The organism is Rodentibacter sp., assembly GCF_057314195.1.
This window is the reverse complement of the sequence record NZ_DBHLAM010000035.1, coordinates 656-49,362: the sequence shown is the minus strand read 5'-3', so window position 1 is coordinate 49,362 and position 48,707 is coordinate 656. Positions and strand designations below refer to the sequence as shown.

At 44.3% G+C, this 48,707-nt stretch carries 41 protein-coding genes; 19 read left to right on the top strand and 22 right to left on the bottom strand.

Annotated features, from left to right (window positions below):
* Positions 1–746, top strand: a 746-nt coding sequence (gene mglC / locus ACO59Y_RS05455) for a galactose/methyl galactoside ABC transporter permease MglC (protein WP_486131344.1), incomplete at its 5' end; no start/stop codon positions are given.
* Positions 747–1,087: 341 nt separating this feature from the next.
* Here mglC and ACO59Y_RS05450 read toward each other — a convergent pair.
* A complete protein-coding gene (locus ACO59Y_RS05450) occupies positions 1,088–3,358 on the bottom strand; it encodes an NADP-dependent malic enzyme (protein ID WP_486131342.1) in 2,271 nt (756 codons plus the stop codon).
* 185 nt (positions 3,359–3,543) lie between these two features.
* Here ACO59Y_RS05450 and ACO59Y_RS05445 point away from each other — a divergent pair, with 185 nt between their 5' ends.
* On the top strand, positions 3,544–4,170 hold the full coding sequence (locus tag ACO59Y_RS05445) for a DUF1919 domain-containing protein (RefSeq protein WP_486131340.1): 627 nt from the start codon (positions 3,544–3,546) through the stop codon (positions 4,168–4,170).
* Complete coding sequence (locus tag ACO59Y_RS05440) at positions 4,160–4,516, top strand: hypothetical protein (protein WP_486131338.1); 357 nt, start codon at positions 4,160–4,162, stop codon at positions 4,514–4,516. Before ACO59Y_RS05445 ends, ACO59Y_RS05440 begins: the two co-directional genes overlap by 11 nt.
* Positions 4,517–4,579: 63 nt before the next feature.
* Here ACO59Y_RS05440 and gshAB read toward each other — a convergent pair whose 3' ends face one another.
* The 6 genes from gshAB to ACO59Y_RS05410 all read right to left on the bottom strand — a co-directional run bounded on the left by gshAB (position 4,580) and on the right by ACO59Y_RS05410 (position 12,568).
* Positions 4,580–6,862 carry a bifunctional glutamate--cysteine ligase GshA/glutathione synthetase GshB gene (gene gshAB, locus ACO59Y_RS05435; protein ID WP_486131336.1) on the bottom strand — a complete coding sequence of 761 codons (2,283 nt, stop codon included), beginning with the start codon at positions 6,860–6,862 and terminating at the stop codon, positions 4,580–4,582.
* 92 nt (positions 6,863–6,954) lie between these two features.
* Positions 6,955–8,781, bottom strand: coding sequence for an excinuclease ABC subunit UvrC (gene uvrC, locus ACO59Y_RS05430; RefSeq protein ID WP_486131334.1), 1,827 nt, complete (start codon positions 8,779–8,781; stop codon positions 6,955–6,957).
* Between the two features lie 100 nt (positions 8,782–8,881).
* Positions 8,882–9,685, bottom strand: a complete 804-nt coding sequence (locus ACO59Y_RS05425) for a glycosyltransferase family 2 protein (RefSeq protein WP_486131332.1) — start codon at positions 9,683–9,685, stop codon at positions 8,882–8,884.
* A 28-nt stretch (positions 9,686–9,713) separates the two neighbouring features.
* Complete coding sequence (locus ACO59Y_RS05420) at positions 9,714–10,595, bottom strand: glycosyltransferase family 2 protein (RefSeq protein ID WP_486131330.1); 882 nt, start codon at positions 10,593–10,595, stop codon at positions 9,714–9,716.
* Entirely contained in the window at positions 10,588–11,796 is a 1,209-nt protein-coding gene (locus tag ACO59Y_RS05415) for a hypothetical protein (protein WP_486131329.1), read from the bottom strand. Before ACO59Y_RS05415 ends, ACO59Y_RS05420 begins: the two co-directional genes overlap by 8 nt.
* 1 nt (position 11,797) lies before the next feature.
* Entirely contained in the window at positions 11,798–12,568 is a 771-nt protein-coding gene (locus ACO59Y_RS05410; RefSeq protein ID WP_486131327.1) for a glycosyltransferase family 25 protein, read from the bottom strand.
* 577 nt (positions 12,569–13,145) lie between these two features.
* Between ACO59Y_RS05410 and ACO59Y_RS05405 the strand changes: the two genes are divergently transcribed.
* Genes ACO59Y_RS05405 through ACO59Y_RS05395 form a run of 3 tightly spaced genes read left to right on the top strand, consistent with a single transcriptional unit; the run spans position 13,146 to position 16,365 of the window.
* Positions 13,146–14,669, top strand: a complete 1,524-nt coding sequence (locus ACO59Y_RS05405) for an MATE family efflux transporter (protein WP_486131325.1) — start codon at positions 13,146–13,148, stop codon at positions 14,667–14,669.
* Positions 14,666–15,643 carry a polysaccharide pyruvyl transferase family protein gene (locus ACO59Y_RS05400; protein WP_486131323.1) on the top strand — a complete coding sequence of 326 codons (978 nt, stop codon included), beginning with the start codon at positions 14,666–14,668 and terminating at the stop codon, positions 15,641–15,643. The genes ACO59Y_RS05405 and ACO59Y_RS05400 overlap by 4 nt, the downstream gene beginning before the upstream one ends.
* A complete protein-coding gene (locus ACO59Y_RS05395; RefSeq protein ID WP_486131321.1) occupies positions 15,622–16,365 on the top strand; it encodes a YdcF family protein in 744 nt (247 codons plus the stop codon). The genes ACO59Y_RS05400 and ACO59Y_RS05395 overlap by 22 nt, the downstream gene beginning before the upstream one ends.
* Before the next feature lie 35 nt (positions 16,366–16,400).
* On the opposite strand, the gene hycI is transcribed toward ACO59Y_RS05395, so the two are convergent.
* From hycI to ACO59Y_RS05340, 11 genes are all read right to left on the bottom strand, one after another.
* A complete protein-coding gene (gene hycI, locus ACO59Y_RS05390) occupies positions 16,401–16,859 on the bottom strand; it encodes a hydrogenase maturation peptidase HycI (RefSeq protein WP_373604318.1) in 459 nt (152 codons plus the stop codon).
* Positions 16,852–17,259 carry a formate hydrogenlyase maturation HycH family protein gene (locus tag ACO59Y_RS05385; RefSeq protein ID WP_486131319.1) on the bottom strand — a complete coding sequence of 136 codons (408 nt, stop codon included), beginning with the start codon at positions 17,257–17,259 and terminating at the stop codon, positions 16,852–16,854. Before ACO59Y_RS05385 ends, hycI begins: the two co-directional genes overlap by 8 nt.
* A 201-nt stretch (positions 17,260–17,460) precedes the next feature.
* On the bottom strand, positions 17,461–18,237 hold the full coding sequence (locus tag ACO59Y_RS05380) for an NADH-quinone oxidoreductase subunit B family protein (protein ID WP_486131317.1): 777 nt from the start codon (positions 18,235–18,237) through the stop codon (positions 17,461–17,463).
* A complete protein-coding gene (locus ACO59Y_RS05375; protein ID WP_486131315.1) occupies positions 18,234–18,881 on the bottom strand; it encodes a formate hydrogenlyase complex iron-sulfur subunit in 648 nt (215 codons plus the stop codon). Before ACO59Y_RS05375 ends, ACO59Y_RS05380 begins: the two co-directional genes overlap by 4 nt.
* 12 nt (positions 18,882–18,893) lie before the next feature.
* The gene (locus ACO59Y_RS05370) at positions 18,894–20,552 is read right to left on the bottom strand and encodes a hydrogenase large subunit (RefSeq protein ID WP_486131313.1); all 1,659 of its coding nucleotides are present in this window, start codon (positions 20,550–20,552) and stop codon (positions 18,894–18,896) included.
* Between the two features lie 19 nt (positions 20,553–20,571).
* Complete coding sequence (locus tag ACO59Y_RS05365) at positions 20,572–22,110, bottom strand: hydrogenase 4 subunit F (protein WP_486131311.1); 1,539 nt, start codon at positions 22,108–22,110, stop codon at positions 20,572–20,574.
* Positions 22,111–22,114: 4 nt separating this feature from the next.
* A complete protein-coding gene (hyfE, locus tag ACO59Y_RS05360) occupies positions 22,115–22,753 on the bottom strand; it encodes a hydrogenase 4 membrane subunit (RefSeq protein WP_486131309.1) in 639 nt (212 codons plus the stop codon).
* A 10-nt stretch (positions 22,754–22,763) separates the two neighbouring features.
* Positions 22,764–24,209: a hydrogenase 4 subunit D gene (locus tag ACO59Y_RS05355; RefSeq protein WP_486131307.1), complete on the bottom strand. Its 1,446-nt coding sequence runs from the start codon at positions 24,207–24,209 to the stop codon at positions 22,764–22,766.
* A 12-nt stretch (positions 24,210–24,221) separates the two neighbouring features.
* Complete coding sequence (locus ACO59Y_RS05350) at positions 24,222–25,184, bottom strand: respiratory chain complex I subunit 1 family protein (RefSeq protein ID WP_486131305.1); 963 nt, start codon at positions 25,182–25,184, stop codon at positions 24,222–24,224.
* Positions 25,185–25,194: 10 nt separating this feature from the next.
* Positions 25,195–27,216, bottom strand: a complete 2,022-nt coding sequence (hyfB, locus tag ACO59Y_RS05345; protein ID WP_486131303.1) for a hydrogenase 4 subunit B — start codon at positions 27,214–27,216, stop codon at positions 25,195–25,197.
* A 33-nt stretch (positions 27,217–27,249) separates the two neighbouring features.
* Entirely contained in the window at positions 27,250–27,849 is a 600-nt protein-coding gene (locus ACO59Y_RS05340) for a 4Fe-4S dicluster domain-containing protein (protein WP_486131301.1), read from the bottom strand.
* Between the two features lie 274 nt (positions 27,850–28,123).
* On the opposite strand from ACO59Y_RS05340, the gene ACO59Y_RS05335 reads away from it, so the two are divergent.
* From ACO59Y_RS05335 to ACO59Y_RS05325, 3 genes are all read left to right on the top strand, one after another.
* Entirely contained in the window at positions 28,124–28,867 is a 744-nt protein-coding gene (locus tag ACO59Y_RS05335; protein ID WP_486131299.1) for an SIMPL domain-containing protein, read from the top strand.
* Positions 28,868–29,002: 135 nt separating this feature from the next.
* Positions 29,003–31,285: a carbamoyltransferase HypF gene (gene hypF / locus ACO59Y_RS05330; RefSeq protein WP_486131297.1), complete on the top strand. Its 2,283-nt coding sequence runs from the start codon at positions 29,003–29,005 to the stop codon at positions 31,283–31,285.
* A 183-nt stretch (positions 31,286–31,468) separates the two neighbouring features.
* The gene (locus ACO59Y_RS05325; protein WP_373604119.1) at positions 31,469–32,131 is read left to right on the top strand and encodes an NAD(P)H-dependent oxidoreductase; all 663 of its coding nucleotides are present in this window, start codon (positions 31,469–31,471) and stop codon (positions 32,129–32,131) included.
* A 181-nt stretch (positions 32,132–32,312) separates the two neighbouring features.
* Here ACO59Y_RS05325 and hldE read toward each other — a convergent pair whose 3' ends face one another.
* Positions 32,313–33,749 (bottom strand): bifunctional D-glycero-beta-D-manno-heptose-7-phosphate kinase/D-glycero-beta-D-manno-heptose 1-phosphate adenylyltransferase HldE, encoded by a 1,437-nt coding sequence (hldE, locus tag ACO59Y_RS05320; protein ID WP_486131295.1) that lies wholly within the window; start codon positions 33,747–33,749, stop codon positions 32,313–32,315.
* 95 nt (positions 33,750–33,844) lie between these two features.
* On the opposite strand from hldE, the gene ACO59Y_RS05315 reads away from it, so the two are divergent.
* From ACO59Y_RS05315 to gltS, 5 genes are all read left to right on the top strand, one after another.
* Complete coding sequence (locus tag ACO59Y_RS05315) at positions 33,845–34,780, top strand: Kdo(2)-lipid IV(A) acyltransferase (protein ID WP_486131346.1); 936 nt, start codon at positions 33,845–33,847, stop codon at positions 34,778–34,780.
* Between the two features lie 94 nt (positions 34,781–34,874).
* Positions 34,875–36,773, top strand: coding sequence for a DNA topoisomerase IV subunit B (gene parE, locus ACO59Y_RS05310; RefSeq protein WP_486131293.1), 1,899 nt, complete (start codon positions 34,875–34,877; stop codon positions 36,771–36,773).
* A 1-nt stretch (position 36,774) separates the two neighbouring features.
* Positions 36,775–37,980 carry a copper-containing nitrite reductase gene (gene nirK / locus ACO59Y_RS05305; RefSeq protein ID WP_486131292.1) on the top strand — a complete coding sequence of 402 codons (1,206 nt, stop codon included), beginning with the start codon at positions 36,775–36,777 and terminating at the stop codon, positions 37,978–37,980.
* Between the two features lie 209 nt (positions 37,981–38,189).
* Positions 38,190–40,445 (top strand): DNA topoisomerase IV subunit A, encoded by a 2,256-nt coding sequence (gene parC, locus ACO59Y_RS05300; protein WP_486131290.1) that lies wholly within the window; start codon positions 38,190–38,192, stop codon positions 40,443–40,445.
* 32 nt (positions 40,446–40,477) lie between these two features.
* Positions 40,478–41,692, top strand: a complete 1,215-nt coding sequence (gene gltS, locus ACO59Y_RS05295; protein WP_486131288.1) for a sodium/glutamate symporter — start codon at positions 40,478–40,480, stop codon at positions 41,690–41,692.
* A gap of 68 nt (positions 41,693–41,760) precedes the next feature.
* Here the strand turns inward: gltS and ACO59Y_RS05290 are convergent, their stop codons facing one another.
* From ACO59Y_RS05290 to rsmI, 3 genes are all read right to left on the bottom strand, one after another.
* A complete protein-coding gene (locus ACO59Y_RS05290; RefSeq protein WP_486131286.1) occupies positions 41,761–42,030 on the bottom strand; it encodes a hypothetical protein in 270 nt (89 codons plus the stop codon).
* Positions 42,031–42,167: 137 nt separating this feature from the next.
* Positions 42,168–43,616 carry a metalloprotease TldD gene (tldD, locus tag ACO59Y_RS05285; RefSeq protein ID WP_486131284.1) on the bottom strand — a complete coding sequence of 483 codons (1,449 nt, stop codon included), beginning with the start codon at positions 43,614–43,616 and terminating at the stop codon, positions 42,168–42,170.
* A 167-nt stretch (positions 43,617–43,783) separates the two neighbouring features.
* Entirely contained in the window at positions 43,784–44,632 is an 849-nt protein-coding gene (rsmI, locus tag ACO59Y_RS05280; protein ID WP_486131282.1) for a 16S rRNA (cytidine(1402)-2'-O)-methyltransferase, read from the bottom strand.
* Positions 44,633–44,704: 72 nt separating this feature from the next.
* On the opposite strand from rsmI, the gene ACO59Y_RS05275 reads away from it, so the two are divergent.
* The 5 genes from ACO59Y_RS05275 to ACO59Y_RS05255 all read left to right on the top strand — a co-directional run.
* On the top strand, positions 44,705–46,429 hold the full coding sequence (locus ACO59Y_RS05275; RefSeq protein WP_486131280.1) for a penicillin-binding protein activator: 1,725 nt from the start codon (positions 44,705–44,707) through the stop codon (positions 46,427–46,429).
* 1 nt (position 46,430) lies between these two features.
* A complete protein-coding gene (locus tag ACO59Y_RS05270) occupies positions 46,431–46,790 on the top strand; it encodes a YraN family protein (protein ID WP_486131278.1) in 360 nt (119 codons plus the stop codon).
* A gap of 18 nt (positions 46,791–46,808) precedes the next feature.
* Entirely contained in the window at positions 46,809–47,393 is a 585-nt protein-coding gene (locus ACO59Y_RS05265; protein WP_373604108.1) for a D-sedoheptulose-7-phosphate isomerase, read from the top strand.
* Positions 47,394–47,473: 80 nt separating this feature from the next.
* The gene (gene dolP, locus ACO59Y_RS05260) at positions 47,474–48,055 is read left to right on the top strand and encodes a division/outer membrane stress-associated lipid-binding lipoprotein (RefSeq protein ID WP_373604107.1); all 582 of its coding nucleotides are present in this window, start codon (positions 47,474–47,476) and stop codon (positions 48,053–48,055) included.
* A gap of 265 nt (positions 48,056–48,320) precedes the next feature.
* On the top strand, positions 48,321–48,707 hold a 387-nt coding region (locus ACO59Y_RS05255; protein WP_486131275.1), incomplete at its 3' end, for an ATP cone domain-containing protein.

The window sequence follows — 48,707 nt, the reverse complement described above, 5'->3', positions numbered from 1 at the left end:
CCATGGAAAACATGAACCGTGTTTTCCCTGACCTCGGTGAAATTCCAATTCCGGTGGTTATCCTTGCCGTTTGTGCTGTCGGTGCCGTTATTGGCTTAATCAATGGTTTGGTGATCGCTTACTTAAACGTGACGCCGTTTATCGCCACCATGGGTACCATGATTATCGTTTATGGTTTCAACTCCCTTTATTACGATGCCGTAGGCGGCTCCCCGATTGCCGGTTTCAGCGAAAACTTTTCCACCTTTGCGCAAGGCTTTATTCGCTTGGGTTCATTTAAGCTCTCCTACATCACCATTTATGCGGCCATTTGTGCTTTCGGTGTGTGGGTGATGTGGAACAAAACGCGCTTTGGTAAAAATATTTTTGCTATCGGTGGTAACCCAGAAGCAGCTAAAGTATCCGGTGTCAACGTAGCACGCAACCTTGTTGCGATCTACATCATTGCCGGGATGTTCTATGCGTTCGGTGGTATGTTAGAAGCCGGCCGTATCGGTTCTGCCACCAATAACCTCGGTTTCATGTATGAATTGGATGCTATCGCAGCTTGCGTGGTAGGCGGTGTGTCTTTCGCCGGTGGTGTGGGGACGGTTATCGGTGTGATTACCGGGGTGATTATTTTCACTGTAATTAACTATGGTTTGACTTACATCGGAGTCAACCCTTATTGGCAATACATTATTAAAGGTAGCATTATTATCCTCGCCGTTGCCATTGACTCCTTGAAATACGCGAAGAAAAAATAAATAAACCTTTACACGCCCCCTTAGTTTTAAGGGGGATTTTTTAGCAAAAAATTCTTCACTAAAAATAGCACCGCATTGAATCCGGCTCAATGCGGTGCTATTTTCACACTTCTCAAAACTTCCCAAACTCCCTCTGCAAATGCCTGACTATCAATGCCTATTAGTGAAAATGGATTTATCAAAAAAAGGCAATAAAGAATTATGCAAGTTACTATAACGAAGAACGAATCCAATTAAGATTAAAAAGGACTGAGCCGATACAAATCGAACACAGTCCTTTAAATAACCATCTAACTTTTGGGCGCAGATCAACTGCTCGCTCTTTTTACATTTTAAAAGATCTAGTCTTGTTGCGCTTTAACCGCTGCATACGCAATCATATTAATAATACGACGAACAGAAGCGCTTGGATTTAAAATATGTGCGGATTTGTTCACGCCCATAAGAATCGGCCCGATAGTAATTGCCGTTGTAGTACCGCGGAGTAAGCTATAACTAATACGAGCCGCACTTAAATTCGGAAACACTAGCAAGTTGGCAGAGCCTTTGAGCGGGCTGTCCGGCATAATTTCACGACGATGCGCTTCATTCATAGCCAAATCACCACGCATTTCACCGTCAATCATCAATTGAGGATTGCGTGACTTAACCAAGTCTAAAACTTCACGCATTTTAGGCGCGCCAAGTTCATTCGATGAGCCATAGTTAGAATGGGAAAGCAACGCCACTGCGGGTTCAATACCAAAACGATGAACTTCTTCCGCCGCCATTAAGGTAATTTCTGCCAGTTCCTCCGCATTCGGATTCGTATTTACGTGCGTATCCGTTAAAAATACGTTACCGCTTGGTAACACAAGGCTTTGCAAGGTTGCCGGTACTTTCACACCGTCTTTTAAACCGATAATGTATTGAATTGAGGCTAAATGTTTGCCGTAAGAACCAAATAAACCACAAACTAATCCATCAGCATAACCAAGGCTTACTAAAGTCGAAGCTAATACGGTCGTATTAGAACGCGCCACACGTTTTGCGATTGCCTGAGTGATTCCTTTACGTTTCGTTAATTCGTAATAATGTTTCCAACACTCTTCGTAACGCGGGTTATTTTCATTGTCGACAATCTCAAAATCCACACCGGCTTGTAAACGCAAGCCTAATTTTTTAATTTTCGCTTCAATAACAGATTGGCGACCAATTAAAATCGGTTTGGCCAAGCCCATAGAAATCACTTCTTGCGTCGCGTGCAACGCATTGGCCTCTTCCCCTTCGGCAATAATAATACGTTGCGGAGCTTGTTTTGCCTGATTGAAAATCGGCCGCATAAAAAGGCTGGTTTTATAAACGAATTGGGTTAATTTCTCAATATATTCGTTCCAATCTGAAATTGGACGAGCCGCTACACCGGATTCCATTGCCGCTTTTGCGACAGCCGGTGCAATGCGGACGATTAGACGCGGATCAAACGGACGCGGAATAATATAATCTGCGCCAAAAGTAGCGCCCTCACCACCATAAGCCGAAGTTACCACTTCGTTTTGTTCTTCTAGGGCAAGATCCGCAATAGCATAAACTGCCGCACGCTTCATTTCTTCGTTAATAGTTGTCGCCCCCACATCCAATGCACCGCGGAAAATAAATGGGAAACAAAGTACATTATTAACTTGATTTGGGTAATCAGAACGGCCGGTACACACAATTGCGTCAGGACGAACCGCTTTCACTTCAGGCGGCGTAATTTCCGGGTTAGGATTCGCCAGTGCCAAAATAATCGGGTGCGCCGCCATGGTTTTTACCATATCTTGCGTTAATGCACCCGCAGCCGAACAGCCGAGAAAAATATCCGCATTTGGAATGGCATCGGACAAGGTACGCCAGCCATTGTCATCAATCGCGTAATTCTTTTTGGTTTGATCCATACGCTCATCACGATTTTTATATACCACTCCTTTTGAGTCACAAACGGTGATATTTTCACGTTTCATACCGAGGGACAATAATAAATTCAAGCAAGCGATAGAGGCGGCTCCCGCTCCGGACGCCACCAAGCGTACCTTTTCAATTTCCTTGCCGACGATACGTAATGCGTTAATAATCGCAGCAGCACTGATAATCGCCGTACCGTGTTGGTCATCATGAAAAACCGGAATATTCATTCGCTCGCGCAATTTTTGTTCGATATAAAAACACTCCGGCGCTTTAATATCTTCCAAATTGATCCCGCCGAAAGTCGGTTCAAGAGAAGCGATAATATCGATTAATTTATCCGGGTCATGTTCATTCACTTCAATATCAAATACGTTAATGCCCGCGAATTTTTTAAATAATACGCCTTTTCCTTCCATAACCGGCTTACCGGCAAGCGCTCCGATATTGCCCAATCCCAACACGGCCGAACCGTTTGAGATCACCGCGACCAAATTACCACGCGCCGTGTATTTATAAGAAGCTTGCGGATCTTTTTCGATTTCTAAACAAGGTTCCGCTACCCCGGGAGAATAAGCGAGCGCCAAATCACGCTGCGTCGCCAGTGATTTGGTCGGGGTAACTTCGATTTTTCCCGGAATAGGAAACTCGTGAAAATCCAATGCGGCTTTACGTAATTGTTCGCTCATATAAATACTCCGTTCTAGTGAAATAAAACTTGATTATGAAGAATCAGGTTGAAAAAACGCACCGATTATACTTATTTTTACAGCCCAAATTTGTGATAAACCTCAAATTTTCACCAATTCGTAACAAAATTAATCATTGAATTAGACGGGTAAAAAGCGATAGGATAGCGCCCTTAGGAGGAATTATGCTGTTATCAAAAATCAGAAGCGCGATCAACAAAATACAAAGAATATTTATCAATCGCCGACTCAAATCTCGTTTACAAAATCACGGCATGACGGTAATTTCCGCCAATTGTGTGGGCGCCTTTATTCTGCACGATTTAAATGAACCGTTTAACTCACCGTTCGTAAATCTCTACTTAAGCCCGAACGATTTCGTTCGTTACCTGCAAAATATCGAATTTTATCAACGACAATCGCTCACCTTTATCCAATCCGAAAAACCTTATCCCGTTGCAAAATTAGCCGATCTTAAAGTTCACTTTATGCACTATCGCAACAGTCAAGAAGCACAACAAAAATGGCTGGCGCGTTCCGCCCGAATGAATTTGGATAATCTGTTTATCATGATGACCGACAAAGACGATGCGCAAGGCATCGCTTATGAAGATTTAGTCGCCTTCGATCAACTGCCCTTCAAAAATAAAGTGGTGTTCACTCGCAAACCTTATCCCGAATTTAAATCCGCGTTTTATATCAAAGGTTTTGAAAAACAAAACCAAGTAGGCGATTTGTTTACCTTTTCCGGGTGGAATGGCGTGAAATATTATGATCAATTCGATTATGTGACGTGGTTTAATGGCAAATAACTTCATGCGGTACGGCATTGAACTCTTCCCAGAGCACCGCATTGAACTCTCCCTAGAGCACCGCATTGAACTCTCCCTAGAGCACCGTATTGAACCCTTCCCAGAGCACCGCATTGAACTCTTCTCAGAGCACCGCATTGAACCCTTCTCAGAGCACCGCATTGAACCCTTCCCAGAGCACCGCATTGAACCCTTCCCAGAGCACCGCATTGAACTCTCCCTAGAGCACCGCATTGAACTCTCCCTAGAGCACCGCATTGAACTCTTCTCAAAGCACCGCATTGAACCCTTGCTAAATTCTTATGTCGGGCATTTATTTCTGCATAAATCGTACACCGGCCATTAATTTTCGATAAAAAAATTCGCTCTTTCAAACGAAAGAGCGAATTTCGATTCTGCTTAGCCAGTTTTAACGACCCAACGGCAGTTCCGGAAATAGCATATTAATGACATCCAACGTTACTCGACGACTTTCCCCCGCGTACGGGAAAATATGCATCATCATCATCGGATTAAAATTGGCTTCAATGACGCCCCAAGACTGCAAATTCGGCTGAGCCGGTTTGGTTAAATCGGGAATAATCAAATCCACGCCACACACTGCCGCGCCCATCGCTTTACTGATATCGACAGCAAGTCGTTTGTAGCTTTCGTGCATTTGATCAGTCATATCAATCGAGTCACCGCCGGTACTGATATTCGAATTTGCACGCAACTGAACAATAACATCTCTCGGCGGGATGGAGATTGGCGTGAAACCTTGCTCTTTTAACTGCAATTCTTCAATATCCCCCAAGGCGATTTTCTTCAACGGCGTGCGACTGCCATCACCGCGCAACGGATCAGCATTTTTCATCGCCACCAATTGTTTAATTGTATGTTCACCGTCGCCAATAACATTTGCCGGCACACGTAATAATACCGCCAAGGTTTTATCGCCTAATACGAAGAAACGATATTCGGTGCCGATCAAATAATCTTCCACCATAATTTCTTTATCTTCACGGAAGGCAATTTCCACCGCTTTGGCGAAATCTTCGCGATTTTGCACGCCTTGTTGAAAAATGGTAATGCCCAAGCCGAAATTAGTGGATTTCGGTTTAATCACTACCGCGCGACCGTCAAATAGCGGAAAATTCTCCACCGCAGTTTGCACATCGTTAAACTCCATGCTTTGCGGCACGTTAAAACCGGCTTTTGCCAATACCTTTTTAGTCACCACTTTATTTTCCATAATTAGCGGCGAAATGTAGCTATCGTGCGAAGTCATATTACCGTTTTTCACATATTCCAAATGCTCGCCGTATTGCAGACTTAGGAATTGATCGCGCTCGTCTAAAATTTCGATCTTTAAGCCTTTTTGGATGGCATCGAACATCAATGCTTGGGTAGAAAGTTCCATATTATCGAATGCAGACAAGGCATAGAAACGCTCAAAAGCAAGAAGTTTATTGCCTTTTGCAATATCCGCGCCTAATTGCTGATAACCGCCCGCTTTCTCAATGGCAACCACGACATTCGCGCAAACAGTTTTCCACGGTTCGGCAAATTGCGTGAATTTTTCCCTTACAATCGCCTTAATTCCATCATCGGCTTGCAGTTCTTCAAGCATTTCAAGCATCTCAAAAAGTACTAGCTCGCCTTCCACCGAATACGCGCTTTGCGCCAACGGATCTTCCCACGCCACTTCCGCAAGACGTCCTTTACCCAGTTCTATCGCCTCCTGATCCGCTGTATCCTCTAACCACGCCATTAATAAAATGAAATAATGAATAAATTTGGCGTCTTCTAAAAGAAGACCGCAAGCGGCAAAGGGATTGAGATCAAACAAACGGAATTCAAGATATTGGATGCCGCTTTGCAATAAATCGCGTGCTTTTTTCGCGCCACGTAAGCGGACATTTGAATAAAATTCTTTTTCAGCGATTAACTTACCACTGTTCACCCAATGCTCAAGACTGTCAACATAGGCTTCCAGGCTATCAAAAGAGACTTTAATTTCCGGATCGTTCACATAACCAAAGGGACTGGAACGCAAGCTACGCACATATTGTTGTGGACGCAGCGGCGAACCCTCGCGAAAATAATTTTCGTCCACAGTCGGTGTGGCAGCAAGTAAATACAGCAAGATCCATTGATAGCGTAGAAAATTTTTAGCAATTTTCAGGTATAAATTATTCTGGAAGTTGAACAAATTTTTTTCTTCCGTTTGCGCCTCAAAAAGCGCTTTAACGGCAGACGGATCAAGTTGGAAATTGTAGTGAATACCGCTCACCATTTGTTTATATTTGCCGTAACTTTTCACCAAATATTCGCGGTAAGCCACATCTTCGGGATTCTCTAATTGCGCGACTTTAATTTGTTCTTCCGGTGGCAAACCGGCAGGCATACTGAGCGGGAAAATATATTCGTCTTCCGGCAAACTACGCAATACGACTTCATGAATCGCGGAAAGCCAACGCATAGTGTCTTCTAAAGATTTTGTCGGCGGTGTGATTAATTCTAACTGACTTTCAGCAAAATCCGTTTGAATATAAGGGTGAAAACTGCGATTACCAAACGTCTTTGGATGTTCCGTTGTGACGATCGAGCCGTCCGCATAAACGCGCTGGCTTTCTTTTTCAATGCCGAAAGTACCTTGCTGGAATAGGCGTTCAATGCGGTGCTGTTTGATGAGTTGACGAATGTTCATAAAAAATCCTTTTTGAAAAAATAGCCGGTATTATGGTCAGAAATTCCAAGAAAATAAATAACAAATTTGAGCCGTTTGCCAACGACTTAAAATTAACTTCGGAGCGTTTCAAAAATCGTTTCCGCCAGTTTACGCGAAATACCCGGCACGGAAGCAATTTCATCCAATGTCGCATTTTTCACCCCTTGCAAGCCACCGAGATATTTCAGCAATGCTTGGCGACGTTTGGCACCTACGCCTTCAATAGTTTCCAAACCGCTTTGAGTGAAGGCTTTTTGGCGTTTTTTACGATGCCCGCTGATGGCGTGATTGTGGCTTTCGTCGCGAATATGCTGAATCAAATGCAACGCAAGGCTGTCGTCCGGCAAATGAATTTCACGGTTTTGTTTACTGATAATCAGTATTTCTTGACCGGCACGACGATCCACGCCTTTCGCTACGCCGATTAAGTGTGGTCGGCTTTTGTCCCATTTTACGTTGAGTCCGCGAAACACGGCCAAGGCGCGATTAAGCTGTCCTTTGCCGCCGTCGATAAAAATGACGTCAGGAATTTTCTCCTCTTCCAATTCCCGGTCATAACGTTTTTTCAACGCCTGCTCCATCGCCGCATAGTCATCGCCGCCGATGATGCCTTCAATATTGAAACGGCGATAATCAGATTTCAGCGGGCCTTCTTGGTTAAACACTACACAAGAAGCCACGGTTTGGCTGCCCATAGTATGACTGATATCGAAACATTCCATGCGCTTAATTTCCGCCATATTGAGCAATTCGCATAAGGCTTGATAACGTTCGGACATGCGTGAAGACTGTTTAAGTTGAGTCACCAGCGCCGCTTTGGCATTCACTTGCGCTAATTGTAGATATTTGCTTTTATCACCTTTCACGCTTTCTTGAATCATCACTTTTCGTCCTGCTTGTTCCGTCAGAAGTTGCTCTAACTCGGCTTTTGCACTGAGTTTACGATCCACAATAATAGTATTCGGAATGCTTCGTCCTTGATGTCCTTGCAGATAAAATTGTCCCACGAAGGTTTCGGTCAGTTCGGAAAGATCCGTATTTGCCGGTACTTTTGGGAAATAACTGCGATTACCCAATACTTTGCCTTGACGAATAAACATCACTTGCACGCACGCTAAGCCGTGTTGATAGGCGATAGACATAATATCCATATCGTCCAAACGTTCGTTGGCGACAAATTGTTTTTCAGTCACTGAGCGCACTGCTTGGATTTGATCGCGATAACGCGCGGCCTGTTCAAAATCCAATTCGCGACTCGCGCGTTCCATTTTGTCGATTAAATAATCCAACACTTGCTGATCTTTGCCTTGCAAAAATAAACGCGCGAGTTCCACTTGCTGATTATATTCTTCGTCCGTCACATAACCCGATACGCAAGGCGCGGAGCAGCGTCCAATTTGATATTGTAGACAAGGGCGTGAACGATTGGCATAAACTGAATTTTCACACTGACGCACGGGGAATAATTTTTGTAATAGCGATAATGTCTCGCGCACCGCACCGGCATGGGGATAAGGCCCGAAATATTCACCGGCAATTTTCTTTGCGCCACGGTAAGCGCCGATACGCGGATGACGTTCTTTCGTGAGCAAAATAAACGGATAGGATTTATCGTCGCGCAATAACACATTGTAGCGCGGTTGATAAAGTTTGATGAAATTGTGTTCGAGCAACAAAGCTTCCGTTTCGCTAGAAGTAATCGTCGTATCAATATGATGAATCGACGCCACCAACGCCTCGGTTTTCTTGCTGCTAAGGTTGGCACGAAAATAACTCGACAAACGTTTCTTTAAATCCTTCGCCTTGCCTACATAGATCACTTGCTCCTTATCGTCATACATACGATAAACACCGGGCTCATGAGAAACATCTGCGAGGAATTTTTTTGAATCAAACATGAAAAATAAAATTTAATGAAGTAGCGTTATATTCAAACAAGCAAGAAACGCATTTAGTGGTTCCTTATTCGAACGACTTTCTGGTGAGAGAAACAGCAATCTATTTTCTCAAAAACTTGTTATAAATCGCTTTCAATAAAGCGGTCGGCAGTAAACGAGAGGCGGATCGCAGAGCAAAAGTGAATAAACCCGATACGAATCCTTGAATACCGAGACGATATTTTAATTTAAACAAACGCCACTCGGCTTTGGCATGATTTAAACCGCGCCGACGCCCCACCATACCGTTTCCAACGCGAGCATAAACGAGAATATCCGGTAAATTTGCCACTTGCTGATTTTTGGCTATAAGTTTTATCCACAAGTAATAATCTTCTTGCAAATCTTCATAGCCGCCGCAATCAAGCACCGCATGCTTTTGATACGCCACCGTCATATGGTTAAACGGACAACGTTTCCGGGTGAACTTCACAATGGACACCGCATCAGTTGGTACATTACGATAGGCAACAATATCATTTATATTCTGGCCGAATTCGACAATTTGCCCGCCAAAAATAATCGTATCGGGATGGGCATTAATAAATGCCGTTTGTTTTTCAAAACGTTCCGGCACACAAATATCATCGGTATCCATGCGAAATACCCAATCGTAGGAACAATGTAACAAGCCTTCATTTAGCGCTTTACCTAAGCCAAGATTTTGCGGCAATTTAACCAATTTTAACGGTAATTGAGATTCAAATTCGTCAACCACGGCTTCTAATTCCGGCGTAACCGCGCCGTCAAATACCAACACGATCTCATCCGCCGGACGGGTTTGTGCTACAAGGCTTGCAAAACACGCTCTTAAATACTCCGGATTTTCCTTAATATATAAGGACATTAAAACTGAAAATTTCATTATTTTCCTTCTCTTCTATTCATCACAATTACATAAAACGTTTCAAATTAATTGCTAATTTTGGCGAAATTAGCACGACTAATGCAATCAGCAACTGCTTCACGCTTTTTGTTTTTTGGAAAATGGCGAAATAGTATTTTGCAGCTTTGCGAGAAAGATTCATCACATTCGGATAAGCAAGCATATATTGAGCATTAATGGCAAAATTACGCGCCTGTTGCTCGCTCTCCACATAATGTTCGCGAATATAATCAATGGCTTTTTGCGTGTTAGACGTGTCCGTCGAAACGCTGGAACGTTTGGTGTGAAAAGTACAATAAGTCAACGCTTCATCCACCTTGTACGGCTTAAAGGTCGGTTCTTTCACTAATTTTAACAAGAAATCATAGTCCTCAAGGGAACGAAGCGCGCTTGATAATCCGCCTATTTTTAGAAACAACGATTTTTTCACAGCAATCATCGGCATACCGCCGATTTTATTAGCAAGTAAAATGCGTTCAATGCTGATTTCTTGCGGTTCAATCGGATTTGTCTGATAACTAAAACCTTCGTTTACCATTTCGCATTTCGCCGGATGGTAAAGAAAATTAACGTCAATGTGAGTGGCAATAATCTCGGCTAATCGGGCGCATTTATTATCCGCAAAACGATCGTCATCATCTAAAAATAGCAACCATTCGCCTTTTGCCACGCGCGCACCGATATTGCGGCTTTCCGCCGCACCTTGATTAGTTTGATTACGAACCACGCGCACCGCAAAAGGATAAGATTGCTCCACAACAACCGGATATTCGGAGCAATCGTCCACAATCACCACTTCAAAATCATGATTAGTCTGCCGGGTTAAACTGTCCAGCAACGCCGGAATTTCATCTCTTCGATTATAGGAAGGAACGATAATACTAAACATGCTTCACCTCCTTTGGGGTTAAAAAAATTCGTTGTTTGCCGTGCGAGCCAAATAATGACAAAAACATCAACATTACAAACATAATACCCGGAAAGGCGAAGGTATCGGCTTTAACATTGCTGACGGCGAGAATAACAAAGGCGGACAAAATGAATCTCCAACTACCGTCAAACCAATTTAATGCTACTTTGCGTACGAAATAGAACGTCACTAAAAAGCATACTAATGCATAACTCAAACCGCCGTATAAAATTTGGCGCAAAAATCCGGAATCCGTATGGCCATAATAACGCCCTGCTTCCAACTCGCCCGTCATATACATACCGTCACCGATTAAAAATTGTTTTAAGGTCGGCATAAATAAATGATTTTTCATCAACGTGTCGGTAGATGAACTCACAAAACCGGCACCATGTAACAAATTAATCACCGGCTCAAGTGCGTGAGCCACATAAGGATTAAATGGTAAAAAATAAGCTAAACCTAATACCAATGAGACAAATGCAATGAGTGACGGCAGATAACGTCGCTTGAAATACACAGCAATACTTACTACCGAAAGCAATAAAAATGTTCTGCCTGAAATCAAGCCAATACAAAGGATTAACAATACCAAGATGCTCGGAACGGAATTATGTTTTGCGTCGTACGCCAACAAGAAATGAAACAGCATTAAATAGAATAAACTAAGCTGAAAAAACGCTGCCGATGTCAGATTATACAGGCGATATTCCTGTTCGGAACCATAGAAACGCGCAGGCAGCACCGCATTGGTGGATAATAAAAAATCCACCACAAAAGATACGCCGAACAACGCCAGCACGCCTAACACAAATTGAATAGCAACACCGATTTGTAAATCCCGTACCGCACATTGTTGCCCATTTGGCAGCGCATAAAACAGATTATAAAGGCCGATACCGAAAACAAATAAAATCAGTTCTTTCACATACATGACAAGGACAGAAAAATCGCGCGTACCGTTTACTAATAACGGGATCACACTAAATAAAATTAAACCGATCAATACGGCGAGACTGTCCATCGGCACAACGAAACCTTGAAAATTTTGTGGCGACGTTTTTTTCCAATATCGATACGCCAATACGGTGAAAGCCGCCAATCCGGCTACCACAGACATACGCACCACATGGAAAAACCAAGGATCGTAAATATAAAAAAGGTTAAAAAGTGCGCTCATGTTACTTTCCTAAATTTCTTCGAATCGCCATCAGTTTTTTAAGCGGATATTTCAACAATTTTTTCACCAAATTATTGGCCTGCGAACCGCGAACGGCTTCGAGATTACTGACTAATTGCGGATTTTCGATCACCATTAGCGGGCGCACCACTTGATTAGATACGGCAAATTTCGTTTCAAATAACCTAAAATCATCAGCCAGCCAAAACGGTTTCTCCGCTTCAAGTCGTTTTAAAAAAGCGCGCGCAGCGGATTTTTTGATCAAATACCCTACCGTGCCGGCAAAATAACTTTTGTACGGATACGCATAACGGACTTCGCCCGCCTTCCGGCACAAGAAAGAAAAGGCGATCGGATAATTAATTTCCAATTCGCCCGCATGAAAATCGGCAATTTTGGACTGGCCGATAAGCAAAATCGGCACCGAGCAATCCGAAGCTAAAAGCGCCGTCAAATTTTGCTGAAAATTCGCTGCAAACAATGCATCGTCTTCGCATACCAACGCGTAATCATCTTCGAGCACCGCATCATCTTCCACAATTAAGCGGTACACATTGAGATGACTTAAAGTACAACCAATCTCGCCTTTGGTCACCTTACGCCCGTAATGTCGTTCAAATTGTGCCAAATCGAACTGTTCGGCAAGTTCATTCCATTCGACTTGCATGGTATTAATCGCGGAAAATACTCGAAAATCCGCCGTATTCTTCTGAGAAAAAAACAGTTCGCGACGTCGATTGTCTTTATCAAGAGAAATTAAATACTTATTCATTATTAGCTCGGTTAAATTTTTTTCGCTACTTGATTAAGGAAATAAAAAATCACTTCATAGAAAGAAGTGACGGCCAATTATACTAAAGATAAACAATCTTGGCATGAGGTTTGTGAAGAGAAGTGCGCTTAAAAAACGAAATGATGCTACGATCGCTCCAAGCCTAAATTATGCTTTTCGGGCTGAGCGAAGGTAACAGTCTCAATTCAAAATAGCACCGCATTGGAGGCCGTTCCAATGCGGTGCTCGTTGGGCAGTACAGAATCGTGTTTTGATAAGAACAACTATCCTTTCCATTGTTGAAGCGAGATGCGTTGCACATCAGCAAAACCGAGCTTGCCATCATGATTCATATCAAGTGTGCGAGCAATTTTTAATTTATAAATGGGCTTCTTATCATCAATAATATGGGCACGTTGCCTTATCGTTCCTTTTAGATTGCGTCAATAAAAATAGCACTAGAGTGAACAACTTCAATTTATCGGTAAGAACCCTGTCAAAATGTCTATGCCCACTTGTTCGCAATTACGAACAAAACTATAATCCTCCACCAATTTTCAGGTAAAAGTCATCCGTAATGTCTAACAAAACCATTGCTAAAAACACACTGTTTCTTTACATCCGTATGTTCTTTAACATGGGGGCGATGCTCTATATTTCGCGTGTCGTATTACGCGTATTGGGGGTGGAGGATTTCGGAATTTATAACATTGTGATGGGTGTGGTGATTTTGTTTTCTTTCTTTAACGGCACCATGACAGCGACCACCCAGCGTTTTATTAATGTGGAAAAAGCCTCAAACGATACCGCTCGCGTAAATAAGGTGTTTAATATCAGCATCCTCAACCACCTATTTATTATGTTTGTCGTGGCGGTATTAGCTGAAACTGTAGGGCTTTGGTTTTTAAATCATCAATTAATTATTCCTGCAGAACGCCTCCATGCTGCCAATATGATGTATCAAGCTGCGTTAGTCATTGGACTGATTGATATCCTTAAAGTGCCTTTTAACGCGATGATTGTAGCTCATGAGCGCATGTCTTTTTACGCCTGGCTTGGTTTGGCGGAAACCGCATTCAAACTTTCCGCCGTCTTGATTTTGATGCAAATCGAACAATACGATAAATTGATTTCGTACAGTTGGTTATTACTTTGTGTCAGCGTATCTGTTTTCTCACTATATTTTAGTTTTACACGCCGTACTTTTTACGCGGAAACCCGCTTTAATTTCCAAAAAGATCTAAACAAAACTAAAGAAATGGCAAGCTTTTCAGGTTGGATGTTACTCGGACAGGCGGGTTATGTAGGTTCCACGCAAGGCTTGAATATGGTAACCAATCTGTTTTTCGGCGTCACTGTGAATGCGGCAGTGGGTATTGCTACACAAGTGGATACCGCCGTGTATAGTTTCGTAAATAATTTCCAAGTCGCATTTAACCCGCAATTAGTGCAGTCTTATGCGGCACAAGATTATGAACGCAATAAAAAGCTGATTCTCAGTACATCAAAATATTCCTTTTATTTAATCGCGATTTTAGCCGCTCCGGTATTTTATTTTAGCCATACCTTGCTTACCTTTTGGCTTGGCGAGCATGTTCCGCGCTATGCCGATCAATTAGTACAAGCCACTTTGCTATGTTCACTGATCAGCGCTATGGCCGGCTCTTTCTGGATGACCGCATTGGCCATTGGTTCAAGCGGTATCAAACAATACAATATTATTTTAGCAATAATTGATCTTTGCACAGTGCCGCTCGCCTACTATTTATTTAGCCTAGGTTATAGTCCGGTTTACGCCTTTATCGGCAAATTTTTCACTGCGCTTTCAATGCAAATCTATCGTTTCTATTTTATTAATAAAAAAATTAAATTTAGTCGAATGGAATTTGTTACCTATTTGTTCAATATCGGTATGATTTTCGTCTTGTTACTCGGGCTCATTTATTTATCGGATACCCAACGTTATTATTCATTCTTTGAATTTGTGGCGGAAGCAATTTTATTAGAAGCGCTATTAATCGCCGTAATTATAATCTTCGGCTTAAATCGCGCGGAAAAAAATTTCTTATTCGGCTATATTTTGAAAAAGGTAAAAAAATGAATCCAACACTCGTTTCTTTAAAACAAAAACTTGCTCCGATTGCAGATTTAATCAAAGATAAAAACGATGTGTTTTACTTTGATTATCCGTTGCATTTAAACGTTGGCGATTTATTGATTTATCATGGAACGGAGCAGTTCTTTAAACGGCACCGCATTAAAGTGAGATTAAGGCGCAGCGAATACGATATGAATATTAATGAAATAAAACGAAAAATCACACCGAATACCACGATTTTATTACACGGTGGCGGCAACTTTGGTGATCTTTATTTGCAACACCAAAAACTTCGTGAAGAAATGGTAAAACATTTTCCGGATAATCGAATTATCGTTTTGCCGCAAACGCTGTATTTTAAAGATGAAAAAAATCTTGAAAAATCCGTGGCGTTTTTCCGAAAACATGCCGACTGCCATTTATTAGCCCGCGATACTCGCACCGCGAAAGCATTCAAACAATTTTCACCGAACGTACATTTATTTCCCGATATGGCGCACGAACTTTACGGAGCCTTACCGATAAAGTCGAACAGCTCTGGCAAACGGCTTTATTTTTTGCGCAAGGATATCGAGGCTAGCGAAATAGAAAAAAATATTTTGGCCGCCTTACCGGAAAATGCCAATATTAAAGACTGGGACGATATTCTTTCCGATATAGACAATATCGTGTTGGCGCTAAGTTGGCGTTTGAACAAATTCGCCAATAAACAAAACCGGGGTTGGTTAAAAGATCTTTGCCATCAATTCTGGTTTGCCTATACCAAACGCATTATCAATCGTGCGGCAAATGTGTTTTTGCAAAACGAGTACATCACCACAACCCGTTTGCACGGGCATATTTTTTCCTGCTTACTGGACATTCCAAACTGCGTTTGCGATAACGCTTACGGCAAAAATTTAAGCTATGCCAAACTATGGACGAAAAATATAAACTTTGTTGAATTGGATAAATCATGTTTGAACTCAAAAAACTAATCACCGCAATGCTCCTACCGCCGTTTAATATTTTGATTTTATGGATTGCGGCGCTGATTCTGGCAAAATTAAACTTCAAAAAATTAAGCCGAATTTCAACTGCATTAGGGATAGCCCTACTCTATATATTAAGTATTCCTTTTACCGCACAAACGCTAAAAGATAGCCTGACAATCGAAGCGCATCTTAATCTTGATGACTATAAACAAGCGCAAGCGATCGTTTTGCTCGGCGGCGGTTTACGTGACAGCCAAGAACTTTATGCCCCTCTTGCCTCCAATGCGGTTCAGTTGGAACGGTTGCGTTACGCTGCTTATTTGCAAAAAGAAACCAAACTTCCGCTGTTAATTACCGGCGCCAGCCCGACCGGTGCAATTGAAGCTAAAGTCGCGGCGGAGGAATTACAAAACTTTTTCAATGTTCCGACCAAATGGATTGAGCCGAAAGCACTCACAACAAAAGAAAACGCCTTATTCACTAAGCAAATATTGGAAAAAGAAGGAATTCGTAAAATTATTTTGGTGACAAACGAGTGGCATATGCAGCGCGCAAAACTCTTATTTGAACAACAAGGTTTTGTGGTGATGCCGGCAAGTGTCGGGGAAGGTATTACACCGCAAGAATACAGGTTAAATATGATGCATTTTATTCCTCAAGGCGGCGCACTGGCAAAAAATATGCAATTGCTGAAAGAATGGATTGGATATTGGAAAGAAAAATAAATTTAAAGCCTCTTCTTAGAGGCTTTTCATTTTGCTCAAAATAGGGAAATTTCTGATAAGTCACCGTTATTCTTCAAAAAATCATAGAAAAACTCGACTGCACTTTTCACCGCGTGTGTCATTGGAAAGCCAAAAGCAACGAGGTCAGGCTGAATGCCGATAAACAGCACTTCGTTAATCTCGTCTTCCAGTTGTTCAATCAGAAAATTTAAAGGTAAGGTATGAGTGCTGACGAAAATCGTTTCTGCGATGGCGTCTTTATCTATTCGTCGAATTTTGCCGGGTGGCAGTTCCATTTCCGTCGCATCAAAAATCATTAACCGTTCAGGTTTCATTGCTCGAATTTGATGAACAAAATTTTCCGGCGTTGTACCGCCGTCCAATGCGGTCCAATTCGGCAACGGCACTTGGCGACAAAGTTGCGCGAAATAAGGCCCCGCGCCGTCGTCACCCATCATGCTATTGCCGACAGTCAAAATGAGGTTATTATTCATCACGACGTTTCACCATAATATACATCACCGGCTCGCGTTGAATGGAAGCCAGCGTATCCATTAAAATTTCCACCCACTGTTGATATTGCGGCGCAAAATTCGCTTTATTTTCATCCATCGCTTTCGCCAATAAATTCACATGGCTGGAATCAATCACGATTTCACCAAATTTCATAAGACCGGCGAATTTACGTCTTGCCTCTCCTTCCGGAAAACTTTGGACAAAATGTTGATAATCGTCATAGTCGCAAATTAACAACTTTTTAAAGCAATCAATCACGCCCACATGGTGACCAATCGCCAGGGAATAATACATAACTTGCTGCGCCTGTTCCGGCACTTGTTTATCGTTTTCGACGAAACGTTGATTTAACAGATAAAAAATCACTTTTGTAGTCATAACACAGCCTTATAAAGTTTCTTGCCTTCCATTACTACGTAATCCTTCAACCCTCAAACAAGGCGACAACGGAACATCAAATTAGCACCGCATTGAACGCTAGTTATATGGCAAACCTAGAAGATTACAACGAAGTAACGAATCAGCACCGCATTGAACACGCTTGGGGCGCTGTTCCATAAACAAAAATAGAAACCATAACTAACCGGAAAACGGCAAACTAATAGAATGTAAGCGGTTCATAATTTCCGCTAAACGCGGATCCGCTTCACGTTCCAAGTATTCACCCAAGCGCACGCCAAACGGAACTTTGTCTTCTTCCGTCATCATCGCCATGAATTGATCGACAATGTTGCCGCCCTGGCGATAACCGGCAAGACGACGGGCTTCCCGTTCTAAGCTGATACGTAAATCCAACGGAATCGTTGGAAAACGTAATTTAGCCTCGACATGCGGATCCGCTGTCTCTTGCTTACCTTTGAGTTTTTGATCGAGCAACCCCAGCGCCATAGCAAAACCATAAATGGTTGCTGCCGGAGTTGGGGGACAGCCTGGGATGTACACATCAACCGGCACGATTTGATCACTGCCGCCCCAAACACAATAAAGGTCGTGGAAAATCCCACCGCCGCAACCGCAAGCCCCGTAAGAAATACAGATTTTTGGATCTGGCGCTGCTTGGTAAGCACGCATCGCCGGAGTACGCATGGCACGGGTAACAGCACCGGTGAATAATAAAATATCCGCATGACGAGGCGATGCCACTACTTTGATCCCAAAACGCTCTGCATCAAAAACCGGTGTGATAGTACTAAAAATTTCGATTTCACAACCATTACAACCGCCACAGTCCACACGGTACACATACGCCGAACGTTGAATATTCTTCAACAACGTTTTTTTCATACTGGCAATATTTTCATCAACGCTGAATGGCGTTGAAATACCGTTTACCGGCATTGGAATTTGTGTATTCATCGTTTTTCGCCTCCTGCTAAAACTTTTGAATTTTGCACCGCACTTTCTTCCCGTTGCTCAACCATTTGTTTGAAATTCAAGCGAACCGGCTCTTTAAAATCGATCAATTTCATCCGCATATTGGATTCCATATTGGCGGTTTTCTCCAAACTGTCTTGACGCTTACACACCGGGCAAGTATGCAATACTTCCAATTTTTGTTTCACTAATTGTGGGTCATCCAACGTTTGTTTGAATAAATCAATGGTGTAATTTAGTTCTTTATAAGAAATAAACGGTTTACCACAATGCTGGCAGCTAACCGTCGCAAAGGTCGTTTCTTGATAAAGATCCTGTTTGTTGGTGACTGATAATTCAAAATCCTGTGTTAAATGAATTGCTTTAGTTGGGCAAACTTCTTCACAACGGCCACAGAAAACACAACGCCCCAAGAAAAGTGACCAAGTCCGTTCACCACTGACCGGATCGGTGCGCATCGTCAATGCATTTGATGGACAAGCCATGGTACAAGCGGCACAGACAATACATTGATCGGAATTAAGCTCCGGTTTTCCTCTAAAATCGTCATCCACTTCATAAGGTTTGAACGGGTATTTCGTGGTAACGTCACCGGCTTTAAATACCGTTTTAAGTAACTTAAACATCTTCCGCCTCCCTTATTTCAATGGTGAATTCTTACGTTCAATACCGGTACAAGAATAGCAAGGGTCAAGACTACCAATGATGAGCGGCGCATCAGAGACGGTATTGCCACGCAACATATAACGTAAGGTTGGCCAGTTAGCATAGGTTGCTGCACGACAGCGCCAACGGAACAGTTTTTGGTTATCGCCCAGCATTGACCAGTGAATATCTTCGCCACGTGGTGCTTCGGTAATTCCTAGCGCAAAACGCCCCGGCGTATAATTGAAACCTTCTTTTAAGATGTCGCCACTAGGCAGGTTATCCACCATGTAATCAATGATATTCATGGATTCAAACACTTCGTTAATCCGTACTTTCACGCGGGATAACACATCGCCATTAGCTTCAGTGAACAAATTAAACGGCACATCGCCATAACCGGAGAAAGGATGCACTTTACGCACATCACGAGCAAAACCGGAACCACGAATCATCGGACCCACCGGGCTGAAATCACGCGCAATGTCTTTGGCTAAGATCCCTACGCCAACAGTACGCTGTTCCATATTCGGCGTGTTCAACAAAATCTCCGACAAGGTTTTAACTTCTTCACGCATTTCCCCAATCAACTTGATACACTGCTCCCGTTGATGTTTCAGCATGTCGCGGCGCACTCCACCAATGAGGTTAATACCATATGTTTTACGGGCACCGGTAAGGACTTCAGCCAAGGTCATGGATTTTTCCCGCACTCGGAAAAATTGCATAAAGCCGGTATCAAAACCGGTAAAGTGGCTAGAAAGGCCTAAGTTCAATAAATGGCTGTGTAACCGTTCCACTTCTAACAAAATAGCGCGAATCCACTGGGCGCGCTGTGGAATTTGTATGCCCAAGGCACTTTCCACCGAATTAGCATAGGCAACACTATGGGTAAAACCACAAATCCCACACACACGGTCGGCAAGGAAGTTGACTTGGTCGTAATCCATGCGGGTTTCTGCCAGTTTTTCCATGCCGCGATGCACATAGAACAAGCGATAGTCTGCGTCGATAATATCTTCCCCATCGACAAATAAACGGAAGTGTCCCGGTTCATCGGAGGTGATATGTAACGGACCAATCGGTACAATACGCGCTTCGCCTTTTTCGTTAATAAATTCATAAGTTTCCGTTGCCGTTGTCGGATCCGGGCGTAAACGATAATCCATGGAATCTTTACGCAACGGATAAAGATCCTCCGGCCAATCGTCCGGCAACACCAAGCGACGCTGATCAGGTAATCCGACCGCTTTCAAACCATACATATCAAATAATTCACGTTCCCCCCAAACAGCCGCTTTCACTCTTGGCGTCACAGACGGAAATTCTAAGGTCACGGGATCGACCAAGGCTTTTATGGTGACAAAGGTTTTTACTTCCCCTTCCATGGAAAGCACATAGTACACCGCATAATTACCATGAATAGAGCGTTCATCATTGCCAAATACCAATGGCAACCAGCCATCATGTTGGTAGTAAAGGTATTCCACAACATCAGGCAACATGTTCGTTTTGATGGTAAGCGTAACCTGATTCGGTGTTGACCACTCCTCGTCCAAAATGGTATTTGGAAATTTTGCATTCACTGCTTCAATATAATTTTTGCCAAGCATTTTGCTCGGATCGACGGATGTATTTTTCGTTAATTCCATTTTTTCCCCCTCATGTCGATCATTTCGCTAAACTTTGCCAAGGTAAAACCAGCATATCCCCAAAAGAGATGTCAGGTTGTCCCAACACAATACCAACAGCATTGGTAAGTAGGTGTAAAATCGGTTCGGTGATATAAATCCCCATACCGAGCAGTAACAACAAGTAAATTGCCAATACCACAATAGAGGATTTATTTAATTCGCCGACTTCAATGCCCTCTTTTGGCTGACCTAATACGGTTTTTAACAGCATGGTAGTTAACCCGGCTAGGGCAATGGTCAAGAAGATCAAGCATAAAACGATGAGCCATGTTTTACCTGCATAAATCCCTGCGACGGCGATAGCAAATTCACTGGTAAACATCCCGAACGGTGGCATGCCCCCTAGGGCTAATGCACCACCGGCAAACAATACGGCAGTAAATGGCATGGTGCGCCATAAACCACTGACTTGCTGAATATCACGGCTTCGATATTTCAATAAGATATTACCGGAAGCACAGAACAATAAGGCTTTCGCTAAACTGTGGGCGATGGTGTGTAACAAGCCGGCAAACGCCCCGATCGGGCCACCTAAACCAAAGGCAAAACTAATTAACCCCATATTTTCAATACTGTGATAGGCCAACTTACGTTTAATATCATGTTGCATGATGATAAAAAATGAGGCGATACCGGTGGAAAGCAAACCGAATACTAATAACAGCGTTTGTGGATATTCGTCGCCCACGGCTTGGGAAACCAAAATGTAGTAGCGTAAAACCACCAACATAGCGCAATTTAGCAGTACGGCAGAAAGCACCGCACTGACAGGGCTTGGCGCTTCACTGTGAGCATCAGGCAACCAAGTATGCATTGGAAACAGACCGCACTTGGTGCCGAAGCCAACCAAGATGAATGCAAAGGCAAGATACATCAAACCGTGATTAAGGCCGGAAGCCTGTTGATTAACGGCTGTCCAGAAAATGGCTTGACCTGGATCTGCTAAGAGGTTCGTTCCATTCGCGAAAGTCAGAATCGTACCAAATAAACCGAACGCTACCCCAACAGAGCAAATAATGATGTATTTCCATGCAGCTTCCAGAGACGTTTTTTGTTTATAGGTTCCGACTAAGAAAGCAGAGCTCAAGGTCGTGGCTTCAATTCCTGCCCACATCAAAATCAGGTTATTGGTGGTCACCGATAAAATCATGGTGAAGAAGAACAGGTGCAAGAAACCGTAGTAACGGCAATAACCGATAATATCAATATGCCCTTCGTTAAATTCACGGTTGATATAGGCAACAGAATATACGCCTGCCAAACCACCTACGATGCTAATTAAAGCTAAGAAAATGGCTGACAGGCTATCTACATGAATCCAATTTCCCCACGTTGTAATTTCCCCTTGCGCCAATACCCCGGAAATCACCATAAGAGAAAACATAAAGGTTAATATCAATCCGGTAATATGAAGTGCGGTGCAAAATGACTGTGTTTTTACCAATCCGCTGGCAAAACAGGCAATTGATATTACTAAAGGTGCGATTAATAACGCATTTATCCATTGTTCATACATAGCGTTACCCCTTCAAATTCATAAGTTGTTTTGCATCTAATGAATGGAATGTTCGGTAAATTTTATTTACCAACACCACCATAATGATGACCGCGAAGATAGCATCTGTAGCAATCCCGATTTCGACCAACTCAGGTGCTTTATTTGCCAATAAGGCTAAAGTGAGATGAGACCCGTTTTCCATCAAACAATAACCGAATACTTGTTTTACGATATTGCGCTGACTCACAATACATACCAAACCAAGCAAAAAGTGGCTTAAAGACACAGAAAGCGCCGGTTTGAGATGTTCCACTAACGGCAGGTCAATCGGCATAATCACAAAGTAACACAAGGTGACAATGCAAGCAGTGATGGGCAACAACCACGCAATATTCATCCCTGCCGGGGTTTGACTTTCATCAATGTGGCGCATGGCGTAGATTAAAATCGCCGGCACTAAAATAACTTTGGTAATAAAGGCGCTGATTGACCACATATAGAGCTCGTGTGCTTGCATTTCATAGGCAAGATAGACGAACAGCAAAACCAAAACGAGAGATTGTAAGCCATAAAACATTGCCGCTCTTTTGGCGGTTCTTACCATAATGACGCAGAGAGAGGTAATAATGAGTAAACTTGCAAGACCATTAATCATTAACATAGATTCCTCCTTAACCTGCTAAACCCAGCCAATAGGCAGCAATAAAACCGGAACAAACCGACATCACCATAAGCACAACTAATACAACGTGCATAGAAAGCGTAATGGGCTGAGCTTTGGCAACAGCGTCCGACGCTTGACCAATGACACATTGTCCGAATTTATACAGCAACCATACGAAAGTCGCCGTAGATTCAATCAATGCAATCACCATCAAGATCGTGATCCAGCTATACTCATTGCCTAATTCAAAGCCGGCAGCAAACAACGGGAACTTGCTAAAAAATCCATTAAACGGCGGCACCCCGGCAATCGCTAACGCAGCAACACCGAATCCCGCCCCAACAACAGGCATCGTGCGCATGATCCCTTGCAATAACGGCATAGAACGGGTTCCGGTGGCATAACTTAAGGAACCGGCAACCAAGAAGAACAAACTTTTTGCAAAAGCATGGTTGAAAATATAGGCAACCGCTGCAACCAAAGCTAATTTGGAACCAAGCGCCGCAAGAGAAATCCCAATGAAAATATAAGAAAGTTGGGTAATGGTGGAATACGCCAGCAAGCGTTTTAAATCCGTTTGCGGCAAGTACATCATAAAGCCGTAAATTAAGGTAATCATCGCCATAACGATGCCCACCTCACCCACAATCGATGGAATATCACCGGCAGACATCACCGCACGAGCAAAGATATACACGCCCACTTTAACCATTGATGCTGCGTGCAAATAAGCACTCACCGGTGTAGGAGCTTCCATGGCATTCGGCAACCAAATTTGCATTGGCAACTGTGCGGATTTCCCCCAGGCAGCAAACATTACGCCGAAGAGCACAATGCTTTTCGCACTCGGGTCCAACTGTTCCAATGCGGTGATAGAAAATGTGCCGGATTGGCTGAACAAATAAGCCGCTGCAATGTATAAACCGATGGCCCCCACATGAGTGATAATCAAAGCTTTCATTGCGGCTGCCATGGCTTTCGGACTTTGATAATAGCTAATTAATGCCCAAGAACAGCCACCGGTAATTTCAAAGAACAGTAACTGACCTGCCAAGGTAGAAGACAACACTAAACCGGCCATCGCACCAATAAAAATGAGTAAAAATGCGTAAAAGCGCGGTAAGCCGTTATGTGGATGCTCACGGTTTTTATCGGTTAAATAGCCACAAGAATATAAGCAAATCAAGAAACCGAGACTGACCACCGCGAAGCCAATCAGAGTGCTAACTGCATCCAATGTCACCCCAAAAATGACGGTGTGATCGAATGCCACCAGATCATAGGTCACGCTTTGATGACCACTGAAATACCACTGTCCTGCTAATGCACTGATACAGACAGTCGTCAATGCCGCAAAAAACGTCGCTAACTTGGCAAAATTCGTTTTTGTTAGGCCGACGATAAAAGCCCCCACAAATGGCGAAATGATTGTAATCAGAGCTAAACGTTCCATATTTTTTCCTCCTTACAATCCAGTGAGGTAAAACACAAACGCCAACACAGAAATGCCGAAGCCGACAACCGTTAAACGTCCGGTTAACATGAAGCTGGTACGGGAAAGTGTATTTTCAAAAACACTGGCTAACACGAACACCACCAACAATTTCACGAAGAAGAAAACAGTGCCAAGAACAACCGCACTTATGCTCAAATCCTGTGCTGCGCCGAATGGTAATAACACGCTCACAAAGATGGCGGCAACCACCATGGATTTTAAGCTCAAGCCCATTTTTAACAAGGCAAGAGACGGACCGGAATATTCAGTCAACGGGCCTTCTTGTAATTCTTGTTCTGCTTCAGCTAAGTCAAACGGAATTTTCCCCATTTCAATAAACACAGCGAAGAAGGCAGCAACCAGAGCCACCAGCGTCGCAATGGGATATTGCCAACTTTGTTCTGAAAGTTGTGTACCAATCACGGCAAAGTTAGTTGAACCGGCAATCAACGCAATCACTAAAAACGCCAACATTAAAATCGGTTCAACCAACACACCTAGTGTTACTTCACGGCTTGCACCTAAACTTGAGAATGTGCTGTTTGAATCCAAACCAGCAATTGAAAAGAAGAAACGGAACAGCGCTAATAAATAAACCACGGTAATTAAATCACTGCTGGCTCCAAACGGTGAAACTCGAGTAAACAAAGGCAAACTCATTGCCACTACCATGACGGTGCTGATTAACACGTAAGGCATCATGCGGGAAACCGCACCGGCATTATCCGGCCAAATATTTTGCCGTTTCATCAATTTCGCAATGTCACGATAATCCTGTAACAATCCCGGACCACGGCGTGACTGAATACGCGCACGAATCATCCGTGAAATACCGGAAAATAACGGGGCAAGAGCAAGTAAAATCAAGGCTTGCACAATGGCCAAGACAAACATTCCGGCGGATGTGGCAATTTCTGAAGGTAACGTAATCATTTTCGACCTCCTACATCAATGCAATGGAAAGCAATATTGCCACCAAGGCAATCACGAAATACACGCAATACACACGGAAATCGCCTTGTTGCAGCCATTGAATTTTACGTCCTAACCAAGGAATGAAATGCCCAATCGGCATCGTGACTTTTTCTTCCCAGAACGGTTCGGTATTCGTTGCACCTTTAATTAACGCCTGAACGCCTTTATTTCCTAATGGTGCCGGATCTAACACTTGGCGCAAGGTGTAAAGCGGTTTAAAGATCGTGCGTAACGGTCGGGTAAAACTACCTGCAGAAGCGGCCATATGGCTTTCATAGGCATAACCACAAGCCCAAGGATTACCTTTAGCGCGAGCAGCCACCCGTTGATTTTTAGTTAAGGCATAGTAAGTGAACGGCAGGAAGAAGAACGCCAACAGCATAATTGTCACCATTGGTGTAGAAAGCGCCGTATTCGGCTCAGCTTGAGCAACGAGCACGCCATTATGCGCTAACGTGATTGATGCCGAATTGGCAAGTGCGGTGGAAATTTTCGCTATTATTGGGGTCACAACAGAGGCACCAACGCCCAATAAGATACAACATAACGCCAAAATGCCCATGGCAATGACCATCGGTTTTGGCACTTCACGGGCATTTGTCGCGCTTTCACTGCGAGGCGCACCACCAAAGCTAATCCCATACACTTTCACGAAACAAAGTGCCGCCAGTGCACCGGTTAACGCAAGCATAATAATGGCAATCGGGCCGGCAAGTTTTAGCACGAAATCATCGCTTTGACTGAGGCTGAATAAAGATTGATAGGTAAACCATTCGCTGACGAAACCGTTAAACGGTGGCAACGCAGAAATTGCCATGGTACCAATTAAGAAACAGAACGCGGTATATGGCATGAGTTTACCTAAGCCACCCATAAGATCCATGTCTTTGGTATGTAACCGATACATCACAGAGCCTGCGCCTAAGAACAACAAGCCTTTAAATACGGCATGGTTTAATAAGTGGTACAACCCACCAAGCAAACCAACGGTGGCAAGAACCGGATGATGAGTGGCAATGCCGATCATGCCAACACCGACACCCATCATAATAATGCCGATATTTTCTACTGTGTGATAAGCCAATAATTTTTTAATATCATGTTCGGCAAGGGCATAAAGCACGCCAAGAACAGAAGATACGGCGCCAAATCCCAATACAATCACGCCATACCACATATTGGTGGCCCCCAAGAGATCGATCCCCACTTTCACGATCCCAAAAATCCCGATTTTCACCATGACGCCGGACATTAACGCAGACGCATGAGATGGTGCCGCCGGGTGAGCTTTTGGTAACCAACTGTGTAATGGAATCATACCCGCTTTTGCCCCGAAACCGAGGAAAGCTAAAACAAACACAGTGAAGGCAAGCGGTTCGGAAAGGCGGGTTTGTCGAAAATCGCCAAATTCAAAACTGCCTGAATAGCAGTAGAAAATAAAGAAGGCGATCATAATTAACACAGAACCGGCATGCGCAATGAAGAAATACAATAAACCGGCATTCACAGCGTTGTCATCTTGTTCGGTTAACACCAAGAAATAAGATGCCAACGACATCATTTCAAAAAAGACTAAAAAGTAGAACGCATTATCGCAGGTGACTAAGGCAACCATCGAAGCGATAAAGAGATTCATGAAGAACCCCATGGAACTGGCACCTTTACCTTTATATTCTTTCACATAAGAGAAAGAATAAAGTGCACTGACCACGACCAATAAAGAAATCACGCACACCATAAACGCAGCCAATCCGTCGATACGGATGGAGAAGCGAGCAAATTCAAATGGGGTTTGGAATACATCAACGACAGTGTCGCTGCTGATAAGAACGGGGATGCAGGCTGCGATGCCTAACACTCCACCAAGTATACCGGTCACGCCGGATATATTGATTGAAAGTTGTTCATTCCGACTTACGATGAGCGAAATAAACGCACCGACAACATAAATCAACAGGGCCGTGACGAGTAAACTAATTGAATAACTCATAATTTCACTCCATTGATTAACGAGTAAACAAAACTATCTTGGAATAGCAGGTGAAGACGTTAATGCCATTTCACGTTTTTTAAGGTTAGCTTGTTCAATACTCTTATCACTGATGATAAACAGGGTTTTCGTCGGACAGGTTTGCACGCACGCCGGGCCTTCTTCGCGGAAGTAACACAAATCACATTTCACCGCAATCGCTTTCACGCCTGGTTGCCATGCCAACATATTGTGTAATTCCGAATTATCCGGAGCAGTACGAATATCCCGTTTCACTGCATCAGTAAAGGTGAAACTTTCGTAATACTCAGGTGCATCGATCGGCGCACTACCATGTTGCGTAATCGCACCAAACGGACAGGCGATACCGCACAATTTGCAACCGATACATAAAGATTCATTGAGTTGAATAGTGTCATTCACATGAGTTATCGCGTGTACCGGACACACAGTGGCACACGGCGAGTCATCACAATGACGACAGAGGATTGGAACGGTTATGTCGTCATTGCGCATGACTTGTAACCGAGGATAAGATTGTAATCCGAAGGCTTTATGGGTTTCGCTACACGCAGCCATGCATGTGTTACATCCTATACAGTCTTTGGGATCACCGATAACAAAACGATTCATAGTCTCCCCCCCTTATAGACAGTGCGAGTGGTTAAATCCTTAATAACCACTTTAAAATTAAGGGTACTACTTATAAAGTATTAGGCCTAGCCTTGATCTTTCTTTTTCTTGATTGAGATCATAAATATTGAAATTTCTTTAAGTATTCCTAGATAAGATAAGTAATTGATTTTTTAATGATAAAATTTCTTATTTAGTATATTCTATTTATAGAGGTAGACTGATTTTTATATAATTCTTCTCACAAATTTACTCTCATAAAAAAGGAAAACCTATGAACAAAAAACCTTACCTTGCCGTTTTCGGCATCATTTTAGCGACAGGATTAATGGCATCCGCCTTTATTCTTGGTAATCAATTTAAAAATTTTCGTCAAACCGGCTCAATTTCAGTGAAAGGATTAGCGGAAGAACATTACACCGCCACTCAGGGGACATGGGTAATTAATATAGGCGGTTGGGGGAGAACTTATAGTGATGCAATGGCCGCGAACCAAAAGAATTTGAATGAAGCCGTGCGTTTCTTAAAATCACAAGGATTTACCGATGAAAATCGTGAAATAACCGAATTAGATGTGAAACCTTACACAGAATATTATGAAAATGAGAAAGGAGAAACGAAACGCCGTCAGAACGGCTACACCGCCTCCAGAAATATCCATCTCTCAACCAAAGAACTGGCCAAATTACAAAAAGCTTTAACGAATATTCACCAAATTGCGGCAAACAATGAAGAAATTGGCTTTAATGATCCCAATTATTATTTAGAAAATTTAGAAAGCCTTAAACGAGAATTAATCTCTAAAGCGACTCAAGATGCTCGTATACGAGCAGAAGAATTTGCCAAAACCAGTAATGTTAAAGTGGGCGTGTTAAAATCCGCCTCCCAAGGTCCTTTTTACATTCAATCTCCTAATCCTGATGCAGAAGACAGCAGCGATTACACCGGTAGTTATGACACCAGTACTATTGAGAAAAAAGCACGTTTGGTTGTCACTATTGAATATGCCATTGAATAAATCTTAATGTAACACTTATCCCCCGGATGGCGTGCCCTCACGCCATCTTTCTTAAATCGTTTTGATTCAGATCAGCGCTTACGCTGTCATTTCTCACTATCATCTCTTAATAAAATCAACCTGGCCGAGAAAAATATGAACGGAATCGAGTTAAGAATCAAAGGTAAAGTACAAGGCGTAGGGTTTCGTCCTTTTGTCTGGTTACTGGCGAACAAATACGAACTACATGGCGATGTCAATAACGACGGACAAGGTGTGTTAATCCGCCTGCTGGAACCAACGAAACAACAGTTACAACAATTCCTACACGATTTGCACAACAAACTACCACCACTGGCCCTTATTACCGACATTCAGCAGCATGAAAAACGCTGGGAAAATCCACCACACTTTGACGGCTTTGAAATCCGCGAAAGTGAAAACAACGCCATGGACACCCAAATCGTGCCAGACGCTGCTACCTGTCCCGCCTGCCTGCAAGATTTATTCGACCCAACCAATCGGCGCTACCACTACCCTTTCACTAACTGTACTCACTGCGGTCCGCGTTTTACCATTATTAAAGCCATTCCCTACGACCGCAAAAATACCTCCATGGCGAATTTTCCTCTCTGCCCCGAGTGTGCCGCCGAATACAAAAATCCTGCCGACCGCCGTTTCCATGCGCAACCCAATGCTTGCGTCGTTTGCGGTCCGCATATTTGGTTGCAAGATCAAAACCACCGCCTTGCCAACAGTGAAGCGGCGCTAAAACAAAGCGCGCATTTACTGCACGAAGGCAAAATCATTGCAGTAAAAGGCATCGGTGGATTTCATTTGGCCTGCGACGCACGGGATTTCAATGCGGTGCTGAATTTAAGGGTGCGTAAACATCGCCCGAGCAAACCGCTCGCCGTGATGGTACCAAGCCTTGCTTTTCTTCAAAATTTAAATGACGATGAGATTCGACTTTTAACTTCCGTTGCCGCGCCGATAGTACTATTGGAGAAATCCAAAGTACCAAACTTAGCGGAAAATATCGCGCCCCATTTGAACGAAATCGGCGTAATGTTACCGAGCAACCCGTTGCAACATCTATTGCTGCGAGAAACCGCGATACCCTTGGTCATGACGTCGGCGAATCCAAGTGGCGAACCGCCGGTTTTGGATAACGAAAATGCGCTCAAAAAATTAGCTGCATTAGCGGATTTTTATCTTTGTCATAATCGCGACATTTTACAGCGTGCCGATGATTCCTTAGTCCGCGCCGCGTTCGATGGCCCGGAAATCTTGCGTCGCGCTCGCGGCTATGTGCCGGATGAAACCGTACTGAACACGCAAAATCAACGCAATATTTTGGCATTCGGTTCCGATCTAAAAAACACTTTCTGTTTGTTAAAACAAAATAAAGCGGTGGTCAGCCAGCATATCGGCGACACCGCTAACGAATTGGTGCAACGACAATTAGAAAATAATATTGCGCTGTTTTCGCACATCTACCAATTCACGCCGGATATCATTGCGGTGGATGCACATCAAGGTTATTTTTCTTCAAAAATCGGAAAAACCTTGGCGGAAAAACTTGGCCGGCCTTACGTGGAAATACTTCACCATCATGCTCACATTGCTGCCGTACTGGCAGAACATCATTGCTGCGACAAAACGATCGGTATCGCCTTAGACGGCATCGGCATGGGCGAAAACAGACAGCTTTGGGGTGGCGAATGCTTGTTGGTAAACGGTGTCCAATGCCGCCATTTAGGTGGTCTGCCCGCAGTTGCATTGCCCGGCGGTGATTTAGCGGCGACTCAACCTTGGCGCAACTGGCTTGCGCATTTACAACAATTCGTGCCGCATTGGCGCGAGATTGCGGCGCAAAGCTGTGCTGATTTGCCTTGGCAAACGCTTGCAGCAGCGATTGAACGCAAAGTTAATTCGCCATTAATTTCCTCCACCGGTCGCTTATTTGATGCGGTGGCCTATGGCTTAGGCATTACTGCTGAAAAACTCTCTTGGGAAGGCGAGGCCGCCTGTCATTTAGAGGCGCTTGCCGCACAATCTCCTTTAGCCAAACATAAAAGCACGTTCGATATCACGGTTAAAATGCCGATAAAAGAGAATAAATTAGATCTCACCGTTTTCTGGCAAAGCTGGTTGGCTTACGAAGGTTCAAAAGAAGATAAAGCCTTCGCGTTTCATTATACCTTGGCACAAGGTTTTGCAACTCTTGCACGCAAACACGCGCAAAAACACAATTGCCGCACCATCGTGCTTTCCGGCGGTGTGATGCACAATCAATTATTGCGTCGTTTATTGAAAGAAAATTTAACGGAATTTAAAGTACTAAGCGGCCATCAATATCCGATGGGCGATGGCGGATTAAGTTTAGGACAAGCAGCCATTGCCGCGCAATTTGCCGAAACCATGCGAACCGAGTAAGATAGCCCGACTTTTGCCTTTGCTTAGCTTGTTCCGGCCACGCTGCCGAAGACCGAAAACCGCGCGTTCAATGCGGTGCTAATTTGACACTTCATTTTCATTCTAAACTCACCGTCTTCGCGCGCGAAAAAAACGAAAATGCAAAACTAACCTTTCCGGTATTTTTATTAAAGAGGAAAAATCATGGTAAAACTTAACGCTCAGCAAGTCGTTGAATTATTGAATCAACGCAGTTCCACCCGCTATTACGATCCGAACAAAAAAATCGGAGAGGAAGACTTTAACGCTATTTTGGAATGCGCGCGCCTTTCACCGAGCTCCGTGGGTTCCGAACCGTGGAAATTATTGGTGATTCAAAATAAAGCCTTACGCGAAAAAATTAAGCCTTTTAGCTGGGGCATGAAAAACCAGTTAGATGATTGTAGCCATCTCGTAATTTTACTTGCTAAGAAAAACGCCCGTTACGACAGTCCGTTTTTCACCGAAGTGATGACACGCAAAGGCTTAGATGAAGAACAACAAAAACTCGCACTAGCCAAATACGAAACCTTGCAAAAAAACGATATGAAATTGCTGGAAAGCGAGCGCACGTTGTTCGATTGGTGCAGCAAACAAACCTATATCGCACTGGCCAATATGCTCACCGGTGCGGCGGCGATGGGCATTGATTCCTGCCCAATTGAAGGTTTTCATTATGATTTGATGAATCAAACCCTTGCTGCGGAAGGCTTATTCGATCCGCAAGAATATGGTGTTTCCGTCGCTGCCACATTTGGTTATCGGGCCCGCGACATTACGAAAAAATCGCGCAAAACGATGGATGAAATCGTGACTTGGGTGAAATAACGGCGCCTAATATCAAGTTGCTCAAATTCAGATGCACTCACCTTCCGAAATAGCACCGCATTGAAACCTTGAACTGCGGCTCAATTCAGTTCGGTGTCCACCACATAAACGAAAAGAACCGAGCGCTATTTAATAAGCGCTCGGTTCTTAAATTAAAGGAGTCGATTTTAAAAATTTCCGATTATTTTCCGTCTTTCAACGATTTAATTTTTTCAATCACATTGGTCGTCGAACAGCCGTTTTCAAAATTAAGTACTTTCACATCGCCGCCATTCGCCCACACTTCTTTGGCTCCGGCAATTTCTTCCGGTTTGTAGTCGCCGCCTTTGACAAGCAGATCCGGCAACACTTCGCCGATTAAACGTTGCGGCGTATCTTCAGTGAATGGCACCAACCAATCCACGGAAGCCAACCCGGCAAGCACTGCCATGCGGGCGTCCAAATTATTAATCGGGCGACTTTCGCCTTTTAAACGTTTTACCGATTCATCGCTGTTGACCGCGACGATTAAACGATCGCCCAATTTGCGGGCATTTTCTAAATAAGACACATGACCCGGATGAAGAATATCAAAGCAGCCGTTAGTCATCACGATTTTTTCACCGCGCGCTTTGGCCTGCGCCACGGCCTCTTTCAGTTGGGCTTCAGTCATAATGCCGAAACCGGTTTCCGGACGGGCGTGGATCGCGTTTTCAAGTTCCACGGTGGAAACCGTCGAGGTGCCGAGTTTGCCCACCACAATGCCGGCTGCCACGTTTGCCAAATAGCAAGATTCCTCAAAGGAACGACCGTCCGCCAATGCGGTGCCCAAAACACTGATCACCGTATCACCGGCACCGGTCACATCAAACACTTCTTTCGCCACCGTTGGCAAATGATAAGGTTCTTGATTCGGACGCAGTAAGGTCATTCCCTTTTCAGAGCGAGTGACTAAAAGTGCAGTCAAATCGATATCTGCAATGAGTTTCAAACCTTTCTCAATAATTTCTTGTTCCGAGTTACATTTACCCACTACCGCTTCAAATTCGGCCATATTCGGAGTAAGCAACGTGGCGCCGCGATAGCGCTCAAAATTCGTACCTTTCGGATCAATTAACACCGGCACATTGGCTTTACGCGCGATTTGAATCATTTGTTGTACATCTTTTAACGTGCCTTTACCGTAATCGGAAAGAATCAACGCGCCATAGTTTTTCACCTCATTTTCTAATTTTGCAAGTAAATCATTACACTCGGTGTTTTGGAAATCTTCTTCAAAATCAAGACGAAGCAATTGTTGATGACGCGATAAAATACGTAATTTAGTAATTGTCGGATGCGTCTCCAACGCCACAAAATTACAGTCGATATGCTGGTTTTGTAATAATTTGGAAAGCGCCGCGCCGGTTTCATCTTGCCCAATTAAGCCCATAAGTTGTACCGGTACGTTGAGCGATGCAATATTCATCGCCACATTCGCCGCACCGCCTGCGCGCTCTTCGTTTTCCTGTACGCGCACTACCGGCACCGGCGCTTCCGGCGAAATGCGATTGGTTGCACCAAACCAGTAACGATCAAGCATTACATCACCTAATACGAGCACCTTTGCTCGGTTAAATTCGGTTAAATATTGAGCCATTTTATTCTCTCTTAAAACACTGGTAAAAAAATCGGCGCAATTTTACCACAACTGATTTTTGCGTTAAACTAGCGCGCAATTTTAGCGAGAATATGATGAAAAATAGCAAACTCCCTAGGTTCCACCCCGCTTTTCTTGCCCCCAAATATTGGGGATTCTGGCTCGGCATCGGCATCTGGCGTGCCCTCCTGTTCCTGCCCTATCCGATTTTACGCCGTATCGGCAACGGCTTAGGCGCACTTTTTTGCCATTTAAAAGTGGGCAAACGGCGTGCTGCGATTGCCCGCCGTAACCTTGAACTGTGTTTTCCCGATATGCCTGAAAGCGAACGCGAAGCGGTTTTACAAGAAAATTTGCGTGCCGTCGGCATGGCGATTATCGAAACCGGTATGGCTTGGTTTTGGTCGGACGCGCGCATTAAGAAATGGTCAAAAGTGGAAGGCTTGCGCTACCTGCAAGAAAATCAACAAAACGGCATTATTTTCGTTGGCATACATTTTCTTACACTTGAGCTGGGCGGCCGCATCGTGGGTTTATATCATCCAGGCGTCGGTGTTTACCGCCCAAACGATAATCCGCTCTTTGACTGGCTGCAAACTCAAGGACGCTTGCGTTCCAATAAAGACATGTTAGATCGCAAAGATTTACGCGGCATGATTAAAGCTTTGCGCCGTGGCGAAACCATTTGGTATGCGCCAGACCATGATTACGGCCGTCGCAATGCGGTGTTCGTACCGTTCTTCGCCGTAAAAAATGCAGCCACAACAACAGGGAGCTATTATTTATTAAAAGCCTCGCCGAATAGCAAAGTGATTCCTTTCGTACCGTTACGCAATGCGGACGGCTCCGGCTATACAGTGAGCATTTCCGCTCCGGTAGATTTCACCGATTCGGAAAACGAAAGCGCGGTCGCGGCACGCATGAATCAACTGGTGGAAAAGGAAATTATGAAAGGCATAACGCAATATATGTGGTTGCACCGCCGTTTTAAAACTCGCCCAAATGAAAACGATCCGAGCTTATACGATTAACGTTTCCATTCTTAGATAAAAAAGTGCGGTCGAAAATGATCGCACCTTTTGATAGAATCCTCCGCAATTTTGCCAAATAAACTATTCAAAACCAATGACATCCAATTATTCTGCTCAAGAAATTACTGTTCTTAAAGATCTCGAACCGGTGCAAATTCGCCCCGGTATGTACACCGATACCACCCGTCCGAATCACCTCGCACAAGAAGTGATCGATAATAGTGTGGACGAAGCACTTGCCGGCTTCGCAAGCAAAATTGAAGTGATTTTGCACACCGACCAATCTATTGAAGTAACCGATAACGGCCGCGGTATGCCGGTAGATATTCACCCGACAGAAGGCGTATCCGGCGTGGAGGTGATTCTCACCAAACTGCACGCGGGCGGAAAATTCTCCAATAAAAACTATGAATTTGCCGGCGGTTTACACGGCGTCGGAATTTCTGTGGTGAACGCACTTTCCGAACGCGTGGATATTCAAGTAAAACGCAACGGCGAAGTGTACCAAATTGCCTTTGAAAACGGCGTTAAAGTGAAAGAATTGGAAGTGGTCGGCACTTGTGGCAGACGCACCACGGGTACAACAGTTCACTTTAAACCGAATCCGAAATATTTCGATAGTGCCAAATTTTCCGTCAGCCGCTTGCGCCATTTATTGCGTGCCAAAGCGGTGCTCTGTTCGGGTCTCGAAATCAAATTCATTGATAAAGTGAATGGCACGCAAGATATCTGGCTATATCAAGACGGTCTTTCCGATTATCTTATCGAAGCAGTAAACGGTTACGAAACATTACCGGCAAAACCATTCGTGGGTGAATTTAAAGGCTCAAATGAAGCGGTTAGTTGGGCGTTATTATGGTTACCGGAAGGTGGCGAATTAATTGGCGAAAGCTATGTGAATTTAATCCCGACTATTCAAGGCGGGACGCACGTTAACGGCTTACGCCAAGGCCTGTTGGACGCCATTCGCGAATTTTGCGAATTTCGAAATCTATTACCGCGCGGCGTCAAGCTAACCGCAGACGATATTTGGGAGCGCTGTGGTTACATTCTTTCCTTAAAAATGCAAGATGCACAATTCGCCGGCCAAACCAAAGAACGCCTATCTTCGCGTCAAAGTGCGGTGTTTGTCGGCGGCGTGTTAAAAGATGCCTTCAGTTTATGGCTGAATCAAAACGTGCAAGACGCCGAAAAACTCGCCGAAATGGCAATTAGTTCGGCACAACGTCGCTTACGCGCGGCAAAAAAAGTGGTACGTAAAAAATTGGTTAGCGGCCCGGCACTTCCGGGCAAACTTGCCGATTGTGGCTCGCAAGATTTAGAAAAAACCGAATTGTTCTTAGTGGAAGGTGATTCCGCCGGTGGTTCGGCGAAACAAGCCCGCGACCGCGAATATCAGGCTATTTTGCCGTTACGCGGAAAAATTTTAAACACTTGGGAAGTGTCGCCCGAACAAGTTTTAGGCTCGAGCGAAATTCATGATATCGCAGTAGCGCTGGGCATTGATCCCGACAGTGACGATTTATCCCAACTGCGCTATGGCAAAGTTTGCATTCTCGCCGATGCAGACTCGGATGGTTTACACATCGCCACCCTACTCTGCGCACTATTCTTACGCCATTTTCCAAAATTGGTGCAAGACGGCCATGTTTATGTGGCGATGCCGCCGCTGTACCGCATCGACTTAAATAAAGAAGTATTTTACGCATTAGACGAAAGCGAAAAAGAGGCGATTTTAGATCGCTTACAAAACAAAAAAGGTAAACCAAACGTGCAGCGCTTTAAAGGATTGGGCGAAATGAATCCGTCTCAATTACGCGAAACTACGATGGATCCCAATACCCGCCGTTTGGTGCAATTGACTTATCAAGCAAACGATGAAGAAGGCACGGAAACCTTGGAAATAATGGATATGCTGCTGGCTAAAAAACGCTCGGAAGATCGGAAAAGTTGGCTGCAAGCCAAAGGAGATCAAGTGGATTTGGAGGTATAGCATGAACGAACAACGACGTGATTTTTTTAAAAACAGCGCATTAAGTCTGGTTTCCATTACTTTGGGCGCCGGATTAGCGATGATCCCTAACGCACAAGCACAAAATCATGGAAGCCCCAACAATGGCAAAAGTGCGGGGAATCTTTCAAACGTTTTACCGGAAATTGAAGCGGAACTCACTTCCGCCCCCAATGTACCAAAGCCCATCGAACGCAATTATCCGGCCAAAGTAATCGTAAAATTGACCGCATCGGAGCAAATCGCTGAGTTAATGGACGGCGTACAATTTAAATTCTGGACGCTTAACGGCGGCGTGCCTGCTCCCTTTATTCGCGTGCGTGAAGGCGATATTGTGGAAGTGCAACTTTCTAATTCTGCCGCTTCCATGATGGAACACAGCCTGGATTTTCACGCGGCCTCTGCGCCCATGGGCGGTGCCGAAGCCAGCGCCACAGCGCCAACGCGCACTTCCACATTTCAATTTAAAGCGATACATGCGGGACTTTATTTATACCATTGCGGCAGTCAACCGGTCGCCGTGCATTTAGCCAAAGGCATGTACGGCTTAATTTTGGTAGAACCAAAAGAAGGCTTGCCAAAAGCGGATCGCGAATATTACATCATGCAAAGCGAATTCTATACTCGCGGGGATTTCGGTGCCCCCGGATTACAACCTTTCAGCATGCAAAAAGCACTCGCTGAACGTCCTGACTACGTGTTATTTAACGGCAAGGTCGGCGCGTTAATGGATAAAAACGCACTACGCGCCAAAACCGGTGAAAAATTACGTTTCTTCGTTGGCAACGCCGGCCCGAATTTAGCCTCATCATTCCATATTATTGGCTCGATCTTCCACAATTTATATGTTGAAGGCGGCACGCTGATTAATCACAACGTACAAACCACGTTGATCCCGTCCGGCGGCGTATTTATCGGCGAAACCCAAATCAACGTCCCCGGCACTTATGTATTGATGGATCATTCTATCTTTCGTGCAGCCAGCAAAGGCACTATGGGACAACTTATCGTCAGCGGCGAAGCCGATCCGGAAATTTACTCAGGTAAATTAAGCGATACGCCGTTCAAAGAAGCCAATCCCCAAAAACCGCAACCCGTTCCGTATGAAATTGAAGGCCATGGCAGCATGATGATGGGCGGCGGTGAGCATAGTATGGATGGCGCTTCCGGAGCGACAAATAAAAAGTAACGTTTAATTTAACATCGTATTTCACCAACGACGGGTTATTTTCTTTTACGCGTATAAAAGTGCCACAAGTAACTTGTCGTTATTTGAAATCTCAATTCAGCACCGCATTGAAGCCGCGCCAAATAAGGCTCCAATGCGGTGCTAAATAATGCGTTCACTTCGTCAAAATTTTCGAAGAAAAAAATTTCAATCAAATTAAGAAAATAAAAATGACTAATATCAACTACGAAGGCATCGAACAAATGCCCCTGCGCACGTTCACCGAAAGCGCCTACCTTAACTACTCCATGTACGTCATTATGGATCGCGCGCTGCCTTTTATCGGCGACGGATTAAAACCGGTGCAGCGCCGCATTATTTACGCTATGTCGGAACTGGGTTTAAACGCCACCGCGAAATATAAAAAATCCGCTCGCACCGTCGGTGATGTGCTCGGTAAATTTCACCCGCATGGTGACAGTGCTTGTTACGAAGCCATGGTGTTAATGGCGCAACCATTTTCTTATCGTTATCCGCTCGTGGACGGACAAGGCAACTGGGGAGCGCCGGACGATCCAAAATCTTTCGCAGCAATGCGTTATACGGAATCGCGCCTATCCAAATTTTCTGAAATCTTACTTAACGAACTTGACCAAGGCACGGTAGATTATCAGCCTAACTTCGACGGCACACTAGTAGAACCGCAATCTTTACCGGCGCGTTTACCGCATATTTTGCTTAACGGCACCACTGGCATTGCGGTGGGAATGGCGACGGATATTCCACCACACAATATTAATGAAATCGCCGCTGCGGCGGTGATGCTATTGGATAAGCCCAATGCGGTGCTAGATGAGATACTCGAGGTGGTACAAGGCCCTGATTTCCCGACAGAAGCGGAAATTATTTCGCCGAAAGCGGAAATTCGTAAAATTTACGAGCAAGGCCGTGGCTCAATTAAAATGCGTGCAACGTGGAAAAAAGAAGACGGCGAAATCATCATTTCCGCGCTGCCGCATCAATCTTCACCGTCCAAAATCATCGCACAAATCGCCGAACAAATGACGGCAAAAAAATTGCCGATGGTGGAAGATATTCGCGACGAGGCAGATCACGAGAATCCGATTCGGATCGTGATCGTACCGCGTTCTAACCGAGTGGATTGCGATGCATTAATGGCGCATCTATTCGCCACCACGGATTTGGAAAAAAGTTATCGCGTGAATATGAATATGATTGGACTTGATCATAAACCGGCGGTAAAAGGTTTGTTGCAAATTCTCACTGAATGGCTGGTTTTTCGTCGTGCCACGGTCACTCGTCGTTTGCAGTATCGCTTGGATAAAGTATTGTCGCGTTTGCATATTTTAGAAGGCTTAATGATTGCCTTTTTAAATATCGATGAAGTGATTGAAATTATTCGCAACAATGATAACCCGAAAACGGAATTAATGACGCGTTTTAATTTAAGCGACGAACAAGCCGATGCGATTTTAAATTTACGCCTGCGTCATTTAGCAAAATTGGAAGAACACCAACTGCGCGCGGAACGCGATGAATTGGAAAAAGAGCGGGCGAATTTAGAAACAACTTTAGGCTCCGAGCGTCGCTTAAACACGCTGATTAAAAAGGAAATTCAAGAAGATGCGAAAAAATATGCCAGTCCGCGTATGTCGCAACTGGTCGAACGAGAAGAAGCCAAAGCTATTTCCGAAAGCGAAATGACGCCTACGGAACCGGTCACCGTGATTTTATCGCAAATGGGTTGGGTGCGTTGCGCGAAAGGCCACGATATTGATCCGACAGCATTAAGCTACAAAGCAGGCGATAATTACCGCGCGCACGCTTGCGGCAAGAGTAATCAAGCCGCCGTGTTTATCGACAGTACGGGGCGCAGCTACGCGCTGGATCCGCTTTCCTTGCCATCCGCCAGATCGCAAGGAGAACCGCTCACCGGTAAACTTACTTTGCCGGCCGGCGCGACCATTGAACATGTAATTATGGAAGGCGAACAACAAGCTTTGTTGATGGCATCGGACGCCGGTTACGGCTTTATTTGTAAATTTGACGATTTAATTGCGCGTAACAAAGCAGGAAAAGCCTTGATTTCTTTACCGGAAAATGCCAAAGTGTTGGCACCTCTCATTCTGTTGAAGCCAAGTGCACTTCTTGTTGCCTTGACATCCGTAGGCAGAATGTTGATTTTCCCGGTGCAGGATTTACCGGTATTATCAAAAGGTAAAGGCAATAAAATCGTTAACATTTCCGCCGCGAATGCGAAAGATCGCAGCGAATTATTAGTGAAGTTATTGCTGATTTCAGAACAAGCCAGTCTTGAGTTTCATTCCGGTAAACGAAAAATCACATTAAAACCGGAAGACCTGCACAAATTCCGTGCGGAACGCGGCAGAAAAGGCTCGCAACTGCCACGCGGCTTACACAGTAATGTGGAAATTGTGGTAGTTGAACCGGAACACAACACATAACATTTTCGAAACCCAATATAGGAGGATATTTCGTGAATATTGTATTTGATACCTACCAAACTCTTGCGCTTGCAAGCCTTGTTTTGCTATTAGGTTACTTTTTGGTCAAACGCATTAATGTACTAAAAAGTTTTAACATTCCTGAACCGGTGGTTGGCGGCTTTATCGTCGCTATTGGGCTTTTCGTCTGGCATCAAATAGACGGCACCTCGTTTACCTTCGAGAAAAGCTTACAAACGACTATGATGTTGGTTTTCTTCTCCTCCATCGGTTTAAGCGCAAATTTCGCTCGCTTAATTAAGGGTGGTAAACCGTTAATCATTTTCCTCTTTGTGGCGGCGGGTTTGATTATCTGTCAAAACGTTATCGGTATTGCCGGTTCGGAACTCTTAGGAATTGATCCGGCATATGGCTTATTGGCCGGTTCCGTCACATTAACCGGCGGCCATGGTACTGGTGCGGCTTGGGCAGAAACGTTCATCAAAGAGTTCAATCTCCCAGCGGCAACCGAAATTGCTATGGCATGTGCGACCTTCGGTTTGGTATTCGGCGGAATCATCGGTGGTCCAGTTGCACGTTTCTTGTTAAATCGTCAAAAACAAGGTGAAAATCCGGAAAATGACGAAATAGACGACGTACAAGAAGCCTTTGAACACCCGACTTATCAGCGTAAAGTAAATGCTCGTTCCATTATTGAAACTATTACCATGATGTCTTTCTGTTTGTTAATTGGTCAATATCTGGACAGCATCACTAAGGGCACCGCATTGCAACTGCCGACTTTCGTATGGTGTTTGTTCACCGGCGTAGTTATTCGTAATACACTGACTCACTTATTCAAATTCCGCGTCGCCGATTCCGCTATCGACGTATTGGGTAGCGTAGGTTTATCCATCTTTTTAGCGATTGCGTTAATGTCCTTAAAACTTTGGGAATTAGCGGGCCTAGCCGGTGACGTATTAGTGATTCTGGCCGTTCAAGTGGCATTTATGGCATTCTATGCAGTCTATGTCACTTACCATTTTATGGGCAAAGATTATGACGCCGTCGTACTGAGCGCGGGTCACTGCGGTTTCGGTTTAGGTGCAACGCCTACTGCCGTTGCAAATATGCAAGCCATTACCAGTCGTTTTGGACCGTCTCACAAAGCCTTCTTAATCGTGCCGATGGTCGGTGCATTCTTTATCGACTTAATTAACGCCTCATTATTAAAAGTGTTCTTGGCGTTCGTAGCCTACTTACACTAAACAATTAGAGCAAAAAAGAGCGGTCAATTTTCAAAAGGTTTTAAAACTTACGAAAATTGACCGCTCTTTCAACTTAAAATTCTAAACGCTGCGTTAAACCTTCTTCCGGTTCTTAGCTTTCCACCCGACACCGCATTGGAGACTGGATTTGGTGCCGCTAATGCGCTCTCAGACAAACTCATCCAACCCAAAACCAACATTAGCCCGATACAAAGCGTCTCTAAAGACAGCGTCAATGCGGTGCTGTTTTGGGAGTTCAATGCGGTGCTATTTTGACCTTCCACCACCGGTTGATTTAACACGCGGCTGAAAATGACTTTGTAATGATGTTTGTTCATAAAATTTTCTTCAAACTAAATCGTTAAAATTTTCTAGCTTGTTGAAACGATACGTTTATGGTTTTTCAAAAAAATGATCATTCAAAATGAATCTGCTCGCCAATCAGCACCGCATTACGCTACCGAGCCTGATTTTATTAATCCGTGCCACCAACGGTAATTTCATCGATTTTTAAGGCAGGTTGGCCGACGCCGACCGGTACACTTTGGCCGTCTTTGCCGCACACGCCGATGCCGAGATCAAGCTCACTTTCATCCGCTACCATGGAAATTTTTTGCATTACTTCGATGCCACTGCCAATTAATGTAGCGCCTTTTACCGGTTTGGTAATTTTGCCATTTTCAATCAGGTACGCTTCGGAAGTGGAGAATACGAATTTGCCGGAAGTGATGTCCACTTGGCCACCGCCGAAATGCGGCGCGTAAATACCGCGTTCGACGGAAGCGGTAAGATCGTCAAATTTACTTTGCCCGGCTAGCATATAAGTGTTGGTCATGCGTGGCATCGGCAAATGCGCGTAGGATTCGCGGCGGCCGTTGCCGGTCGGCGCAACGCCCATTAGGCGCGCGTTCATTTTATCTTGCATATAGCCTTGCAAAACGCCGTCTTTGATTAGCACATTGCATTGGCTCGGTACGCCCTCGTCATCCACGCTAAGTGAACCACGGCGATTTTGCAAAGTACCGTCGTCCACGATCGTGCACAACGGCGAAGTAACAAGTTCGCCGATTTTACCGCTAAACAACGAGCTTTCTTTGCGGTTGAAATCACCTTCCAAGCCGTGCCCAACGGCTTCATGCAGCAACACACCGGGCCAACCGGCACCGAGCACCACCGGCATCGCACCGGCCGGTGCGGCGATCGCGCTTAAATTCACTAAAGCTTGACGCACCGCTTCTTTGGCGAAGTTCACCGCGCGAATATCGCCGTCCACCGTTTCAAAGAACCAATCCAAGCCGAAGCGCCCGCCGGAACCACAACTGCCACGCTCACGCTTGCCGTCTTGTTCCACCAACACAGAAATCGACAAACGCACCAGCGGGCGAATATCCGCCGCTAAAGTACCGTCCGTCGCCATAATCAAGACTTCTTCATAAACCGAGCTAAGGCTCGCCGAAACACGCATAACGCGGCGATCTTGCGCGCGTGCGGTACGATCGACCAAATGCAACAAGGCGATTTTTTTCTCTTTGCTTAAACTTTCCAGCGGATTAATCGGCGCATAACGAGCAACCGCGTGCACCGCATTGAAGGCACTTGGCATGATAAGGTTGCCCTGTTTAACCTGTGCGATGCCTTTTACCGCAGCGGCGCATTGTTGCAGCGAGGCAAGATCAATTTGATCGGAATAAGCAAAGCCGGTTTTTTCACCCGCCACGGCGCGCACGCCCACACCGCGATCGATATGAAATCCGCCTTCTTTGATAATGCTGTCTTCCAGCACCCAACTTTCGTCTTGACTAAGTTGGAAATACAAATCCGCGTAATCAATATTGCGATGCGACATAATGTCAAAAACATTGCGCAATTCTGCAGTAGAAAGATGGCTCGGGGCAAGCAAGGTGGTTGTGACTTGGTTTAACATTTGTTCTCCGATATTAATAAAATTTTGCCGCTAATGTAGCTTTCAATGCGGTGCTGATTCGCGAGTTCGTTGCGGCTCATTCAAACCAAGCTATCGCCGCATTTTCCTGTTTCAATGCGGTGCTGATTTGAGCATTCGAGACGAGGTGAGAAAGCCGTAAGGAAACATTAATCCGACTGCGCCAAACCGAATTGATACAGTGCATTCTTTTTGTAACCGTAAAGTTCGGCCACGATGGCGGCGGCTTTTTTGAGTGGGAGTTCTTTAGCGATTAATTTAAGGGCTTTCACCGCTTGCGGAGAAATATCGTCATTGCCCTCGGATTTTGCTTTGCCTTCCACAATCAGCACCATTTCACCTTTGGTGCGGTTCGGATCTTCGGCAAGCCATTGACGTAAATTTTTGAGCGTATCGCCCACGATAGTTTCCCAAGTTTTGCTGAGTTCGCGTGCCAGTACTACATAGCGATCGTCGCCCAACACGGCTTGCATATCCGCCAACGCGTCCGAAATGCGGTGGGTGGATTCGTAGAAAATTAAGGTGCGCGCTTCTTCCGCTAAATCTTCTAATTTATCTTTACGGGCCTTGCTTTTGGCCGGTAAAAAACCTTCAAAACAGAAACGATCCGACGCAATGCCCGAAGCGCAAAGGGCGCTAATCGCCGCGCAGGCGCCCGGTAAGGGCACCACGCGAATTCCCGCTTCGCGGCAACGACGCACCAAATGAAATCCGGGATCGCTGATTAACGGAGTGCCGGCATCGGAAATTAAAGCGATATTACTGCCTTGTTTGAGTTTTTCCACTAAAACATGGGCTTTTTCTTGTTCATTGTGATCATGCAAAGCAAAAAACGGTTTTTTAATGCCGTAATGACTAAGCAATAAACCGCTATGGCGAGTATCTTCGGCGGCGATAAGATCCACTTGTGAAAAGATGTTAAGGGCACGTTGGGTAATGTCCTGCAAATTGCCGATGGGCGTTGCTACGATATATAAAATTCCGCTTAAATCATTCATTTTTGTTTGCTTTTGAAAGTCGAGATAAGTAAGATCGGTCGCACTATTCTCTTTTTAATCATGGAGTGAAGAATGTCTATTTTATTACAAGGCGGGCGTTTTAAAAAACGTTTAATGCCGATTTTGTTATCCCTGGCATTAGCCGGCTGTTCAAATTTATTCAACAGTAGTTTCACCGAAACACTTCAACGCGATGCTAATGCGAGTTCAGAATTTTATATGGATAAACTGAATCAAGCACAAAACGCGGAAGATAAAGAAACTTATAAATTATTAGCGGCGCGTGTATTGATTGCCGAAAACAAGGTGGCGCAATCAGAAGCGCTGTTATCGGAGCTTGGTGCGCTAAATAATGCGCAAAAACTTGATCGCACATTAATCGAAGCCCGTATCGCGGCCGCAAAAGGGGCCAATGAAGAAGCGGAAAGTCGCCTTCGCACTATCGATCTAAGCAAACTCAGTCCGTCACAAAAAGCGCGTTTCTATGAAACTCAGGCCGTTGTGGCGGAAAATCGCAAAGACGTCATTGAAGCGATAAAAGCACGCATCAAAATGGATGAAAACTTGACTGACGTTCAACGCCGTCAAGATAATGTGGATAAAAGTTGGGCCTTATTACGCAGTGCCAACACAGGCGTAATTAACAATGCCGCAGACGAAGGAAATCCGGCGTTAGGTGGTTGGCTAACCTTGATTAAAGCTTACAACGATAATATTCGTCAGCCCGTTCAATTAAGTCAGGCGTTACAAAACTGGAAAGCAGCATATCCAAACCATGCGGCGGCGACATTATTCCCGAAAGAATTGCAAAGTCTATTGAATTTTCAGCAAACCAATCTTTCCCAAGTCGGTTTGATTTTACCGATGAGTGGCGAAGGGCAAATTCTGGGTAAAACCATTCTTTCCGGCTTTAATGATGCAAAAGGTAATTCTTCTATTCCGGTGAAAATTTTTGATTCTTCCACGACACCGATTAACGAGATTATCGCGCAAGCTAAACAAGCGGGCATTAACGCGTTGGTCGGTCCGTTATTGAAACAAAATGTCGATGCGATTGTAGCGAATCCGGCCGTTGTGCAAGGCATGGACGTTTTGACGCTAAATACAACGCCGAACGCGCAAGCGATTAATCAGCTTTGTTACTACGGTTTGTCGCCGGAAGACGAAGCGGAATCCGCCGCCACTAAAATGTGGAATGACGGCGTACGCAATCCGGTAGTCGCCATGCCGCAAAATGAATTAGGTCAGCGGGTAGGCAACGCCTTTAATGTGCGTTGGCAAAAATTGACTTCAATGGATGCCAACATCCGTTATTACAATTTAGCAGCAGACGTGCCTTATTTCTTCCAAGAAAATGGTGCCGACGCAAATGCGCTTTATGTAGTGGCTAATCCTGATGAACTAGCGGAAATTAAAGGCTATCTCACTAATAATAATGCAGCGAACGTAAAAATTTACGCCAGCTCGCGTTCTAACGCAGCGACCAATTCCGCTGACTACGCGGCGCAAATGAACGGCGTACAATTTAGCGATATTCCGTTCTTCAAAGAATCCTCCGGTACACAATATAAAAAAGTAGCGGGTTCTACCGGCGGCGAATATCAATTAATGCGTTTATATGCGATGGGTTCCGACGCATGGTTATTAATTAACCACTTCAACGAATTACGCCAAGTGCCGGGCTATCGTTTAAACGGTTTAACCGGCATATTGAGCGCGGGGCCGAACTGTAACGTTGAGCGCGATATGACTTGGTTCCAATACCAAAACGCCAATGCGGTGCCAATTTCAAACTAGAATGTTTTCCTTAAAACGTCGACAAGGGGCGAGCTTTGAGCAACAAGCTCGCCTTTTTTTAGAATCGAAAGGCTTGCGTTTTATCGCCGCCAATAAAAATTTCAAATGCGGTGAACTTGATTTGATTATGCAAGACGGAGAAACCATTGTGTTCGTGGAAGTGCGTCAACGCTCCGACACACGTTTCGGTTCTGCCATAGACAGCGTGGACTGGCGCAAGCAACAAAAATGGCTAGATGCTGCGAATCTTTGGCTTGCCGAACGTAACTTAAGTTTGGAAGATGCGAATTGCCGTTTCGATCTCGTCGCTTTTGGCCAAAATACGCAAGATATTCAATGGATTGCTAATTTTCTCGATTAATTTCAAACATAACTTACTATGTTACAAAACATTAAAGACATTTACAGCGAAAGCATTCAAATTCAAATTTCCGCCTCCAGCTTACTCACCGAAAATATCGCGAACGCCAGCCAAAAAGTGATTCAATGCTTGCTCGGTGGTAATAAAGTGATTGCTTGTGGCATTTCACGTTCTTATGCCAACGCGCAATTTTTGGTCTCTAATCTGCTCAATCGTTATGATATTGAGCGCCCAAGTTTTCCTTCCGTGTTATTAAGCTTAGAAAGTGCAGTGGGTTCTTCGTTAGTTTTTGATCAAAGAGCGGAGCTGCTCTATCAACATCAATTTAACGCCGTCGCCCAAACGGGCGACTTACTGCTTGCCTTTGCTCCCCTCGGCTCGGAAAAAGTCGTGTTAAACACTATCGCCAATGCGGTTGGCAAAGAAATCGGCGTGATTGCGTTAACTGGTTCGAATAATGATGCGATTCAAGGTTTACTGGCGGAAGAAGATCTTGAAATTTCTATTCCGACCAATAAAGAAACTCGGATTTTGGAAAATCATTTATTCGTAATCAATGCGATTTGCGAATTGATAGATCAGACCTTGTTTCCACGCGCTTGACAGGATAATGATTGCCCGCCAAACTATTCTCCGATTTATTTGACTAACTCGTTGATTCATTAACATAAAAGGAGAAAACAATGACCTTCACTCCATTTAAAAAATTTGCCTTTATTTTGGGCGCATCGGTTATGTTACAAGGCTGTGTGGCGGCAGTGCTCGGCGGTGCCGCGGCCGGTGCAAAAGTGGCAACGGATCCCCGCACTGTCGGCACGCAAGTAGATGATGAAACCTTAGAGCTAAAAGTCGAAAACGCCTTGGATAAAGACGCGCAAATCAGATCAGAAGCGCGCATCAATGCGGTGTCCTACAGCGGGCGCGTATTATTGATTGGCCAGGTACCAACCGCAAGCACAAAAGAGACGGCAACCAGTTTAACCCAAGGCGTGCTTGGTGTAACTGAAGTTTATAACGAATTACAGATCGGTCCGAAAGTGGACTTAGCGCAAATCAGTCAAGACGGTTGGATTACCACACAAGTAAAATCCAAAATGTTGGTTGACGATCGCGTTAAAACCACCGACGTAAAAGTCATCACTGAGAAAGGGGAAGTCTTCCTACTCGGTAATGTAACCCAAGCTCAAGGCAATGCGGCAGCGGAAATTGCCAGTAAAATCAGCGGTGTTAAGCGCGTGGTGAAAGTTTTTAAATTATTAAATTAATCACGAACTTTTCTATTATCCATTTCTCAATGCGGTCATAAAAACAACATTTTTTGACCGCATTTTTTGTCCTTTTTCAAGTAAAAAATTCACAAACTGATAATTTTTCAAAAACTGTTTGTTTTTAAATAAGTTATCTCTTGTCAATCATTTCAAGAAAAAATTTATCGCTTGATCCGCCTCAAAAAACACATTATCTTGTGCGCTATTCTTTTCCGAACACAATATCTTGTGTTTAAAAATTATTATAACAAGGCTCATACTCATGAATAAAAGCTTAATGGTCACCAAACGTGACGGCACACTGGAACCAATTAACCTCGATAAAATCCACCGTGTGATTACCTGGGCGGCAGAAGGTCTGGACAATGTGTCCGTGTCGCAAGTGGAATTGCGTTCTCACATTCAGTTTTATGAAGGTATTCGGACTTCCGACATTCACGAAACCATTATCAAAGCAGCTGCGGACTTAATCAGCAAAGATACGCCGGATTATCAATATCTTGCCGCACGCCTTGCGGTGTTCCATTTGCGCAAAAAGGCTTACGGTCATTTCGATCCGCCGCGTTTATACGATCATGTGAAAAAACTCGTGCGCATGGGCAAATACGATCACGCCTTATTAGATGATTACACCCGTGAAGAATGGGAC

Excerpts from the sequence above, each read along its gene's own strand:
- hyfB (WP_486131303.1), bottom strand. The coding sequence starts at position 27,216 with ATGAGTTATTCAATTAGTTTACTCGTCACGGCCCTGTTGATTTATGTT.
- ACO59Y_RS05440 (WP_486131338.1), top strand. The coding sequence starts at position 4,160 with ATGGCAAATAACTTCATGCGGTACGGCATTGAACTCTTCCCAGAGCAC.
- ACO59Y_RS05405 (WP_486131325.1), top strand. The coding sequence starts at position 13,146 with ATGTCTAACAAAACCATTGCTAAAAACACACTGTTTCTTTACATCCGT.
- ACO59Y_RS05415 (WP_486131329.1), bottom strand. The coding sequence starts at position 11,796 with ATGAGCGCACTTTTTAACCTTTTTTATATTTACGATCCTTGGTTTTTC.
- ACO59Y_RS05340 (WP_486131301.1), bottom strand. The coding sequence starts at position 27,849 with ATGAATCGTTTTGTTATCGGTGATCCCAAAGACTGTATAGGATGTAAC.
- parC (WP_486131290.1), top strand. The coding sequence starts at position 38,190 with ATGACTAATATCAACTACGAAGGCATCGAACAAATGCCCCTGCGCACG.
- ACO59Y_RS05315 (WP_486131346.1), top strand. The coding sequence starts at position 33,845 with ATGAAAAATAGCAAACTCCCTAGGTTCCACCCCGCTTTTCTTGCCCCC.
- ACO59Y_RS05375 (WP_486131315.1), bottom strand. The coding sequence starts at position 18,881 with ATGTTTAAGTTACTTAAAACGGTATTTAAAGCCGGTGACGTTACCACG.
- ACO59Y_RS05445 (WP_486131340.1), top strand. The coding sequence starts at position 3,544 with ATGCTGTTATCAAAAATCAGAAGCGCGATCAACAAAATACAAAGAATA.
- ACO59Y_RS05395 (WP_486131321.1), top strand. The coding sequence starts at position 15,622 with ATGTTTGAACTCAAAAAACTAATCACCGCAATGCTCCTACCGCCGTTT.
- ACO59Y_RS05335 (WP_486131299.1), top strand. The coding sequence starts at position 28,124 with ATGAACAAAAAACCTTACCTTGCCGTTTTCGGCATCATTTTAGCGACA.
- ACO59Y_RS05265 (WP_373604108.1), top strand. The coding sequence starts at position 46,809 with ATGTTACAAAACATTAAAGACATTTACAGCGAAAGCATTCAAATTCAA.
- ACO59Y_RS05370 (WP_486131313.1), bottom strand. The coding sequence starts at position 20,552 with ATGGAATTAACGAAAAATACATCCGTCGATCCGAGCAAAATGCTTGGC.
- ACO59Y_RS05400 (WP_486131323.1), top strand. The coding sequence starts at position 14,666 with ATGAATCCAACACTCGTTTCTTTAAAACAAAAACTTGCTCCGATTGCA.
- ACO59Y_RS05275 (WP_486131280.1), top strand. The coding sequence starts at position 44,705 with ATGTCTATTTTATTACAAGGCGGGCGTTTTAAAAAACGTTTAATGCCG.
- ACO59Y_RS05365 (WP_486131311.1), bottom strand. The coding sequence starts at position 22,110 with ATGTATGAACAATGGATAAATGCGTTATTAATCGCACCTTTAGTAATA.
- gshAB (WP_486131336.1), bottom strand. The coding sequence starts at position 6,862 with ATGAACATTCGTCAACTCATCAAACAGCACCGCATTGAACGCCTATTC.
- parE (WP_486131293.1), top strand. The coding sequence starts at position 34,875 with ATGACATCCAATTATTCTGCTCAAGAAATTACTGTTCTTAAAGATCTC.
- ACO59Y_RS05450 (WP_486131342.1), bottom strand. The coding sequence starts at position 3,358 with ATGAGCGAACAATTACGTAAAGCCGCATTGGATTTTCACGAGTTTCCT.
- ACO59Y_RS05420 (WP_486131330.1), bottom strand. The coding sequence starts at position 10,595 with ATGTTTAGTATTATCGTTCCTTCCTATAATCGAAGAGATGAAATTCCG.
- hypF (WP_486131297.1), top strand. The coding sequence starts at position 29,003 with ATGAACGGAATCGAGTTAAGAATCAAAGGTAAAGTACAAGGCGTAGGG.
- ACO59Y_RS05380 (WP_486131317.1), bottom strand. The coding sequence starts at position 18,237 with ATGAATACACAAATTCCAATGCCGGTAAACGGTATTTCAACGCCATTC.
- hycI (WP_373604318.1), bottom strand. The coding sequence starts at position 16,859 with ATGAATAATAACCTCATTTTGACTGTCGGCAATAGCATGATGGGTGAC.
- ACO59Y_RS05290 (WP_486131286.1), bottom strand. The coding sequence starts at position 42,030 with ATGAACAAACATCATTACAAAGTCATTTTCAGCCGCGTGTTAAATCAA.
- uvrC (WP_486131334.1), bottom strand. The coding sequence starts at position 8,781 with ATGTTTGATTCAAAAAAATTCCTCGCAGATGTTTCTCATGAGCCCGGT.
- ACO59Y_RS05425 (WP_486131332.1), bottom strand. The coding sequence starts at position 9,685 with ATGAAATTTTCAGTTTTAATGTCCTTATATATTAAGGAAAATCCGGAG.
- nirK (WP_486131292.1), top strand. The coding sequence starts at position 36,775 with ATGAACGAACAACGACGTGATTTTTTTAAAAACAGCGCATTAAGTCTG.
- dolP (WP_373604107.1), top strand. The coding sequence starts at position 47,474 with ATGACCTTCACTCCATTTAAAAAATTTGCCTTTATTTTGGGCGCATCG.
- ACO59Y_RS05410 (WP_486131327.1), bottom strand. The coding sequence starts at position 12,568 with ATGAATAAGTATTTAATTTCTCTTGATAAAGACAATCGACGTCGCGAA.
- tldD (WP_486131284.1), bottom strand. The coding sequence starts at position 43,616 with ATGTTAAACCAAGTCACAACCACCTTGCTTGCCCCGAGCCATCTTTCT.
- ACO59Y_RS05350 (WP_486131305.1), bottom strand. The coding sequence starts at position 25,184 with ATGATTACGTTACCTTCAGAAATTGCCACATCCGCCGGAATGTTTGTC.
- rsmI (WP_486131282.1), bottom strand. The coding sequence starts at position 44,632 with ATGAATGATTTAAGCGGAATTTTATATATCGTAGCAACGCCCATCGGC.
- hyfE (WP_486131309.1), bottom strand. The coding sequence starts at position 22,753 with ATGTTAATGATTAATGGTCTTGCAAGTTTACTCATTATTACCTCTCTC.
- ACO59Y_RS05325 (WP_373604119.1), top strand. The coding sequence starts at position 31,469 with ATGGTAAAACTTAACGCTCAGCAAGTCGTTGAATTATTGAATCAACGC.
- ACO59Y_RS05355 (WP_486131307.1), bottom strand. The coding sequence starts at position 24,209 with ATGGAACGTTTAGCTCTGATTACAATCATTTCGCCATTTGTGGGGGCT.
- ACO59Y_RS05270 (WP_486131278.1), top strand. The coding sequence starts at position 46,431 with ATGTTTTCCTTAAAACGTCGACAAGGGGCGAGCTTTGAGCAACAAGCT.
- ACO59Y_RS05385 (WP_486131319.1), bottom strand. The coding sequence starts at position 17,259 with ATGACTACAAAAGTGATTTTTTATCTGTTAAATCAACGTTTCGTCGAA.
- hldE (WP_486131295.1), bottom strand. The coding sequence starts at position 33,749 with ATGGCTCAATATTTAACCGAATTTAACCGAGCAAAGGTGCTCGTATTA.